Raw genomic sequence first — 57,671 nt, 5'->3', positions numbered from 1 at the left:
TATTATAATGATTTTAGTGATTGTTTATACGTTACTAAGAGACAATGCATCAGAACCAACTGTAGATGATGAATCATCAGACCCTATTTCGTCAGTTGTAACTGATCCGCAACAGGATTCAAACCAAGTGGTTAAGAAGCCTGTTGAACACGCTTCTACTGTGGGTGAAACCTCTATATTCAAATTATCTGATCCTGAAAATATCACAGTGGTTATCAAGACTACGGGTAACTCTTGGATTTCAGTAACGGATCAAGATGGCGAAGAACGCATGCCGAAACCAAGTGGTGCCCGAGTAGTACAAGAAGGCGAAACAATTGAAATTCAAGCGGACGATGCAGAAAGTTTGAGAATACGAGTTGGTAATTACGAAAATGCAGAACTGACTGTTAATGGACAACGAGTAGATTACCCAACAGATCTCGTCCCACAAAACATTGTGTTAAAAAAACCATAATAAAATAGTCATCTAAAGAGGTGACTATTTTATTCTTTATAAGTAGATTTTACCGTTAGAAAGGCGGACATGTAATGAATTTACCAAATAAAATTACGCTCTCGAGAGTATTTATGATCCCTATTTTCATCCTGTTTCTTACAGTGGACTTTGGTTGGGGAATGATTCAGCTAGGTGGAGTAGAAATGCCTGTTGAACATTTGGTGGGCGCGATCATCTTTATCATAGCTTCTACAACTGACTGGCTAGATGGATACTTAGCAAGGAAAAACAATTTAGTAACAAATATGGGGAAGTTTTTGGATCCGTTAGCAGATAAATTACTAGTCTCAGCTGCTTTTATTTTATTAGTGGAAATGGGGACGGCTCCTGCATGGATTGTGATTGTTATTATCAGTAGAGAATTTGCGGTTACAGGATTACGGTTGATTTTAGCGGGTGGTGGGGAAGTAGTTGCAGCGAACCAGTTAGGTAAAATTAAAACAGTTACGCAACTACTAGCGATATCATTCCTTTTATTGCATAATATTTTCTTCGAAGCGATTGGTATTCCATTTGGAACCATCATGTTGTACATTGCATTAGTATTTACAGTATGGTCAGGTATCGATTACTTTGTTAAAAATCGCAAAATTTTAGTGGAGTCAATGTGAGGAGTGAAGTGTATTCATGAAAGCAGAAATTATTGCGGTAGGGTCTGAACTTCTTCTGGGACAAATCACGAATACCAATGCTAGGTTCATATCGGCTAAATTAGCTGAAGCTGGAATAGATGTGTATTGCCATACCGTTGTAGGGGATAATCCTAAACGCTTGTCACAAACAATTCAGTTGGCTCAGCAACGTGCAGACATCCTGATCTTTAGTGGCGGTCTCGGACCCACAAAAGATGACTTGACAAAGCAAACTATTGCAAGTGAATTGGGTTGTGAGCTTATATCTGATGACGATGCGATGAAAACGATCGAAGATTATTTTACTCAAGTCGGAAAAGTGATGACTGAAAATAATAAACAGCAAGCCCTTGTATTAAAAGGTTCTACGGTATTGCCGAATCGAAATGGTATGGCACCAGGCATAGCAATAGGAAAAGATGGTAAACAGTATATTCTGCTGCCCGGCCCGCCGCATGAAATGGAGCCCATGTTTGAACAAGAAGCAATTCCATACTTACTCGGTGTATATGGTAAACAAGATGTAATCTCTTCAAAGGTATTGAAGTTACAAGGAATAGGCGAATCGGAATTGGAAGTCCGTATCCAAGCTATTCTTGAGAAGCAGACGAATCCAACAATTGCACCACTTGCTTCACCGGGTATGGTTAACCTACGTATTACCGCAAAAGCCAAAACGGAAGAAGAAGCACAGAAATTGATATCACCTGTGGAACAGGAAATTCGTTCTATTGTAGGGGAGTTTATCTACGGTGTGGATGATGATACACTGGCTTCCAAAACGACTGAATTGTTGCTTCAAAATGACTGGACTATTTCTGCTGCAGAAAGTCTAACAACCGGTATGTTTATGGCGGAACTTGGTTCAGAAGCGGGAATAGGTAACGCGCTAAAAGGCGGCCTTGTGGTATATAATAAAGAGATGAAAGTGGAGCAATTGGGTATTTTACCATCATTACTTGATTACCATGGGATTGTCAGTGCAGAGTGCGCTGAATCGATGGCGGAAAGCGTTCGGGAGAGATTCACTACAACATTTGGAGTGAGCCTGACTGGTGCTGCTGGCCCTGAGCCACATGATGGTCAGCCAGCCGGTACAGTTTGGATTGGCATTGCAGCAGAAGGTATGAAGACAACATCTTATAGACTTCAGCTATCAGGTTCTCGTAATACAAATCGTAAACGTTCTGTTCAATTTGCTTTACATTATCTCATTCAAATAATCAAAGAGAAAAAAGAACTGAAGTATTGAATTTTGCTAGTGAATTAGCTGGCAAAATTCAATTCATCTCAGCTTTTTGCGCTTGTTTTTCAATTTCTATTACTGATTTATCGAATACCCGTTCGTTTAATTCTTGTGTATTCTGTTGGGAAAAGGTATAATAAGAGTAGAAAAAGAGTTTGAGGAGGAATTGTAATTGAGCAATCGTAAAGCGGCATTAGATATGGCATTAAAACAAATAGAGAAACAATTTGGTAAAGGTTCTGTCATGAAAATGGGAGAAAAGACTGATCTTCAAATTGATACATCATCATCAGGTTCACTAGCTTTGGATGCGGCGCTAGGAATAGGTGGATATCCACGTGGACGAGTAATTGAAATATATGGACCAGAGAGTTCTGGTAAAACAACCGTTTCTTTGCATGCAATTGCAGAAGTACAAGCAAGTGGTGGTACTGCGGCGTTTATTGATGCAGAACACGCATTAGATCCTGTCTATGCACAAAAGCTAGGTGTCAATATCGACGAGTTGCTATTATCACAGCCAGATACAGGTGAGCAAGCATTGGAAATTGCAGAAGCACTTGTTCGTTCAGGTGCGGTAGATATCGTGGTAGTGGACTCAGTAGCAGCACTTGTACCAAAAGCTGAAATCGAAGGCGAGATGGGTGACGCACACGTTGGTTTGCAAGCTCGGTTGATGTCTCAAGCATTACGTAAACTTTCTGGTGCTATTAATAAATCCAATACTATTGCAGTCTTCATTAACCAGATTCGTGAAAAAGTAGGTGTCATGTTCGGGAATCCAGAAGTAACACCAGGTGGACGTGCATTGAAGTTCTATGCTTCTGTTCGTCTCGAAGTACGTAGAGGTGAAGCAATCAAGCAAGCTAACGATATTATGGGTAATAAAACAAGAATTCGTGTCGTGAAAAATAAAGTTGCACCACCATTCCGTACAGCAGAAGTAGACATCATGTATGGTGAAGGAATTTCAAAAGAAGGTGAAATTCTAGATTTAGGATCTGAATTGGAAGTAGTCCAAAAGAGTGGTGCTTGGTATTCTTATGAAGGCGAACGTTTAGGTCAAGGTCGTGAAAATGCGAAACAATTCTTGAAGGAAAACTTGAAAATGCGTGATGAAATCGCGTCTAAAATCCGTGAATCATACGGTTTGAATGCTACGAACTATGTGATTGCAGCGCATGATGAAGAGGACGAGCTGGATGATTTATTAACACTTTCGGAAGAAAAGTAAGTTATATATGGAAGTAAAACCGCCAATTGGCGGTTTTTTTATAAATATTTATAAGAATTAGTATGGGAATGACATACTTCCAGCTAATATAGAACCTAAAGCTTATTTGAATGAATAAGTGAAATGTGAAGTGGAAAGACTCAAGCAAAAAACAAAAAGAGTCTGTGAGAATGATTTTTCCTCCATCATTCCTTGACACAATAAAAATACAACTATACAATTAAAGTGGCGTATTATATACGTCCTATATTTAACAAACCAATCAATTGTTTTTGGCGGTATGTTGATTTTAACTTAATTCAGCAAAATGAAAAGTTAAGTAAAAAGTAGTGACATCAATAGAAAATTAGTCCCGAAACAGCAGGTTTTCTACTACCCGTTGGATTAAGTTAAGCCTTAGGTGTTTTCACAGATCATCGGGACATTACCGAGAAGCTTCGGTAACTAGTAAAGTGAATATATTCGCCGTGGCAAAATTGATTATACAAGCCGACTGAAAAGAAAAGAATAAGCAGGAGGAGGTGACCTCAATGGGTATTGAAATACTCATCTCCGTTTTGCTAAGTCTCATCGTCGGTGCAGTTGTTAGCTTTTTTATATTGAAAAATGTGAATGATTCAAAAGTAACTGGTGCCAAACATACTGCCAACCAACTCGTCGAAGAGGCGAAGCGTGAAGCGGAGTCAGTGAAGAAAGAGGCACTGTTAGAAGCGAAAGATGAAACTCACGAACTGCGGATTGAAGCAGAAACTGAAGTCCGTGAGAGAAGGACGGAATTACAGAAACAGGAAAACCGTCTCTTACAGCGTGAAGAAAACCTTGATCGCAAGGATGATGCGCTCAATAAAAGAGAAGCAGGTCTAGAGCGCAAAGAAGATGCGCTATTAGAAAGACAACAGCATATTGAAGAGATGGAACGCAAAGCGGAACAACTCGTTACTACACAGAAGACCGAATTAGAGAGAATTTCTTCGTTAACAAGAGATGAGGCAAAACGCATCATCTTGGAAGATGTCGAAGAAGAGCTTTCTACGGATATTGCTGTCATGACAAAAGAATCTGAGCAACGGGCTAAAGAGGAATCCGAGCGTAAAGCACGTGAAATCCTATCATTGGCATTGCAACGGTTTGCGGCAGATCATGTGGCTGAAACTACAGTCTCTGTCGTTAATTTGCCGAATGATGAGATGAAAGGTCGCATCATTGGTCGTGAAGGACGAAATATTCGTACACTTGAGACGCTTACAGGTATTGATTTGATTATTGACGATACGCCAGAAGCCGTCATTCTATCCGGTTTCGATCCAGTCCGGAGAGAAACAGCGAGATTGGCTTTGGAAAAATTGGTTCAGGATGGACGAATTCATCCTGCACGTATCGAAGAAATGGTCGACAAATCTAGAAGAGAAGTGGACGAGTTAATCCGAGAAAAAGGAGAACAAACTACATTCGATGTAGGTGTTCATAACTTGCATCCGGATATGATCAAAATTCTTGGTCGTTTGCACTTCCGTACGAGTTACGGGCAGAATGTCTTGAAACACTCCATTGAAGTAGCCTATTTAACTGGTTTACTGGCAGCAGAGCTTGGAGAAGACGTAACACTTGCTAGACGCGCTGGTTTACTACATGATATCGGTAAAGCGATTGACCATGAGGTAGAAGGTAGTCACGTGCAGATTGGTAAAGAGTTGGCAGTGAAATATAAGGAACATCCAGTTGTCATTAACAGTATTGCTTCCCACCACGGTGATGAAGAAGCTACCTCTGTTATCGCAGTGCTAGTAGCCGCGGCAGATGCATTATCTGCAGCAAGACCAGGTGCTCGCAGTGAAACATTGGAAAATTATATTAAACGTCTGCAAAAGCTCGAAGAAATTTCGGAATCATACGAAGGTGTGGAGAAGTCATTTGCTATTCAGGCTGGACGAGAAGTGCGAATCATTGTTCGTCCTGAACAGATCGATGATATTACCGCACATCGTTTAGCACGTGATATACGAAAACAAATCGAGGAAGAATTGAACTACCCAGGGCATATCAAAGTGACGGTCATACGGGAGACCCGCGCAGTAGAGTATGCGAAATAATACCTAACACAAAACAGCTTCCGATTCGTTTGGAAGCTGTTTTCATTTTGGAAAGAGGTTAATACAGATGAAAGTACTATTTATTGGAGATATTGTAGGATCGATGGGAAGAGAAATGGTAATTGATTATTTATCACGTTTGAAGCGAAAATATCAAGCAGACGTAATTATCGCGAATGGTGAAAATGCAGCTTCAGGTAGAGGAATTACAAAAGCCATCTATCATGATTTATTGCATGCTGGAGTAGATGTCATCACGATGGGAAACCATACATGGGATCAACGTGAAATTTATGATTTCATTGACGAAGTGGACTATTTGATTCGACCTGCCAACTTCTCAGAGCAAGCACCCGGTAAAGGTATGACATCCATTACAAAAAATGGTGTTACACTTTCCGTTATTAATTTACATGGTCGCACATTCTTGCCACCGCATGATGATCCATTTGCTAAAGCTGATGAACTAGTGGAAGAAGCTTTGCAAACATCACCATTGGTTTTTGTAGACTTTCACGCAGAAGCTACAAGTGAAAAGATTGCAATGGGATGGCACTTGGACGGAAAAGTATCTGTAGTGGTAGGGACACATACACATGTCCAAACTGCAGACGAACGAATCTTGCCAGGGGGTACTGCATATTTAACGGATGCAGGTATGACAGGCCCGTATGATGAAATTTTAGGAATGAAAAAAGCAGACGTATTGTATCGCTTCTATACCAACTTACCAACCCGCTTCGAGGTACCGAAAAGTGGAAGACCACAGCTAAACGGCATGTTTGTAGAATTGGATGACAAAACTGGTAAAGCGCTCAAAATTGAACGAATCCGAATTAACGAAGATCATCCGTTCAAAAACTAATTATCTAGGTGTCTAAATCCTTCTTGTCTATCATAGGATGTCGTATGGAATATACGCGTTCCATAGACATTGCAAAATAAGGAGGAAATATCGTGAGTCCCTTGAAAGTATCATCTCGCTCAAATCCGAACTCAGTAGCAGGAGCATTGGTTGCAGTGATCCGTGAACAAGGCTATGCCGAAATCCAGGCAGTCGGCGCTGGTGCATTAAATCAAGCAATCAAAGCAATTGCAATCGCAAGAGGATTCGTTGCACCAAGTGGAGGCGACCTAATTTGCGCGCCTGCCTTCACCGATATCGAAATCAACGGAGAAGCTAGAACAGCGCTCAAACTTTTCGTTGAAAAAAAGGAACGTAAGTAGAATACAAAAGACCACGAATCAATATGTGGTCTTTTTTTCATGACAAACCAGCGACATTTTTCCGCTTTGCTGTCATATCACACAAAAGTTCAGTATAATAACATCAGGTATGCTTATTTCCCGATAAGTAATAGAAAGGGGCTTCTGCAATGAATGAAGAACAGCGCTTGCAAGCTGGACTCGCAACAAAAGACAAATCGAAACCAGATAGCGTGAAAAAAGACTATAGCAAATATTTCGAGTCTGTGTATAGTGGGCCTTCTCTAAAAGACGCAAAAAAACGCGGGAAAGAAGAAGTGGAATATCACGATAACTTTCAAATAGATCAACGCTTTAAAGGAATGGGACAAGGTCGTAAATTCTTTATTCGAACATTTGGTTGTCAAATGAACGAACATGATACGGAAGTAATAGCTGGTATTCTTATGGCATTAGGATATGATGCCACTGACAATGTAAAAGAAGCTGATGTCATATTGCTTAATACATGTGCAATCCGAGAAAATGCGGAAAACAAAGTGTTTGGTGAATTAGGGCATTATAAACCGCTTAAATTAACAAATCCTGATTTATTAATCGGTGTATGTGGCTGCATGTCGCAAGAAGAATCCGTCGTAAATAAAATCTTGAAAACGTATGATCAAGTGGATTTGATTTTCGGGACACATAACATCCATCGCTTGCCGAACATCTTACATGAAGCGTATATGTCTAAAGAGATGGTTATTGAAGTGTGGTCCAAGGAAGGCGACGTGATCGAGGACTTGCCAAAAGTCCGTCACGGTAAGATTAAAGCATGGGTTAATATAATGTATGGATGCGATAAGTTCTGCACGTACTGTATCGTGCCGTATACGCGCGGCAAAGAACGCAGCAGACGACCAGCAGATATCATTCAAGAAGTTCGCCAGTTGGCTGCCCAAGGGTATAAAGAAATCACCTTACTCGGGCAAAATGTTAATGCCTACGGAAAAGATTTTGACGATATTACATACCGTCTAGGTGATCTAATGGATGAGTTACGCTTAATTGATATCCCGAGAATTCGTTTCACCACAAGTCACCCTCGTGATTTTGATGACCACTTGATAGAAGTCCTTGCAAAAGGTGGAAACTTGGTAGATCATATTCATTTGCCTGTACAATCAGGTTCATCTGACGTGCTGAAGATAATGGCTCGCAAGTATACACGAGAGAGTTATTTAGAACTGGTTGACAAAATTAGAACTGCAATACCTAATCTATCACTCACAACGGATATTATCGTAGGTTTCCCAAATGAAACAGAAGAACAGTTTCAAGAAACGTTGTCTCTCTATCGTGAAGTTGGTTTTGATATGGCGTTCACATATATTTATTCACCACGTGAAGGTACGCCCGCTGCTAAGATGCAAGACAATATACCAATGGAAGTGAAGAAAGAACGCTTGCAACGTCTTAACAAGCTAGTGAACGATATCTCTGCCGAAGCAATGAAGCCATACGAAGGACAAACTGTTAAAGTGCTCGTTGAAGGGGAAAGTAAAAGAAATCCTGATGTACTAGCGGGCTATACAGAAAAAAATAAACTTGTGAATTTTGTAGCACCGCGCTCCGTAATTGGTGAGATTGTAGAAGTTCGTATTAAAGAAGCAAAATCATGGTCACTCAATGGTGAATTCATTAGAGTAGTCCAACAAGAAAAGGTGATGGGATAATGGAAAAGAAGTTTACGAAAGACGAAATTATAGAAAAAGCACGTGATTTAGCACATATGTTGGCAAACACAGAAGAAGTAGAGTTTTATAAACGTGCAGAAGCACAGATCAATGAAAATCAAAAAGTACGTGAAAAAATTGCTAGTATGAAATCTCTTCAAACACAGGCAGTAAATTTCCAAAACTACGAAAAAGAACGAGCATTAAAAGCAATCGAAAAGAAAATCGAACAAGTTCAAGAGGAAATTGATGCGATTCCATTGGTACAAGAATTCAAACAGTCTCAAGACGAAGTGAATAACTTGCTTCAATTGGTTTCCAATACGATTGCAAATAGTGTGACAGATGAAATTATTGAGTCTACCGGCGGTGATCTATTACGTGGTGAAACAGGCTCATATGTAGAGAATACTCAAAAGAAATCACTTTCTTAAATAAAAAATCGGTAAAGGAGAAAATTCCTTTCCGATTTTTTTCAATTTCTGGGCTGCTGTTGCATAGGATGGATAGAAGCCAAAGAAGGAGGAAGAAAACTGAAAAACTTACGACAAATTGTGACGAAAGCTGTTATTGCCAAAGGGAAGCATCGATCGGAAACTACTGAGTTGTTGAAGCCGCCTAATCGTCCCTCCAGCATATTGGGTTGCTGGGTGATCAATCACACGCAACAAGCAAAGAAAGTTGGATCGCATGTGGAGGTAACTGGAAGTTTCGACGTAAATGTTTGGTACTCACATCATGATCATTCCAAAACGTCTGTCTTTACTGAATCGATTCCTTATAAGGATAAAATCGCATTGCATTATCGCGATGAGCCGACATCCGCTAAAGAAGAGACAATTGTCACGGTATTACAGCATCCGAACTGTACAGAAGCAAGTATTTCTGAATGCGGCCAAAACTTCTCCATTTCCATTGAAAGAGAATTATTGGTAGAGATGATTGGTGAAACAAAAGTCTCTGTTACCATCCATCCTCATCCATATGATGAAGAATGGCCGATACTGGAAGCAGAATCCTCTTCTATTGTGATGGAGGATAAAAAGGATAAAGAAGTGCCGAATAAAGAGAGACCACATCAACCGCCACAACGTAAAGATTCACCATTTTAAAAGCCGGAGATTCACCGGCTTTTTTTTGATGTTTTTTCGTTAAGTAAAAAAAATGTTGCAGGTCAAGTGAACTTTGCCATCCTAGAACTTGCAGGAGTCTTTAGGCAATTATAAAATAGCTTATAAATTTATCTATCTTGACACTGCTAACACATGAGGGAATGGAAATGAAATACAAATTCGTGCAACTCATTTACCCAAATAGAAATCGATGATTATAAACTATTCTCGCTAATCAAAAGCCGGAATAGTTTTTATTCATTTTTATACGGGATATTTATTTAATTATCTATGCTGATCTTCCTTTTAAAATTTCTGCAACCCCTTTTGATTCGTTAACTCTACAGGTGTTTGGTATAATGTATAGAAAATGAGCGAGAAAAAGAGGGTTTACCATGTCTGAACATACACCAATGATGCAACAATATTTGAAAATTAAAGAGCAATATACAGACGCATTTTTATTCTTTCGTCTGGGAGACTTCTATGAGATGTTTTTTGAGGATGCAGTTAACGCATCTGCATTATTAGAAATCACGTTAACGAGTAGGGATTCTGGTGCAAGGGAACGTATACCAATGTGTGGCATACCTTATCACTCCGCAACTGGATATATTGAAACATTGATTCATAAAGGACATAAAGTAGCGATATGTGAACAAATGGAAGACCCGCGAAACGTAAAGGGAATTGTTAAACGTGAAGTCGTGAAAGTTATTACACCTGGGACATTAACAGAAGGTAAAACAATGGATGTCGAAGCCAATCATTTTATCGGTGCCATCGATAGCTTAGGAAATCAATGTTATGCATTAGCGTACCTTGATGTTGGTACTGGAGAAGGAAAAGTAGAGTTAATTGAAGGAAGCGAGCGAACGCTACTGGCAGAAATTGAAGCTCTTAGCATGAAGGAAATTGTCGTTGATCAACCACTACATGCTGTTTTGGCAGAACTGTTCGAAAGTCGCGAAATAATGCTTTCGATTGAAGATACGGAGCATTCAGGATCAATTGGTCACGATACATATGAACATCTGCCAGAAGAGTTGCAGGAAGCTTGCCGTAAATTGCAATCGTATCTACTCCGTATGCAAAAGATGGTTTTTGGTCATATTCGACCTTTTATCTATATAGAGAAAGATGCAAAGTTATCGATTGATGCCAACTCAATGCGGAATTTAGAGCTAGTGCAAACTATTCGTTCCGGTAAAAAAGAAGGTACGTTGTTCTGGGTGCTGGATGAAACCGTTACGGCGATGGGTGCAAGGAAATTACGGATGTGGATTCACCAGCCCTTGGCACAGCGCCAAGCGATTGAAGATCGTCTGGAAACGGTAAACAACTTGCTTGATGAGTATTTCTTGCGTGAAGAATTACTTGAAGAATTACATGATGTATATGATGTAGAACGTCTTGCAGGAAGAATTTCCATGGGCAGTGCAAGCGCACGTGATCTTGCACAGTTACGAAACTCCTTGTCGCATATACCGAAAATAAAACAGTTACTCGAAGAATCGAAGCGTCCGATGTTACAGCGTTTTGCTGATCGAATGGATCCTTGCGGGGAAACATTCCAATTGCTGACGGATGCTATTGCAGCAAACCCACCGATCTCCAGTAAAGACGGTGGATTAATTCTAGACGGCTATCATGAAAAGCTAGATGAACTGCGAAATGCATCCCGTAACGGAAAGACATGGCTTGCGCAGCTCGAACAAAAAGAACGGCAGCTAACAGGAATTAAAACGTTGAAAATAGGTTATAACCGGATTTTTGGGTATTATATCGAAATTACTAAATCCAATATTCATTTAGCCGACTTATCTCGCTATGAGCGTAAGCAGACACTTGCCAATGCTGAGCGATACATAACGACGGAGCTGAAAGAAAAAGAAGAATTGATCTTAAATGCGGAAGCAGACAGCCAGACATTGGAACTGGACTTGTTTCAGTCGATCCGCGAACAAGTGAAGGGCGATGTGCAAAGAATTCAACAACTGGCCTCTGTTATTAGTGAACTGGATGTATTGCTGTCATTTGCTAAAGTATCCGAAAAGAATCAATATGTCCGACCAGAATTCCATACAGGGAAGGCTGTAGACATTCAAAATGGCCGACATCCAGTCGTGGAGAAAATGATGAATCATTCATTATATATTCCGAATTCTTGTACCCTAGCTGAAGATAAGAATATGTTACTCATTACAGGTCCGAATATGTCAGGTAAAAGTACGTATATGCGTCAAGTCGCTTTAACTGTAGTGATGGCTCAAATCGGTTGTTTCGTTCCTTGTGAAAAGGCAATACTACCTATTACAGATCAAATTTTCACACGAATTGGGGCTGCAGATGACGTGGCATCTGGACAGAGTACATTCATGATGGAAATGATGGAGTCTCAATATGCATTGGCTCATGCGTCGTCTCACAGCTTATTGTTGTTTGACGAGATTGGGCGCGGAACATCAACGTATGACGGGATGGCACTCGCACAGGCGATGATGGAGTATATCCATGAAGAAATCGGTGCCAACACATTGTTTTCTACACACTATCATGAACTGACACAACTGGAAGATGTGTTGGATCGCTTATTGAATGTCCATGTCGCGGCGAAAGAGCAAAACGGTAAAGTCGTGTTCCTGCATAAGGTGTTGCCTGGTGCAGCTGACCGAAGCTACGGGATTCATGTAGCCGAACTTGCGGGCCTTCCTGCTGATGTAGTTGGACGTGCGAAAACCTTATTACAGCGATTTGAAGATGACAGTACAACAAAAGCCGTGTCTTCTGTTTCGGAGCAACTGGCCTTGTTTGAGACAGATAATGACCCGACTCTTTCAGCAGAAACACAAAAATTACTAGATGAAATAGAAACAGTTGATTTGATGAATATGACACCCATGCAAACCATGCAAAAAATGATGGAGTGGAAAGAACGCCTGACAACAGAGAAGAAGGGGTGAAGCGGATGAATCAAATTCACATCATGGATGACACACTGGCCAATAAAATTGCGGCAGGAGAAGTGGTGGAACGTCCTGCTTCTATCGTCAAGGAATTAGTGGAGAATGCGATTGATGCGCAAAGCACTAAGATAGAAATATCTCTTGTCGAGGCAGGTTTAACTTCGATTCGTGTGACCGATAACGGCAAAGGTATGTCTGAAGAAGATGCGATCCGCTGTTTTGAAAGACATGCTACTAGTAAAATAACTAATGAGCATGATCTATTTCGAATCCGTACACTTGGCTTCCGTGGTGAAGCTTTAGCAAGTATCGCGGCAGTATCAAAAGTATCGTTATGGACCTCGGATGGTGTGGATGGGGCTGTAGTGGAAATTGAAGGCGGTAAAGTACTGAAATATGAATCGGGAGCATTACGAAAAGGTACAGACTTTCTCATACAACATTTATTCTTCAATACACCGGCACGTTTGAAATATATGAAAACAATTCAGACGGAGCTCGGACATACAATTGATTTATTAAATCGATTAGCACTAAGCCATCCTGACGTATCCTTTACGTTAACTCACGATCATCATGAAATTCTTAGAACATCGGGTTCAGGAGACTTATTACGGGTATTATCAGATATATACGGTGTCGCGGTTGCACGTAAAATGATCCCGTTTCAAAAAGAAGATGCTGATTTCAAGGTGAAAGGTTTTATTACACTTCCAGAGATGACACGCGCATCCAAAAATTACATTTCACTTCTAATGAATGGCCGTTGGATTAAAAGCTATACAGGGACGCAGGCGGCTATCGATGCAATGCATACATACTTGCCTATTGGAAGGTATCCGATTGCCGTCATTGATATTACGGCAGATCCCATTTTGACAGATGTAAACGTGCATCCTGCGAAGCGTCATATCCGTATCAGTAAAGAAGGGGAATTACTTTCTTTGATAAAAGATGCCATCAGAGAAGCAATTCAAGGAGTCACGATTATTCCCGACGCTGTGAAGAAAGAGAAGCCTATTAAAAGAGACTCAGAGCAACAAACGATTTGGACGCCTTCTTATCACCGACCGGCAGTGACGGTTCCATTACATGAAAAAGATACTCAGCCATCCATTGCGCCTGTCAACGAACCTATCATAGAACAACCTACATCAGTCTTCCCTGAAACTATTTTTGAGCCGCAGGAAGAATCAGTGCCCGAAGAGCCTGTCGTCTACGAGCAAGAACAGCAGGAAATGAATCATTTCCCTTCCATTGCACCTATCGGACAAATTCATGGAACATATATAGTGGCTCAAAATGAAGATGGATTTTATTTGATTGATCAACACGCAGCGCAAGAGCGAATAAAATATGAATATTTTAAAGTGAAGCTTGGACAAGTGGATGCGAGTGAGCGTCAACAATTGCTTTTGCCACTTGTCTTTCATTATTCAGCTGATGAGCAAGTGAAGATCGAAGAGTGTAAGAGTGCACTGGAAGAAGTCGGTGTGTTTCTGGAAGCGTTCGGTCCAGCGACGTATACGGTGAAAGAGTATCCTTCATGGTTTCCGGAAGGACAAGCGACCTCAATTATAGAAGAAATGATTGAGCAAGTACTCGAGAAACGCAAAGTCGATGTCGAGAAATTGCGTGAAGAAAGCGCCATTATGATGAGTTGCAAAAAATCCATCAAAGCAAATTACTATTTAAGGCAAGAAGATATGGAACGTTTGCTTTCGGATCTAGGGGCTTGTCATAACCCTTATACATGTCCGCACGGTCGTCCGGTGTTAATTCATTTTACAACATATGAGTTAGAGAAAATGTTTAAACGAGTGATGTAGCAGAGCGAATCAGAAGGGAGCGATTATATGTTTTCTACATTAGAAAGATCAAGCAGAATTCAGGACTTGAGGAACTTTTCGTTCGATGTTTTAGTTGTCGGTGGGGGAATTACAGGCGCGGGTATCGCATTGGATGCAGCTATGAGAGGATTTTCGGTTGCCCTTGTCGATATGCAGGATTTTGCAGCGGGCACATCTAGCCGTTCAACAAAGCTGATACATGGTGGTTTGCGTTATTTGAAACAACTGGAAGTGAAAATAGTGGCAGAAACGGGAAAAGAACGGGAAATTGTCTTCCGTAATTCCCGTAATATCACGAAGTCCAGACCGATGCTGTTGCCGATCTATCAAAAAGGAACGTATGGCAAGTACTCCACTTCTACAGGACTTCTCATTTACGATTTACTGGCAGGTGTAAAGCGATCAGAAAGACGTGAAATGCTGACAAAAGAAGAAACGGCTGAACTTGAACCATTACTGAAAAAGGATCGGTTAAAAGGAGGCGGGCATTATGTGGAGTATCAGACTGATGATGCACGTTTAACGATTGAGGTACTAAAGAAAGCAGCAGAAAAAGGTGCCCTTTGCCTAAACTATATGAAATGCGAACAATTCAACTTTGAGAAAGATCGTGTCGTGGGTGTGGTCTTAAGTGATCAACTAACCGGCGAAAGGTTCTCCGTAGGGGCTTCTATGGTGATCAACGCATCAGGTCCATGGGTTGACGAGTTGCAGAAGAAAGTCACCACCAAAAATAAAAAACAATTGCATATTACAAAAGGTACTCATATTGTAGTAGATCAATCTATCTTTCCATTGCAGCAAGCAGTATATTTTGATAATTCAGATGGTCGAATGTTATTTGCTATTCCACGAGATAATAAAACGTATATTGGCACGACTGATACATTTTATACGGATGATAAACAGCATCCTATCGCGACAGAAGATGATATACACTATATCATCGATGCGGTTCATGAGATCTTTCCAAGCATTCATCTGCAACGTCAACATGTGGAATCTACATGGGCTGGAATCCGTCCATTGATCGCACAAGAGGGCAAAGCTGCTTCTGAAATCTCACGAAGAGATGAAGTGTGGGAAACAGTCCCTGGATTGTTAACGATTGCAGGAGGAAAGTTAACAGGCTACCGGCAGATGGCGGAAGTCGTGGTGGATCGAATTGATGAACAGTTAGAAAAGCCTTCTATCAAGCGATGTGAAACTAAGAATATGCCCGTCTCTGGAAGTGATTTCATAGACGATGAAGCTTTAAAACAATTTATTGGTCTGCAGGCTAAAAGAGCTCCACAGTTCGGCTTAACTTCACAGCAAGGAGCACGACTTGCTTCCTTTTATGGAAGAAATAGTGATCAAGTGTTCCGATTCGCCCATGCGATTTCAGCAGAAGAGAATAGTTTGCCAATAAGTTTACGTGCAGAGATTTTATATAGTATTCATTGTGAAATGGCCACATCGCCAAGTGATTTCTTTATCCGGAGAAAAGGGGATTTATATTTCCAAATCGATGTTGTGGAATTATTAGCGACACAAGTAACAAACTATATGGCAAAGTTACTGCATTATACCGACAGCCAGAAAACCATTTATGAAAACGATTTAAAAAATGCGATTGCTGAAGCGAAAGGAAGTGCAGGTTCATGACAGACCAGTGGATAAAGATGCGTGATGGTACTAAAGTGTACAGTACGAGTTATACACCTAAGACCAAGCCAATAGCTCGTGTACATATCATTCACGGATTGGCTGAACATAGCCGTCGCTATGAACGATTTGCACAGTACTTGCTGTCACAAGGGTATGTCGTGACGTTGCATGACCAAAGAGGCCACGGAAAGACAGCCATAGAAAACGGCTATGTCTACGGCTATCTGAGTGACTCTGCTACATTCGACCAATTGGTAGACGATGCATTTGAAGTGAATCAATCCTATCAACTGCAATATCCTGAACTTCCGTTAGTACTCCTTGGACATAGTATGGGTTCGTTCGTTGCAAGGCGCTATATCCAGCTATACGGTTCAACAATAAATCAAGTGATCTTATTAGGTACTGGAACCAATTCTGAGCTCATTGCACATGCTGCGATTGCATTGGCTGCGTATAGAGAAGAGAAGTTCCCTAAAGAGCAACCGGATGAGTTTTTGAATGGTCTGGTCTTTGGTAATTATTCAAAACAATTTCCTAATGAAGGGGAATTTGCATGGTTATCACGCGATGTAGATAGTGTAACTGATTATGAAGTAGATGAGGCATGCGGCTTCGTGCCTACTGCTCAAATGTTCCGCGTGTTGTTAGAAGGATTAAATTCTTTGGAAGCGCCTGAATTCTTGTTGAATATTCCAAATGAACTACCGATTTTATTACTCTCAGGTACAGATGATTTAGTAGGAGACCGTGCTAAAGGAGTTTGGAAAGTAGCCAAACAATTCGATAAAGCCAATCAACAGCAAGTGACTGTTCAGCTCTATGAAGGCGGAAGACATGAGATGCTTCAGGAAACCAACTATAAACATGTGTATACGACTATCGTAGAATGGATGAGACGACATGAATCTACCCGTTGATGTACTAGCAATAGTAGGGCCAACTGCTTCAGGTAAGACAGCGCTTAGTGTAGCGCTTGCAAATTTGTTTGATGGGGAAATCATTAATGGAGATGCCATGCAAGTATACAAAGAATTGGATATCGGCACAGCAAAGATACATCATTCTGAAATGCAAGGAATCCCACATCATTTCTTTGATGTGAAAGAACCAACGGAATCGTTTTCCGTAGCAGAATATCAACTAGCCGTCAGACAATGGATAGCAGATATTCAATCTCGCGGAAAACTACCCATACTTGTCGGTGGTAGCGGAATGTATGTGCAGTCTGTTTTGTTTGATTATCGATTTACAGAACAAGCAGCTGATCCTGAAGTGCGAGCGCGTTTAGAACGAGAACTTGAATCTGAAGGTGCAGATGTATTGCATGCAAGACTTGCAGAATTGGATCTGAAAAGTTCAGAAAAAATACATCCAAATAACCATAGAAGGCTAGTACGTGCGTTAGAAATCCTTGAAGTGACGGGTCAAACAAAACAAGATCATGAACAACAGCAAGGAAATCAACCCATGTATCATTCTTTAATTATTGGATTAGATCTCCCACGACAATTACTGTATGAACGAATCGATCTGCGTGTAGAACAAATGGTTCAAGCGGGATTATTTAATGAAGTACAGCAACTGTGGAATAAAGGAATTCGCCAAACTCAATCAGTACAAGCGATAGGTTATAAAGAACTGATTTCCTATTTTGACGGCCAATTAACAAAAGAGCAAGCAATAGAAGCGGTAAAGAAAAATACACGCAATTACGCAAAAAGGCAGCTAACATATTTCCGTAATAAATTGCCTGTCCAGTGGGTTGATGCTAATCAGCCAGCGGAAGAAATATTTCAAACAACCTGTAAGATAATAAAGGGTTTTAAGAAGTGAGTATGGAATAACTAAATAACAGTGACAAGGAGGCAATTGAATGACACAAGGAAATATGCAAGATACGTTTTTAAATTCTTTACGGAAGAATAACACATTTGTTACGATTTTTTTATTAAATGGTTTTCAGTTAAAGGGTCTAATTAAGTCGTATGATAATTATACGGTGCTGCTGGAAACGGATGGCAAGCAACAACTAATTTATAAGCACGCGATTTCCACGTATTCTCCTGCAAAACCAGTTATTTTAAAAGATGAACTATAAACAGGCGCTTGCCTGTTTTTTTGTTGTCTTTCTTTTAGTATATAGACTTCATCTGGTAAAATAGAATATGACAAAATGAAATGAGGTACTACACATGCAAATTGCACCCATTAATGAAGAATTACTAACTAAATCAAAAGAAGCGGAAGAACTCATCGCGCCGTATGTGAAGACGGTAGAAGAAGTTGCATTTTTTAACCAAAGAAAAGTCTTACAAGCATTCAAAAAAAATCAAGTAAGTGACTTTCATTTATCGGGATCAACAGGTTATGGCTATGACGACAGTGGTCGTGATGTATTGGAACAAGTATATTCGGACGTATTCGGAGCGGAAGACTGTCTTGTAAGAAATCAAATCATTTCCGGAACGCATGCAATTACAATTAGCTTGTTTGGAATATTGCGCCCAGGTGATGAACTTCTATATATTACAGGTAAACCATACGATACGTTGGAGTCTATCATTTCGGGCAAAGGGAAAGATACTGGTTCACTAGAAGATTTTCAAATTTCGTACCAGCATGTTGATTTGAAAGAAAATGGTTCCGTTGATTATGAGAAAGTAAAAAAAACAATCTCATCGAAGACGAAAATCGTAGCGATTCAACGTTCTAAAGGCTATTCAAGCAATCCCTCATTCAGAATCCATGAAATTGAAGCGATTATAAAGGAAGTCCGCAACATGAAAGAGGATGTTGTAATCTTTGTAGATAATTGCTATGGAGAATTCGTTGAAATGAAAGAGCCCGTTGAAGTTGGGGCAGATCTTATGGCAGGCTCACTTATTAAAAATCCAGGTGGCGGACTTGCCAGAACAGGTGGTTACATAGCGGGTAAGAAAGACTTGGTTGAGAAATGTGCATATCGTATGACATCTCCAGGTCTTGGAGCCGAAGCAGGAGCTTCTCTCGATACGTTACTAGAGATGTATCAAGGTTTCTTCTTGGCACCACACGTAGTTAGTCAGGCGGTTAAAGGCGCGTTATTCACATCAGCATTTTTCGGTAGCTTCGGTATGAATACGACACCGCATTACAGTGAGCTTCGAACGGATTTAATTCAATCAGTGAATTTTAGGAATGCGGAACAAATGATTGCATTCTGCCAAATGATTCAGCAAAATTCACCAATCAATGCCCAATATGCACCGGAACCATCCTATATGCCGGGTTATGCTGATGACGTCATCATGGCTGCGGGAACGTTTATTCAAGGCTCCAGTATCGAATTGACAGCTGACGGCCCGATCAGACCGCCATACACAGCATATATTCAAGGCGGATTGACTTATGAGCATGTAAAATCAGCTGTACTAGATTCTATGGAACAGTTACTTGAAAAGAAATTGGTATAAAGAAAAAAGTGTATCAAAACCTCATGTGGTTTTCGATACACTTTTTTCTTTATTAATGAATCATACGGAATACACCAATCACTTTTCCTAAAATAGAAACTTGATCTACAATGATTGGCTCCATGGATGAGTTTTCTGGTTGGAGTCGGAAATAGTCTTTCTCTTTAAAGAAACGTTTGACTGTTGCTTCATCTTCTTCTGTCATAGCTACGACAATTTCACCATTACTTGCGGAGTGCGTTTGTCTGACAATCACGCGGTCTCCGTTTAAAATGCCGGCTTCGATCATGCTATCCCCTACAATCTCCAACATGAAGATTTCCTCTTCTGATGAACCGAATGTATCCGGCAATGGGAAGTACTCTTCAATATTTTCAATCGTTGTAATTGGATTCCCTGCTGTAACTTTACCAATTAACGGTACATGCATAACGCCACTTTTTAACTCGTCCAGTCCTTCAGGATCCAAAATTTCAATGGCGCGTGGTTTTGTCGGGTCCCTACGTATGAAGCCTTTACTTTCGAGTCGTGATAAGTGACCGTGGACCGTAGAACTTGAAGCTAGACCGACAGCTTCTCCAATTTCGCGAACGGAAGGGGGGTACCCTTTTAAACGCACTTCATCTTTTATAAACGCAAGTATTTCTTCTTGTCTCTTTGATATTTTCTTCAACAGATTCACCTCTTCTACTAGTTTGCGAGCAATGGAATACTGAACCACTATTTTGAATATAGTATAACATGTGTTCGATTACTAATCAAACAAAGGTTCTAATTTTACTTGACATAGAATCATATGTTCTCTTATAATTAAGAACAAGTATTCCGAACGTGTATTCTAAAAGCGAAAATTAGAGGAGGAATTATAATGGAGTCTATTAAAGAATTTATTAAAAATAATTATTATTTTGCAGTATTATTAGCAGTTTGTGTATCATTTGCTTGGGTTCAATTCGATAAAATGGCTGAGGAAGATCTCTATATGGAAATCGTTGTTAATGAAGGGGATACACTGTGGCAGTTGGCTTCTAATTACTCACAAGATATACCGACCACCCACTGGATCGAACAGGTACGTTCTTTAAATGAATTACCTACGGATCAAATCGTTTCAGGTGAATTACTGCGGGTGCCTGTTAAAATTAATAAACAAACAGATATTCGAGTAGCTGAAATAGGAGTGGGAACTAAATGATTGAAAAGAGATGTGTAATATACTGCCGAGTGAGTACGGAAAAAGAAACACAAGAACAATCTATTGTAAGGCAGCAAGAAGAACTTGAAAAATTAGCTACTGAGTTATCATATGATTGCGTTGGAATCTATACAGATCGGCAGAGTGGATACGACATGGATCGTGAAGGTCTTCTATCGATGTTGGATCGAATTCAAGACGGTTCAGTGGATGCGGTATTTATTCAAGACGAAACACGATTAGGACGAGGTAATGCAAGAGTCGCAATATTGCATGTAATCGCTAAAAGTGAGACGACTGTGATTACCAATCATTCAAACGGTACGATAGAACTGAATGAAATGGATTCAATGTTATTAGAAATTCTTGCAATCGTGGAAGAATATCAACGCAAACTACATAATGCGAAAATACGTAGAGGGATGAAGCGTGCTGTTGACAAAGGCTATGATCCATCGAAGAATCTGCGAAATATTGACCAAGCATTGGGGCGTGAAAGACTTGAGCTTCCGATAGAAGAAATTGTCTCACTCCGTAACAAAGGTCTCACGTATGAAGAAATTGCAAATGTATTAAATGGATTAGGTCATGCTGTCAGTAAGGCGACGGTTCATAGAAGATATAAAGAGTTTTTAGCTCTGGAACGCTAATAGGTTGCACTTTTCCTCCAGGTTGTTTACATTTTATTAAACGACTAACTTATGGAGGTTTTTAAAGGTGCTCTCAGAAAAGAAAATAAAACGCATAAATGAATTGGCAAATAAAAAGAAAACAACAGGATTATCGATTGAGGAAGCAAAAGAACAGACGCGGCTTAGAAAGGAATACTTGGAAACATTCCGTTCAAGTATGCGTGAAACTATCGAATCTGTCAAAGTAGTGGACCCAGAAGGAAATGACGTAACACCTGAAAAGGTCAAACAAGCTAGAGCCAATTTAAAACCACTAAATTGATGATAGGTAAAGGATTAACATTGTAATTAATTGTGGAATTGACTACACTATAGAAGGAATATGTACTATAAAACACTCATATGAGGCAGGATGGAAAGGATGTACAGCATGACCGAAAAAATCGATCAACTGGCAATAACGACAATCCGAACATTATCAATCGATGCGATTGAAAAAGCAAATTCTGGTCACCCAGGATTACCGATGGGCGCAGCGCCGATGGCTTATACACTATGGACGCAACATTTACACCACAATCCATCAAACCCACAATGGTTCAATCGTGATCGTTTTGTACTTTCAGCAGGACACGGCTCGATGTTACTCTACAGCTTATTACATTTAAGTGGCTATGGTTTAACTATTGATGACTTGAAAAGTTTCAGACAATGGGATTCAAAGACACCTGGACATCCGGAATATGGACATACAGTAGGAGTGGAAGCAACGACTGGACCACTTGGTCAAGGAATTGGTATGTCTGTAGGTATGGCAATGGCTGAAAAACATTTAGCGGCAACGTATAACAAGCCAGGTTTCGATATTGTCGACCACTACACATATGCACTTTGTGGAGATGGTGATTTGATGGAAGGTGTAGCGGCAGAAGCAATCTCCATGGCAGGCCATCTTCAATTAAACAAACTGATCGTACTATATGACAGCAACGACATTTCTCTAGATGGCGATTTGGATATGTCATTCTCCGAAAATATTAGAAAGCGTTTTGAATCATATGGCTGGAATTACGCACGAGTGGAAGACGGCAATGATACAAAAGCTGTTTCTGATGCAATCGAAAAAGCAAAAGGTAATACAGGTGGGCCAACAATCATTGAAGTGAAAACTGTGATCGGCTATGGTTCACCAAACAAATCTGGTAAAGCAGATGCACACGGTGCGCCATTAGGTGAAGATGAAATGGCACTTACGAAAGAGTATTACAAGTGGACATTCGAAGAGGACTTCTACGTTCCAGAAGAAGTCTATGATCGATTTAATTCCGCAACGGACCAACTAGGTGTTCAATCAGAGCAACAATGGAATGATTTATTCGCAAGCTATGAAAACGAGCACAAAGAATTGGCAGCACAGTTTAAACAAGCGATTGCAAATGAACTTCCAACTGATTTAAAAGAACAAATGCCAGTTTATGAAGCGGGTGCTTCTGTAGCGACACGTTCAGCATCAGGTGATTCAATTAATGCATTAGCTAAAGCAGTTCCAGCTTTATTCGGTGGGAGTGCAGACCTTGCAGGTTCGAACAAGACGACGATCAAACATGCCGGTGATTTTACTGTAGACAACTATGCAGGCCGTAATATATGGTTTGGTGTTCGTGAATTCGCGATGGGGACTGCTTTAAACGGCATGACTCTTCACGGCGGAGTGAAAGTATTTGGCGGAACATTCTTCGTGTTTAGCGACTATGTACGTCCTGCTATTCGTCTGTCAGCATTAATGGGCTTACCTGTTACTTATGTCTTCACACATGACAGCGTAGCGGTCGGTGAAGATGGACCTACTCATGAACCTGTTGAGCAATTGGCTTCATTACGTGCAATGCCTGGATTGTCTATCATCCGTCCAGCCGATGGAAACGAAACATCTGCAGCATGGCATATAGCTGCCACTTCAAAAAACACACCAACTGTCTTAGTATTGTCTAGACAAAACCTTGAAGTATTGCCTAATTCACAAGAACTTGCGATGGAAAATGTCTCAAAAGGTGCGTATGTTATATCACCTGCTACTAAAGAGCAAGCGGATGGTTTATTGCTTGCAAGTGGCTCGGAAGTAAGTCTTGCGGTTGAAGCACAGAAAGCTCTTAAAGAGCAAGACATCGACGTCAGTGTCGTCTCCATGCCTTCATGGGATCTATTTGAGAAGCAAGACCAAGTGTATAAAGATTCTGTTCTTCCAAAGAATATCAAGAAGAGAGTGGCGATTGAGATGGGAGCTTCTCTTGGGTGGCATAAATACTCGGGCGATGAAGGAACTGTCATGGCAATCGATACATTCGGTGCAAGTGCGCCAGGCGACTTAGTCATTGAAAAGTATGGCTTTACGGTTGAAAATGTTGTGCATGAAATGAAAAATCTAGTAAATAACTAAATACCCAGCGCACGGCTCCTAGAGTCGTGCGTTTTTTGCGCAGCTTTACGACAATAATAGTGAGGAAGTTTTCCGCAAACTGACACGATTTACTGAGGACAAGTTCTATGATAGACAGTAGGAGGTGTTCGTTATGAGGAAGTATGAAATTTTTAAGATTAAGTCAGCGTATCAATCCTTCATAATGGGTCGTGAACGTTTATTATTTGAGCTACTAACAGTAGGTCCTTCTACGAACTATCAAGAAATTGAATATTTATGTGATCAATTAAATCAAAGAGAACTGGATCATATCATTCAGAATAACTTGGCAAAAAGTTTTGATGAACTGGATTCATACCATAATGAATACCGTTTGACACACTTAATCAAAGGAGAAGTCTTCATCAAAATGGGAACGCATAGTATACAAGTGTATTGCCAAGGATCACGCATGTTGGATCTAGATTTATTTGTAGCGCTCTCTACTTCAACAGATCGTTTTTTTGCCGTGATGAATGAACAGGAAGAATGTGGGTGGCTCAAGCCACTTAAACACTCAGAACGCATGATACTAGAAAATTCGATGATGTAAAAACTTCCGCACAATTTGTGTACAGTCATTGCTATTCACTGCTGCTATGTTGTATAATCCTTCTTGGTAGTATGTAATCGAACTATTTTTATGAGGGGGGTTTGGCAGTAATGACTTTATGGATAGCAATTTTATTGATCGTCGTCGCTTTGATCGGCGGAGTAGCTCTCGGCTTTTTCATAGCACGTAAATATATGATGAATTATTTGAAGGACAATCCGCCAATTAATGAACAAATGTTACGTATGATGATGATGCAGATGGGACAAAAACCTTCACAAAAGAAAATTAACCAAATGATGGCTCAAATGAACAAGGTTCAAGACAAGCCAGCTAAAAAAAAATAAGTAAAACTCCGTGATTAGCAAATTCGCTAGCACGGAGATTTTTTATTTTCTACCATATAGTATTGTCAGGAATATAAACGGAAACGATTCAAAAATCTTTGAACCGTTTGTAGATATTCATCAGGGTTATCATTATACGATTTGGCATGTGCTCCTTTTGCGAAAAGCTTCAACATTTTATCGCCTTCTTTTAATTCATATAACTCTTCCGTCATTTGAGGCAAAATGAAAGTGTCTTCCATGCTGTGAATGAATAACACGGGTTTATCAATAAATTTCATCACTTCACGAGGAGAAACAGCCGCAGAAGTATAGCCATCACGAATCTTTAAAAATAAATTGGCGATTCGTAAACTCATGGACGTTTTAAACGGCATCTCCGTACGAATAATATGCAGTAGTTGCTCTGAGAAATCCGAGAACGGACAATCGGATATATAGAAATCTGCTTCATCTTCATACGTACCTGCGTATAAAAGCGTAGTGGCGGCTCCCATAGATTCTCCGTGGATACCAATTAAAGCGCGCTTACCTACACGTTTACGTACAGCTGTTACAACTTCCTTCAAATCCATTTTTTCATAAAATCCAAAACTTGTTGTTTTTCCACCAGAATCACCATGTCGACGATGATCAAAAATAACAGAATTAAATCCTAAACGTTCAAACAGTCGAGCATATTTGATGGAATTCACTTTGTTCTCCGTTACACCATGGCAAATAACAACTGTTCGCGTTGTATCTAAAGGCCGTAAGAAAATGGCGCGTAAGTTATAGCCGTTAGGTGATGGAATCCAAATATCGTCTTTTCTTACAGTTTCAAACCACTGACGATCAAAACGTTTAGCGATCATCTCGCGCTGTAAAATAACTTCTGAGTCTTTTGTTTTTAAATACATCAGGCGATTGGTTACAAGGATACCGAAAAATGTTAGAAGGGCTGTAATAACACTTGACGTTATACCGATAATATAAACTACTCTACGTTTCAACAAAATCCTCCTTTCTATTTACTTTCTTCTTGTATATAAATTATACATCGCCGTTTCAATAGGACGGGACAGATAAGGTGTAACTACATCTACTGCTGCACATATTTTGTCCATATCAATCCCTGTAGCTATATCGACTGACTGCAATAGGTATAGCACATCCTCCGTCGCGACATTACCTGTAGCGCCAGGCGCAAAGGGACAGCCGCCTAGGCCACCGGCAGACGTTTCAAATCGATCAACGCAGGCTTGCAAAGAGGCGTAAATAGTAGCCAAACCTAATTTACGGGTATCATGGAAATGTGCTGTGATTAAAATGTTCGGAAATTGCTTTTTCAGTTCATGAAATAAAGTGAAACTGGCTAAAGGGTTTGCCATACCATCAGTATCTGCCGCACTTAATTCATCTACACCTATATCGACAAACTTCTTACAATGAGCTAGAGTTTTTTCAAGTGGAATAAAACCTTCATACGGACAGTGAAATGCTGTCGAAATACAAGCCCTGACAAAATGATAATTATTTTTAAGCTGATGGATAGTCGGTCGTAGCGTCTCTATACTCTCCGCAGTGGATCGATTGATAGTATGTTGATTGAATGTATCACTGACTCCTACAAACACTGCTACGCTATCTCCACCAGTTTGGAGGGCATTCTCAACACCTTGTGCATTGGGCGTGAGAACAAGTTTCCTGCCTAGTTTGCTTACCCGTTCCATAATCTCTTTGGAATCTGACATTTGACGAACCCACTTAGGCGATACATAGGAAGTGATTTCCATTTCATGTAAACCTGCTCGCTGCAAAGCATGTATAAAAGCTAATTTTTAATCGGTTGGAATACTGTTTTTTTTTCATTCTGTAAACCATCGCGTGGTCCAACCTCGATTAACGTCACGGTTTTTGGTAAACTATACATAAACATCCCTCCCCTAATCTATTGTACGTAATATAAGCGAATTAGGGCAATGTAAAACCCTTGTCAATTAAATGGATAATAAAAAAAGTACTCTTTATCTAATAGAAAGTAGTGAATAATATGTCGAAAAAACAACGAAAAGTATCAAGTAATCAAAGGAAGCAAACCACAGATGATTCTGCAACTTCACTTTCGGACTTAATGAGCGAAGATATGTTAGCGAAATTAAAAGGCATGAAGCAAGAAATGAAAGTGGAAGAAGAAATAAAACTCGAACAAGAAAAAGAAAAACGTATTCAAGAGCGAAAAGAACGTGAAAAAAATAAAAGTTTTGAAGAATTACTAGAGGAATATGGATATGATGGAACAAAGCATAGAGAATACTAAGCGTGCAAGTAGCTATACTAGTCAAGTAATTCCTTTATAAAAGTCTTTTACAAAGGAGATGGATAAATGCGGTTCTTGTATATTACGTATCGTAAGAAACAAGATATTCAAAAAGTACCTATATCCGAAAACCTTTTGAAACGTGTTCATGCAGCACCTATTGAGCATCCGATTGTTTATTGGTTGCAAAAGAATGTAGAAACTATTGAAATACTAGATTCTGTTATATATTATGATTTAACTAAAGAAATGGTAGAAAGTTTTTATAATACATTATGGGATGCGCATGCGGAAAAAACTAAGGCGTCTCCAAGACCTTGGAAATTCTTGCCCATCCCTGCTGACGAACAGTATATATATCCGATTGCACAATATGAAAAAGAATACGGAGTCACGTATTATGAATCTATATACAAATACATAACGGTTCTTGGAGTCATATTAAATATCTTTGACTTTGATGCTAATCAATTAATTATATTCATTCAATAAGATGGAAGAATATATCCAGGAGGATGTAAGATGAAACAGATCGATGTTAGGCTTTATGAATATTTACTAGCAAAACTTCCTGAAATTACAACTTCTTGGCTGGCAATGAGAAAAGTGGAAAAGGATTCTATTTACTCGCTTAATGCACAACCGGAAATGGAAGAAACACTTCGTGAACAAAATAAACTTACAAATTTAACAGTCATCAGCAGTTTACTTGATGATCCTGAAATCTTTGAGAAGAACAAAAGTAAATGGGCAGCGGTTGTCGCTCTAAGTAGAGTGAACAGCAATACACCTATAGAAGATGTAATTGATGCATTGAGTAATGTGCGTTTAACCTATTGGCGCTTCGTAAAAGAATTTTATTTGGTCCATAAAGAGGAAATTACAATTGAAGATTATATGCGGTGGAGTGACACAATTAATAATGCATTTGATCAGATTTATATTAATTTCGCACAAACTTATAATGAATACATCAACAGCAAGTTCGATATCCAACAAAGCTTAATTAATGAATTAAGCTCACCCGTCATAAAAATTACCGAAAAAATTGGCGTAGTACCGCTAATTGGAGATATGGATGAACTGCGTGCACGCAGTATGTTAGAAAGCATTCCTGATAAAAGTTTAGAGTCTGATATTGAACATTTATTCATTGATTTATCTGGAGTGAACGTGATTGATACACTGGTAGCACAGCAGATTTTTCAAGTGACAAAAGTGTTATCCCTATTAGGAACAAGATGCACAATTACAGGCATCTTACCAGCAATTGCTCAAGCGTCAACAGAGCTTGGTTTAGATTTTAAGAATATCCAAACGTTTAGTTCTTTACAATTAGCATTTTCAAAAGAATTTTTAATTGTAGAACAGTAAAAAACCAAGTCACTCATAAAGTGGCTTGGTTTTTAGTTTTTATTTATGTTTTTCTTGGAAATCAAGCATGAATTTCTGTAAAGCCTGACAAGCTTCAAATGGCACTGCGTTGTAAGTGGAAGCACGACATCCGCCTACGGAACGGTGACCATTCAACCCGACAAATCCCGCCTCTTTAGCTTCTTCTAAGAACTGTTTTTCCAGCTCTTCATCCGCTACACGGAACGTGATGTTCATCAATGAACGACTATCTTTTTCAGCATGTCCTTTATAGAAACCGTTGCTGTTATCGATCGCATCATAGATTAGATTCGCTTTTTCTTCATTGCGCTTCGCAATCTTTTCTATGCCGCCTTGTTGTTGCATCCAACCAAGAACTTCACCCAACATGTAAATACCGAAAGATGGAGGAGTATTATATAAAGAGTTGCTTGATGAATGCGTTTGGTATTTCAAAATAGCTGGAATGCCACTATTCGCATTGTCCAACAAGTCTTTGCGGATAATCGCAACTGTAACACCTGAAGGTCCAAGGTTTTTTTGTGCACCTGCATAAATCATTCCGAATTTACTGATGTCAAGTGGTCTTGACAGAATGTCACTAGACATATCCGCTATTAACGGAACATTTCCAGTGGAAGGGAACTCGTGGAATTGTGTACCGAAAATCGTGTTATTCGAGGTAATATGCACGTATGCATCTGTTTCTTCAAATGTAATTTCCTTAGAGGATGGGACGCGATTATAATTTGTGTTTTTTGTAGAAGCTACTTCGTATACTTCACCGATTGTCTTTGCTTCTTTAAGAGCTTTATCTGACCATGCACCCGACATAATATATCCGGCTTTTTTTCCTTCTGCTAAAAAATTCATGGGCACCATTGCAAATTGTAGACTAGCTCCCCCTTGCAAGAATAGCACATCATAGTTTTCGGGAATTGTGAATAAAGAACGCAAACGTTCAATTGCTTGATTATGTACTTGTTCATAAGTAGCACTGCGGTGACTCATTTCCATAATAGACATCCCTGATTCTTTGAAATCCACTAGTTCAGCTTGTGCTTTTTCAAGAACTTCGCGTGGAAGAGCGGATGGACCCGCATTAAAATTATAGACAGACTTTCGGTTACTCAACAAAATCACTCCTTCATTAATTTACAACTCTAAAACAAAGTATATATGAAAAATCATACATGGGGAATAGCTATCTGCCAATTCGCAATAAATTGCTCAATTAACAAGAGGATTGTCTTGTTTGTTTCATTGCGAAAATGGGTAAATTATAATCCAGCAGCATCTACATAAGCATGTAAAGTTTAGATCACATAAAGCCGAAATGAGGGACATAGTATGAAAACAGGTGGACGCAGAAAAAGTTCAAATGTAGAGGATCGAAGAGGGAAGAGTGGCGGAGGCGGTGCGATTGCATTAGGCGGTGGTGGTCTTGGAATTGTCGGTATTATATTATTTCTCATTTTAGGCGGAAATCCGACTGATTTATTAGATAATAGCTCAGCAGTACCTGATCAACCATACGTGGAAACCGAACAAGATAAAGAATTGGCAGATTTTGTTTCAGTTGTGCTTGCGGATACTGAAGACATTTGGTCGGAGTTATTTGCTCAACAAGGAATTCGATATGAGAACCCCACGCTGGTACTTTATTCAGGACAAGTGGATACAGCTTGTGGATATGGAAGTGCAGCTGCAGGACCATTTTATTGCCCGGGTGATCAAAAACTGTATATTGACTTAGCATTTTATAATGAATTACAGAATTCATTTAGAGCGCCCGGTGATTTTGCTATGGCCTATGTTGTAGCCCATGAGGTAGGACACCATGTGCAAACGCTCCTTGGAATTTCAGATCAAGTTATGCCGCTCCGTCAAAAAATGAGCGAAGAAGAATTTAATAAGTATTTAGTGAGATTTGAATTGCAAGCAGATTATTTTGCGGGTGTCTGGGCACATCATGCGAAGGGACGCGGATACTTGGAGCAAGGAGATTTACAAGAAGCAATTACTGCCGCCGGTGCGGTTGGTGACGATACGATTCAAAAGCGTGCGAGAGGCTATGTTGTTCCAGAGAGTTTCACCCACGGAACAGCAAAACAACGAATTTATTGGTTCGAACATGGCTTTGAATTAGGAACTATTGATGGTGGAGATACATTTAATCAAACAGAAAAATAAAAAATCGCGAACGTCACTTTTAAGTGACGTTCGCGATTTTTTATTTTGTTGCGGCTATAGCAGGATCAACTGGAATACTTCCTTCTTTTTCATTGCGAAGTCTTTTAATATCTACCCGAATGAGTAACGAAATTATTAGAGCCACCGCGAATAAACCAGCGAAGAATAATAAGCTACTTTCATAACTACCTGTGGTGTCTTTCATCCATGCAGCAAACATCGGTCCAGCTACTCCCGCTGCAGACCATGCTGTCAAAATATAGCCATGGATGGCCCCAAGTTGTCTCGTTCCAAAAATATCGCCAATATAAGCCGGGATAGAAGCGAAGCCTCCTCCGTAGCATGTATAGATCACGGCTAGAATGACTTGGAAAATAATTGCGTTTGTAGTGAATGGTAAAATAGAAAATAAAACAAGTTGAATGACAAAGAACGTGGTATACGTATTGGGACGGCCGATATAATCCGAAATTGCAGCCCAGCCAAGTCTTCCGGCTCCGTTAAAGATGCCTAGCACACCAACTAATGCGGCTGCCTGAATAGTCGTCATGCCAATACTATCAATCGCCATTGGTTTGGCAGCGGAGAGAATGGCGATACCGCATGTGACATTAATGAACAACATAAGCCATAAATAATAAAAGCGTTTCGTTTTGACTGCTTGATTGGCTGTCAATTGAGCAAGATCTTCTTTAACTTCCGTTTTACCTGAACGAATTTTTTCAATAAACCCAGGCGGTGCCCAACCTTCCTCTGGCTTTTCTAGATACAAAGAAGAAAATAACATTATCAGGAAATACGATACACCGAGAATATAAAAAGTGTTTTGTAATCCCACGTTGCTGATCAAGTATTCCATGATTGGACTACTGATGGCTGCAGCGAACCCAAAGCCCATGATGGCCAGTCCTGTAGCAAGCCCCCTGCGGTCCGGGAACCATTTGACGAGTGTAGAAACAGGTGCAATATATCCTACTCCTAAGCCGATTCCGCCGAGCATACCGTAAAAGACATACAGCATAGGCAATGAAGACATACCTACTGCGAGTCCGGAACCTGTCACTCCCACTCCGAAGAACACAGCTGCAAGTAAACCTGCTTTTCTTGGACCATATTTCTCTACAAAGTGACCTAAAAAAGCAGCTGATAAACCGAGAAATAAAATGGCTATACTAAACGTCAGCTGTACTTGGCTTGTGGTCCATCCAAATTCGTCAATGAGTGGATTAGTGAAGTTACTCCAGGCATAAACAGATCCTATAGAAATGTGAATACCTACTGCAGATAACGCAATCAGCCATCGGTTCTTCGTTTTTTTCATTCGTAGTCCTCCTTTTAACAAAACTCTCCTATAGCTTTAATTCCAGTACCCAAACAATTTGACTAATCGGTAGTGGATAAGAAATATTGATAAGATCTTCGGTTACAAAATGACAATAGTTAAACGATTACTGGAATGTAGGATAGGATTAAGGAGTATATTATTAGCAATTCACAAAGTTGTCAATATTATTTTTTCATATAGTTGGAAAAAGATTGGTGGCATCCATGACGATTCTTTCGGGATGAGTGTACACGTTAAAAGATTCTCCACGGATGAATCCGACCGTCGTGATTCCTAAATCATCTGCTAAATTCAAAGCTAATTCAGTAGGTGCAGATTTTGATAATACGATTTCACAACCGATCTTGGCGACTTTTAGTAAAATTTCGGATGAAATACGCCCACTGAATACAATGATCTTATCTCTAACCGAAATATTATTTTTCAGACAGTGACCATAAATTTTATCTAACGCATTATGGCGGCCGATATCCATACGTGATAATAATAATTGGTCTGGTGCGCATAAAGCAGCATTGTGAACGCCACCAGTATGTCGGAACATTTCTGCCTGTTCTTCCATTTGATTCATCAAAGAAAATATTTGTGTGGGTATCAGTTGAACAGAGATACTATCCATCTTTTTCGCTGTCAGTGCATCATTTGCAAAGATATATCCTTGTCTGCTCATGCCGCAACAAGATGTGATATAGCGTTTATTCTGTAATTGTTCAAAGAAAGGATAGACTTTGTCTGTATTGACGTAAATAAAGCCATTTTCGAGATCAAGTCGAATGTCTTTGATTTGTTCCCATTTCGGTACTATTCCTTCTGAAGCTAGAAAGCCCACAGTCATATCCTCGATATAATCCGGAGTACATACAATCGTCGCAAATTCTTTATTGTTCAGTTTAATTGTGATTGCATATTCAACGGCGACTTGATCTGCTTTTTCAAAGACTTTCCCATCCTGAAATCGAATAATGGATCGTTGTTGTTGCTGTTCCATAAACCTTCCTCCTTTCAGTCAATCGAACGATCGAATAAAAATACCGAAACCGCAATATCATCATCAATTTTAAAATCGCTGAATAAGTGCAAAAACTTCGCCTCGACTAATTCTTCCAAGCCTACAGGTGGTTCTTTTGCATAAACAGCCTGAATCATACTAGTTCGTGCGCGGTGCACCATCTCTTTTCCTTCTGGCGTTCCGGCTATGAACTTTTCAGTCGGAGTCAAATTACCATAGAGAGTAGAGACCACCATATTATCTATAAATATGGTATGAATTCGTTCAGGACCCTTGCCAAATAAGTCTTTTCGTAATTTACGGATGATATCATTAAACTCATGAATTTTTTTCATTGGACACTTCCTTTACTTATATGCAGAATAGTCTAATTATTTAAAGATAGCCATTGTATTATACGTTTTATTACTTTATACTAAATATATATAAGATGGAAATCTAGTATGCGATTGCTAGAAGTTCATCAACCTACATGTAATAGTAAGTATGGATCGGTTCTTTAGCAAGTCCTGTTAAGAAACTATTCCACTATAAAAAATACCGTCATGACGGTTTTTTTATGGTGGATTTTTTATTTGAGAAGGAGGACGCCTGTATGTCAATTTCAATCAATGATAAGATTTTAAACTTCGAACCAGGGTCGACGCTCATTCAAATCATCAATGCAAATAAGATAGAGCACCCTCAAATATGTTATTTGCCAGAAGTCGACCCGATACAAACATGTGATACGTGCATCGTGGAAGTAAACGGCCAGTTAACACGTGCTTGTTCAACACAAGCAGTCGACGGCATGGATGTCAAATTAGCGTCCCCGCGTGCTAAGGAAGCACAAACGGAAGCAATGGATCGAATTTTAGAAAATCATTTACTATATTGTACCGTGTGTGATAACAATAATGGAAACTGTAAAGTACATAATACCGTGGCACTTTTGGAAGTGGAAGAACAAAAATATCCATACGAACCGAAATGTTCAAAAGATGCGGTGGATTTCACTCATCCGTTCTATCGTTATGATCCTAATCAATGCATCGCATGCGGTCAGTGTGTGGAAGTGTGTCAAAACTTACAAGTAAATGAGACGCTTTCAATTGACTGGGAACGCGATCGTCCCATTGTTTTATGGGATGGCGGAGCGAAGATTAATGATTCTTCTTGTGTAGGCTGTGGTCATTGTATTACCGTTTGTCCATGCAACGCTCTGATGGAAAAAACGATGCTTGGTGAAGCTGGATTTATGACGAACATGAGTGACGAGTTGATGGAGCCTATGGTTGATTTGATTAAGGATGTAGAACCAGGTTACAGCAGTATCATGGCGATTTCCGATGTTGAATCCGCGATGAGAGAATCCACAATCAATAAAACAAAAACCGTCTGCACATTTTGTGGAGTAGGTTGTTCGTTCGAAGTCTGGACGAAAGATCGTACAATATTAAAAATTCAACCGGTTTCCGAAGCGCCTGTCAACCAGATTTCGACTTGTGTCAAAGGGAAGTTCGGTTGGGATTTCGTGAATAGTGAAGAACGCATTACAACGCCTCTTATTCGTAAAGGTGACGAATTTGTTGAAGCATCATGGGATGAAGCGTTGGATCTAGTCGCGAAAAATCTAGGTCAAATCCGTGACGAACATGGTAAAGACGGAATCGGTGTCATCTCCTCATCTAAAATTACGAATGAAGAGAACTACGTCATTCAAAAATTTGCTCGGCAAGTGTTTGGTACAAATAACGTAGACAATTGTTCCCGTTACTGCCAGTCCCCCGCGACAGACGGGTTATTCCGTACTGTTGGAATGGGTGGCGATGCTGGAACTATTAAAGATATTGCTAAAGCGGGCTTGGTCATCATTGTAGGTGCCAATCCTGCAGAAGGTCATCCTGTTCTTGCGACACGTGTAAAGCGCGCACATAAGCTACACGGTCAAAAGTTAATCGTAGCCGATCTCAGAAAGCATGAAATGGCTGAACGCGCAGATATCTTTATGACACCGCAACAAGGAACGGATCAGGTCTGGCTAATGGCAGTGACAAAATACTTAATCGATCAAGGCTGGCATGATCAGCAATTCATTGAGGAGAATGTTCTGCATTTTAATGACTTTACTGAAGTATTAGATCGCTATACACTCGAATATGCAGAAGAGGTAACAGGTGTTTCAAAAAAAGTATTGATTCAAACAGCTGAAATGATCCGTGATGCGGATGGTACATGTATCTTATGGGGAATGGGTGTTACGCAAAATACAGGTGGTTCCGATACTTCAGCAGCCATCTCCAATTTATTGCTAGCATCAGGAAATTACCGTCGTCCAGGCGCAGGTGCTTATCCTTTACGCGGACACAACAACGTACAAGGTGCATGTGATATGGGAAGCTTGCCTGGTTGGTTACCTGGCTATCAGCATATTACAGACGATGCAGCACGAGAAAAATTTGAACGTGCTTATGGTGTAGAGATAGAGGGTAAGCCAGGACTTGATAATATTCAAATGCTTCACTCGATTGATGCCGGAGTTATGAAGGGTATGTATATTGTAGGGGAAGATATGGCACTAGTGGATTCCAATGCGAATTATGTACACGATGTACTGTCGAAGCTCGATTTCCTCGTTGTACAAGATATCTTCTTCTCGCGTACAGCGCAATACGCAGACGTCATTTTACCGGCAGTACCATCACTTGAAAAAGATGGCACATTTACAAATACGGAACGCCGAGTACAACGACTTTATAAAGCATTGCCGAACAAAGGTAACTCCCGCCAAGACTGGTGGATCATCCAAGAAGTTGCAAACCGCTTAGGCGCTAACTGGAATTACACGCATCCAGGTGATATCTTCGCTGAAATGACAAGTTTGAGTCCTATTTTCGGAGAAGCTTCTTACGAGATGTTGGAAGGTTGGGGTAGTTTCCTTTGGGGAAGTCTAGAAGGAAAGAATACACCACTTCTTTATACCGATGGCTTTAATTTCCCTGATAAGAAAGCGCGCTTTGCTTTATCGGATTGGATTGAACCAGTAAAATTCCCTGATGAATTTGATCTTCACATCAACAATGGCCGTATGCTTGAACATTTCCATGAAGGAAATATGACGAATAAATCAGAGGGGATCCAAGAAAAAGTTCCCAATATATTTGTAGAGATTTCTCCCGAATTAGCAAAAGAACGTGGTGTAGTCACAGGTACCTATGTAAGACTCATTTCTCCATATGGAGCGTTGAAGCTTCCTGCACTTGTCACAGATAGAGTAAGAAAAAATGAATTATTCTTACCAATGAACTCAGTAGATAAGCAATCTGCAATCAACTTCCTAACTGGGCCTGCCACAGATGAACGCACAAATACACCCGCTTATAAGCAGACAAAGGTCCGCATGGAAGTGCTCGAGAAGCAGGGGGATAATCCATTACCTAAGAGTAACCACCGTGATAAAAAACGTCACCCGCAAAATGGTGTAGAAGTAGAACGTAAGTGGAATCGACCAGGATATGTCCAATTAACAGATCAATAATTAGTGAGGTGAATATCAATGGCGGCACCCATAACTTCTATTAAAAGAACAGAACGTTCCGAACTGGAAATACAGCAAGACAAGTTGGCTGAACTACAGAAAAAGATTGCTGAACAAGAAGAGTCTCTGCAGAAAATCATGGAAATCACGGGTGAATTGCATAAGATTGGTGCGTTAGACGCATTACAAGCAATGCTTCATTCAAAAGAAAAGATTACGGGCATAGCGTTAGGTCAAGTATCGAGGGAACCTGTGACAAACTTGCTCAATAATTTGATGGCAGGAGCCGGAATTCTAACCGCACTAGACCCAGCTACCATTCAGCAACTTTCAAAAAGTGTCCAAAAAGGGTTATCTGAAGCTGAGCAAGCGAATGAAGAAGGTCAGAAAACAGGCGTTTTGCAACTGATGAAAGCTATCAATGATCCTGATATCAATCGTGCGTTAACATTCGGTATGAACTTCCTAAAAGGGATGGGTAAGGGTTTAGAAAAACCAGCGGAATAACATTTTTGCGAAAAACGTTACTTTGCTTCATACTGTATTAGATGAGTTCACCCGTTCCCTAGCCTATCTGGCTGGGGAACTTATTCATTCAGTAACATTATTTGTAGGAGATGAAAACATGTCAGCCCAAAGTAAAATTGCTACACATTTAGAAGAACAATCTACAGCACAGAAAAACATCGGAAGACTGCTAGTGAAATGCTCGGATAAACCGGGAATCGTATCCGCGGTCTCAACATTTTTGCTACGTTACGAAGCAAATATCGTAGAATCTAGCCAATACTCAACGGATCCAGAAGGTGGCATGTTCTATCTACGTATCGCATTCCATTTAGACAATCTATTGGATAAAAAAGAAGAAATGGAAGAAAGTTTTAGGGACATTGCGAAACAACATGAGATGGACTATCGTTTTTCATACGCAGTAGAACTAAAACGAACAGCTATATTTGTGTCCAAAGAACCGTATTGTTTGATGGAATTGCTATGGGAATGGCAGAATGGCGATTTGAATACTGATATCGTTGTGGTCATCAGTAACCATGAAGATGCGCGCGGAATGGTCGAAGCACTCGGTATTCCTTTCCATTACATTCCAGCCAACAAAGATATCCGCCAAGATGTGGAGAAGCAGCAAGTGAAGTTAATGGAAGAATACGAAGTGGACGTACTAGTGTTGGCACGTTACATGCAAATACTGACACCTGAATTCGTCAGTCACTTCCCGAATCAAATCATCAATATCCATCATTCATTTTTACCGGCCTTCATCGGCGCACGTCCTTACGAAAGAGCATTTGGACGCGGTGTAAAACTGATTGGTGCAACGTCACATTATGTAACAAATGATTTGGATGAAGGGCCGATCATTGAACAGGACATCGAGCGTGTGGATCACCGAGATGATATTGTTCAATTGAAGAAAATTGGCCGTACCATCGAGCGACGTGTTCTTGCACGTGCAGTGAAATGGCATCTTGAAGATCGAGTGATTGTAGAAAACAATAAAACCATTGTCTTCCATTAAGGGACACGAAACGGGACACGAAACCGCCACTCGAATGAGTGGCGGCTTTTTTAATGTATAGGTGACTTGAAAGTCGCTCCATGTGTTTCTTGTGTATTCATGATGGTCAAAAACGCAGAAGGATCTATGTCGGTGGTGATTTGCTTTAGCTTTGAAATTTCTAGCCTTGTCACGACAACATAGATGACGTCTTTTTCATTATCCGAATAGCCACCGCGACCGTGCAACATGGTGATGCTACGTCCAAGTCGAAGACGAATCGCTTCACCAAGCTCCTCGTATTCATCGGAGATAATAAAGACGGCCTTGGTCTCATCTAGGCCTTGAATCACAATGTCAATTGCTTTTGAGGCGATATAGTAGGTAATGATCGAGTACATTGCTTTTTCAGGTCCGAGTACAAAACCTGCCCATCCGAAAATGAAGAGGTTGAAGAACATAACGAATTCTCCAACACTGTAGGGGATTTTTTTTGTAAGTAAAATGCCAAGAATCTCCGTCCCGTCCAGCGCTCCGCCATTACGTATGATGGTTCCGACACCGGCCCCTAGCAATAATCCACCAAAGACTGTAGCTAGCAGTGAGTCTGTTACGAATGGACCGAGGGTTTTAAGTGGGAATTCTACAATGGCAAGCAAAGCAATCGCATAGGAAGAGGAGAAGAAAAAGTTCTTGCCAATATGTTTATACCCGAAAAACAGGAAAGGTAAGTTTAAGAGTAAAATCAAAATACCAAAAGGTACTCCTGAAATGAAATTCAATATGAGTGCGATCCCGATAATGCCCCCGTCAATTACGGAGTTAGGGATTAAAAATAAATCTAACGCAACTGCTGTAATTACTACACCAATTGAAATAAATAAATAACGTCTAAGTAAATGCCCTACTGTTTCCTTTTTATGTTGTTTGCTCATAAAAATCTCCTTTTTCAAACGTGTTCATTCTATCTTAACGGAATTTTAATAAAGAAAGTAGTAGTAATAGTAGCTTTTCAATTTTTCTTCCAGAGTACGTGATGAATCTTTTACACTTCATGAACATAAGATGATACATCATAGCCTAATTGGAGGAGATATGTTGGATATCATTCGTCAGTTGCATAATTATCGCAAAGAAGAAAATCAGTTGAAGTGGGAAGGTACATTTTTGGAGTATCTAGAATTAATAAAAGAACGTAAGGAAATTGCACAGACTGCGCATTCACGTATTTATGAAATGATAAAAAGTGCAGGAATTGAAAAAAAAGACGGCAAGAAAATCTATAATTTCTTTGATGAAGAGTTATATGGTCTAGAAGAATCTATTGAACGTTTAGTAGAAGAATATTTTCATCCGGCAGCAAAGCGTTTGGATGTAAAGAAGCGCGTATTGTTATTGATGGGACCTGTTAGTGGTGGTAAATCTACTATTGTTACGATGTTAAAACGTGGGCTGGAAGCCTATTCTCGAACGGATGAAGGAGCGGTGTATGCTATCAAGGGATGTCCGATGCATGAAGATCCCTTACACTTGATTCCGGAATCTTTAAGGAAGTCATTCTTTGAAGAATACGGTATACGTATCGAAGGAAGTCTATCTCCTTTAAATCAATTGCGTCTCGAAGAAGAATTCGAAGGTAAGATTGAAAATGTGGTAGTAGAACGTATTCTGTTTTCAGAAGATCGCCGCGTTGGGATTGGAACGTTCACACCATCCGATCCGAAGTCACAGGACATTGCTGATTTAACTGGGAGTATAGACTTCTCCACGATTGCTGAATATGGTTCGGAGTCAGATCCACGTGCATATCGATTTGATGGGGAATTAAATAAAGCGAATCGTGGCATGATGGAATTCCAAGAAATGCTGAAGCTTGATGAAAAGTTTCTTTGGCATTTATTGTCTTTGACGCAGGAAGGGAATTTTAAAGCAGGAAGATTTGCGCTGATTAGTGCAGATGAATTGATCGTTGCCCATACTAATGAAACGGAATACCGTTCATTCATTAGTAATAAAAAGAACGAAGCACTTCACTCAAGATTGATTGTCATTCCCGTTCCGTACAATCTGAAAGTGAGTGCGGAAGAAAAAATCTATGAAAAAATGATTCGTGACAGTGATATGGCTCATGTCCACATTGCGCCACATGCATTGCGAGTGGCTGCTATTTTTTCTGTTCTGACACGTTTGAAAGCATCGAAAAAACAAGGCATCGATCGTTTGAAGAAATTGCGCCTGTATGATGGACAGAATGTTGAAGGGTTTAACGATGCAGATGCGGTAGAACTGAAAAACGAATTTATCGATGAAGGAATGGACGGAATCGATCCACGCTACGTCATCAATCGTATTTCTTCTGCAATTATCCGAAAAGAAGTTCCAAGCATCAATGCACTAGACGTATTGCGTGCGTTAAAAGACGGCTTCGATCAACATGCCTCCATTTCGAGTGAGGACCGCGACACGTATATGAATTATATTTCGATGGCACGTAAAGAGTATGATGAAATCGCGAAAAAAGAAGTTCAGAAAGCTTTTGTCTATTCCTATGAAGAATCAGCAAAAACCTTAATGGATAATTACTTGGATAACGTCGAAGCGTACTGCAATAAAAATAAACTACGCGACGCGCTGACGGGAGAAGAAATTAATCCCGATGAAAAGTTGATGCGTTCGCTTGAAGAGCAGATAGGAATTTCGGAGAATGCAAAAAAGGCATTTAGAGAAGAAATCCTAATCCGCATCTCCGCATACGCAAGAAAACACCAGCGCTTCGACTACCGATCCCATGACCGCTTGCGTGAAGCAATCCAGAAAAAACTATTCACCGATCTAAAAGACGTCGTGAAGATTACTACAACATCTACTACACCCGATGAGACACAACTGAAGAAAATGAATGAAGTCGTTGCGCGCTTAGTAGACGAACATGGCTATAATTCCGTCTCTGCAAATGACCTCCTGCGTTACGTAGGAAGTTTGTTAAATCGGTAAGCCGGATAAGGAACGTGAGTAGAATGGCTGTCTGCGATGGGATGGCAACTCTAGCTAAGGACGCAATTCTGTTGAAGTAATTACTAGGATGAGTCATTGTAGGTAGTGTCTATTTTGTTGTGATTAAACTTATTTCAAGCCATGTCTCAGCTCAAGTCGTAAAACGATTACAATCCTAGCTTTAATGCGCATCAATAAAATAATAATCAAAACCACTGCCTAAAACGTATTCCAGCTACTTAATTTTGTATCAAGAGACCTCAAATCACGAGGTCTCTTTTTAGTTTTGTTACCGTTTTGTCAATATTCAATCAGCTACCGCATATGATAGGGAAACAAATTGTTCGAGAGATAGGCGGGGATACGAGTGGAAGAAAACCAGAAAAGTCGATTCGTTGTCACTGAAGAAAATTGGTCTCTCCATCGCAAAGGCCACCAAGACCAGCAACGCCATCTAGATAAAATAAACGAAGTGCTAAAAAGTAACTTACCTGACTTAATTAGTGAAGAGAACATTATACTGTCAAATGGAAAAGACATGGTCAAAATTCCAATTCGCTCATTAGATGAATTTAAAATTCGCTACAACCACGACAAGTCCAAGCATGTTGGCCAAGGTGATGGCGACAGTGCGGTAGGAGACGTAGTGGCGCAAGGAGAAAAGAAAGCGCAGCCAGGTGAAGGAAAAGAAGCGGGTGATCAGCCAGGGCAGGACATCTATGAAACAGAAGTTTCCATTGAAGAGTTGGAAGAGATGTTCTTTAAAGAATTGGAGCTACCGGACTTGGAGCAAAAAGAACAATCTGTAACAACGATTGAAGACATTGATTTCACAGACATCCGTAAAAAAGGGTTAATCGGTAATATTGATAAAAAACGGACATTGTTATCTGCCATTAAACGTAATGCAATAAATGGAAAAGCTGAAGTCGCACCGATTCTGGAAGATGATCTACGATTTAAAACATGGAATCCCGTGGAGAAACCACAATCTAAAGCAGTAGTCATCGCAATGATGGACACGAGTGGTTCAATGGGTAAATTTGAAAAGTATATGGCACGAAGTTTCTTCTTTTGGATGACGAAGTTTTTACGGACAAAGTATGAAACCGTAGATATCGAATTCATTGCGCACCATACGGAAGCGAAAGTAGTATCAGAGGAAAACTTCTTCAACAAAGGAGAGAGTGGTGGAACCAGATGTTCATCTGCCTATAGTAAAGCGTTGGAAGTTATTAAAGAATATTATCCACCAACTAGTTATAATATCTATCCCGTGCATTTTTCGGACGGGGAGAATATGACAAGTGACAATAAGAAATGTTTGGAACACGTAGATGAATTATTGGCGATATCGAATATGTTTGGTTATGCCGAAGTCAATGAACACCGTAGAATGTCTACGTTGATGTCTGCGTATAAATCAATTGAACATCCCAAATTCAATTATTATATTTTGCAAAAAAACCGCGATGTCTACTTTGCGCTCAAGAAGTTCTTCGAAAAGCGAACGGAGGGGTTACGCTGACTGATCAACGGGCATTATATTATGCAATTGATGAAATCACGGAGATTGCCAATGGATTTGGACTCGACTTTTATCCAATGCGGTATGAAATTTGCCCAGCGGATATTCTGTATACATTTGGTGCCTATGGAATGCCTACACGCTTCACACATTGGAGTTTTGGTAAGCAATTTCATAAGATGAAGTTGCAATATGATATTGGATTGAGCAAGATTTATGAGCTAGTTATAAATTCAAATCCATGTTATGCATTTTTATTGAATACGAATAGTTTAATACAAAATAAACTAATCATCGCGCATGTATTGGCGCATTGTGATTTCTTCAAAAATAATACCTATTTCTCAAAGACACGTAAAGACATGGTGGAAAGCATGGCAGCTACAGCCGAACGAATTGCAGACTATGAAGTACGCTACGGTAAGAAATGTGTGGAAACATTTCTTGATGCGGTATTAGCCATTCAAGAACATGTGGATCCAAGTATGACGCGAGACATCATTCCGTCATCTTTTATTGTCCAACCACCCCGAAGAAGCGCATATGAGGATTTATGGGATCTTGATCAACGGACAATTCCTGGACAACAAGCGATTGAAATGCACCAAAAGAATCCGAAAGAACAACAAAAAGACATCTTATTATTTATTCTTGAAAACAGTCGTAATCTAACGGAATGGCAAGCGGATATCCTGACGATGTTACGCGAGGAGATGCTCTATTTCTGGCCACAGTTGGAAACGAAAATCATGAATGAAGGTTGGGCATCCTATTGGCATCAAACTATCCTTCGACAAATGGATTTAACACCTTCAGAAACAATCGAGTTTGCAAAACTTAATGCCAGTGTACTACAACCTTCCAAGACTTCAATTAATCCATATTACCTCGGTGTCAAAATGTATGAAGATATCGAGAAACGGTACGATATACTAGCTAAAGAAGCTATTTCACGTGGTGAAGAAGCGATGACGGGACGGGAAAAAATATTTGAAGCGCGTGAAATTGAAAATGATACTTCTTTTATTCGAAATTATTTGTCTGATGACTTGATTAAACAAGAAGATCTGTACGTATTCCAAAAGCAGGAAAACCAATACAAAATATCCGATAAACAGACAGACGCAGTCCGGAATCAACTAATTGGACAGCGAGTGAACGGTGGCTTTCCTTATATAGTAGTAGACGATGGAGACTATATGCGTAATGGAGAACTGTATCTCATTCATCGCTATGAAAACACTGAACTTGATCTCCCCTACTTGGAACATGTTTTACCGCATATCCATCAACTCTGGGGACGTATTGTGCACATTGAAACGATACTCGAGAACAAACCTTTAGTCTTTTCATACGATGGACACAAAGTGTTTAGAAGAAGTAAATAACGAAAAGAGAATAGACACATCTAATTCTGAGACTGAAGATAACTCCAACAATATGGAGATTGTCTTCAGTTTTTTTATTTTACTCCTTTTCATTTCGTGCATCTAATGGTATTTTTATAGTATGTTAACTCATTAACGTACTAAAGAATGAAGAAAAGAGGAAAACCAATGAAAAAGACGACTATTGCTTTATTGTTCGCAGCATTATTCCTACTGCTGGCTGGATGTTCGGATAAGTCTTCCGAAGGAGACAAATCTACTGCGGACGCGGGTAAAGAAGAAACGAGAGAGATCATCATCGGTGTAGATGACAAATTTGCGCCTATGGGATTCCGTGATGATAAAAATAATTTAGTAGGTTTCGATATTGACATGGCAACAGCAGCAGCAGAGCATATGGGCGCTACTGCAAAATTCCAGCCAATCGACTGGAAAACGAAGGAAACGGAACTTAGCAGTGGAAGAATCGATTTAATTTGGAATGGCTATACCATCACAAAAGAACGTCAAGAAAAAGTATTATTCACGAAGCCTTATTTGGATAATAATCAAGTCGTTGTGACGTTAGTAGACTCTGACGTGAAAGCAATTGAAGATCTAGACGGAAAAGTAGTAGGAGTACAAGCATTATCATCTGCTGGACCCGCACTAGAGAGCCACCCGATCCACGAAAAGTTAGAAAACATCACAGAATTTGCGGATAATGTTCTAGCATTGACAGATTTGAAAACAGGTCGTCTCGACGCAGTTGTACTTGATGAAGTCGTCATTGATTATTATATGACAACTGAAAAAGGGGTCTTTTCAAAACTTGACGGATCATTGGCAGTAGAAGAATATGGCGTTGGAGTGAAGAAAGGCAATGACGAATTGCTTGAAAATCTTCAAGAGGCATTGGATACTATGAACGAAGAGGGTACTTCAGCTGAAATCTCCACAGAATGGTTCGGAGAAGACAAAGTTCTACGTTGAGTAGTGAAGTAATTTATATCAACGGAAGTGGTATGTGTGACTTCCGTTGATAGTAGTATTGTAAGAGAAGTACATAAAAACTGGAATGGTTTTTTGGAGGAATTTACTAATGAGTTATGAATATTTTATATCTATGCTGATTCCTATGTTGGAAGGAGCTAAAGCGACTGTCCTATTATTTATAATAGCGATCGTCTTATCTATTCCACTTGGATTCTTGCTGACACTTGCCGTAAGAAGTAGTATTAAACCAATTTCTTATTTGGCGCAGACTTTTATATACGTCATGCGTGGGACCCCTTTGTTATTACAGCTATTGTTCTTTGTATTTGGTTTACCACTTCTGCCGGTAATTGGTGAGTATTTAGTTTTTGACCGTTTTGTCGCAGCTACACTAGCGTTCATTTTGAACTATTCAGCATACTTTGCTGAAATATTCCGAGGTGGATTGATCTCCATCGATAAAGGACAATATGAAGCTTCACAAGTACTTGGATTATCGAAATGGCAAACGACTGTGCGCGTCATCCTACCACAGATGTTTCGTGTTACGCTACCACCTATTGCGAATGAATCGGTATCTTTAGTAAAAGATACCGCGCTTTTATATGCGGTAGCTGTTCCTGAACTTCTACACTATGCACAAACAGTCGTTAACAGGGACTTTACAATCATTCCGTTCTTCATTGCAGCAGCGATCTACCTGCTGATTGCATTCGGGTTGACTGTAATTTTCAAGTACTTAGAGAGAAAGCTGCAATACGAATGAGGAGTGGAAATTATGTCTTTCATTGAAGTACGCAACTTACAGAAATCATTCGGTCCATTGGAAGTATTGAAGGATATTTCGTTTGATGTTCAAAAAAATGATGTAATGGCAATTATTGGACCTTCGGGATCTGGAAAGAGTACCATGTTAAGAAGTCTTATTCAATTGGAGCAAGTCGGTGGCGGTAGTATTATCGTTGATGGAGATTACCTAGTTAAAGATGGCATTTACACAAATTCTACCGATAGTAAAATGATTAACTCCAAAATGGGAATGGTATTTCAACAATTTAACCTTTTTCCTCATTTAACTGTAAAACAGAACTTGGAACTAGCACCGAAACTTGTGAAGAAAGAAAAAGCCGAAGATTATGGGCTGAGAAGTATCGAATTACTAGAAAAAGTGGGACTGGCTTCAAAGGCTGATGAATTGCCTTCGAGACTTTCAGGTGGTCAGAAACAACGGGTAGCGATTGCGAGAGCGTTGATGATGGATCCGGATATTTTACTATTCGATGAACCGACTTCTGCTTTGGATCCACAATTGACGAAAGAAGTATTGCAAGTGATGAGAAATCTCGCAGAAGAGCATATGACGATGATTGTGGTGACACATGAAATGGAGTTTGCAAGCAATGTCGCTAATCAAGTGATCTTCATGGATGATGGAATGATCATTGAATCGGGTACTCCAGATGAAGTAATCAAATCACCGAAAGAAATGCGTACAAAGAGATTCCTGAATTATGAGTTAAGTAAATAACCAAAAATAGTGATGCGAATGTAATAATCGCATCACTATTTTTTTACGTAAATAGAGCCATTTTCAATCGAGTTTTTGCAATGTATGAAATAGTGCATCGAATAATTGGTTAACTTGTGAGAATTCACGCAAAATATTGAATAATGCATTGACGAATAACTTAGTAAAGGGTACGATTACGTATAATTATTACCTTTTCTAAATACATCGAAAGAGTAATAGATAATAGTTGAGGGGGATTTAAATGAAGAAACGTTGGGTGACTTACGCAGCAGCACTATTCAGTATTGTGCTCATTCTAGCCGCGTGTGGTGGAAAAGAGGGGGCATCTGATCCTGGAGCAGATGATAAAAATAATGATAAAGCAAGCACTGAGGAAAAATACATAATTGGTGTAACGCAAATTGTTGAACACCCGTCTTTGGATGCAGCGTTTGAAGGATTCCAAAAGGCGATTGAAGATGCAGGGCTGAATGTAGAATATGATAAGCAAAATGCGCAAAATGATAATAGTTCTAACTCAACCATCGCGAACAACTTGGCGGGAGCGGGCGTAGATTTAATATTTGCTAACTCTACACCGAGTGCACAAGCGGCAGCTAGCGCGACTCAAGACATTCCGATCATCTTCACTTCAGTTACGGATGCAGTAGCTGCGGAACTTGTTGCATCTAATGAAGAGCCGGGTGGAAATGTTACAGGCACTACTGATAATCATCCGGATGCAATTCCGAACACAATGAAATTCTTGAAAGAAAACTTAGGTGCGAAAAAAGTTGGAATGATATTTAACTCGGGAGAACAAAACTCTCGCTTACAAGTAGACCACGTCAAAGAGATCCTTGCAGACATGGATATGGAAGTTGTAGAAGCATCTGTTGCGACTTCTGCAGACGTAAAGCAAGCGGCTGAATCATTAATCGGTTCAGTAGATTCATTTTATATTATTACGGATAACACAGTAGTATCAGCACTAGAATCGGTCATCTCGGTTGCGAATGACAATAACATTCCAATGATGGTGGGTGAATTTGATTCTGTGAAACGTGGAGGGCTTGGAGCATACGGTTTTGAGTACTACGATATCGGGTATGAAGCAGGTGAAATGGCAGTAAAGATTCTAAAGGGTGAAGAAACGCCTGAATCATTACCTGTTCAATTACCACAGAATTTGAAGTTAGTGATGAATAAAGAGACTGCGGATGCAATCGGCTTGAAAATTCAAGATGATTGGAATGCCGAGATTGCAGAATAAATAAAATTAGGAGATGATCTTGCATGTTTTCAGCTGTATTTGGCTCAGTTGAGCAGGGTATCATCTATGCGATCATGGCACTCGGAGTGTATCTAACATTCCGAGTGCTTGATTTTCCAGATTTAACAGTGGACGGAAGTTTTGTAACAGGCGCAGCAGTAGCGGCTACGATGATTGTATTTGATTATCATCCACTTGTTGCAACACTTACCGCGATCTTGGTTGGCTTTTTTGCTGGATGTATAACAGGCTTATTACATACCAAAGGAAAAATCAATCCACTCCTATCCGGAATCCTCATGATGATAGCTCTGTACTCGATAAACCTTCGGATAATGGGACTAACTACAGAAAATTCAGTAGGCCGCCCGAATATTCCGCTTTTAAATTCAGAAACGATTTTCAGTAAGTTCCAAGGTTTCTGGAGTAATCTTGGAATTGATGAAGCAATCAATGGTTTCTTATCAGGACTTGGCTTGGAACATTTACCATCGACTTGGGGAACGGTAGTTCTGATGATTCTAGTCGTGGTGATCATTAAATTCATAGCGGACTGGTTCTTGCAAACCGAAGTTGGTTTGGCCATTCGCGCGACTGGCGATAATAAAAAAATGATTCGCAGTTTCTCTGCCAATACAGATACTCTCGTTATTCTCGGATTAGGAATTTCTAATGCGTTGGTAGCTTTCTCAGGTTCATTGATTGCACAGTATGGAAAATTCGCTGATAACGGTATGGGGATTGGCATGATCATCATCGGATTGGCTTCTGTTATTATCGGTGAAGCGATATTCGGGACGAAAACCATTTTCCGTACAACACTAGCCGTGGTTATTGGTGCCGTAATCTACAGAATCGTACTTGGACTGTCGTTGAAAGTGAAAATTCTCGATTCAGGTGATATGAAATTGATTACTGCAGTCATCGTAATAGCGGCATTAATTATTCCGCAGATTCTCGAAAAGAGACGGGAAAAAGTACGTAAAGCGAAAAGACAATCTGAACGAATGGCGATAAAGTCATCAAAAGGAGGTCATAGCGTTGTTGAAACTGGATCAAGTCAATAAAGTATTTAATGAAGCGACTCCAGATGAGAAAGTAGCGCTGGACCAGATTAACTTACATTTACAACCGGGTGATTTCGTTACCGTCATAGGTAGTAACGGAGCAGGGAAATCTACCATGATGAATATGATTTCTGGCGCATTGACACCGGATTTTGGCTCTATTTATATCGATAACAAAGACGTCACACGTTTGGCGGAATTTAAACGTTCCAAAATGATTGGACGAGTATTCCAAGATCCGATGTCAGGTACAGCACCCACAATGACGATTGAAGAGAATTTAGCGATGGCTTATTCTCGCAACCGCCGACGGTCATTGCACCGCGGAGTAGATAAGAAACGGAAAGACTTATTCCGTACATCACTTGAAACATTGCACTTGAATCTTGAAAATCGGATGACAGCGAATGTTGGACTGTTGTCAGGTGGTGAACGTCAAGCGTTGTCATTGTTGATGGCGACTTTTACGCAACCTTCTATTTTGTTGTTAGATGAGCATACGGCTGCACTTGATCCATCCCGCGCAGAGCTGATTACCGATTTAACGAAACGCTTAGTTGAGAAAGATCAACTAACGACGTTGATGGTAACGCATAATATGCAACAGGCACTTGACCTTGGAAATCGATTAATTATGATGGATAAGGGTCAAATCATACTAGAGGTGGAAGAAGAGCAGAAACAGCACTTAACTATTGCGAAATTAATGGATGAATTTCAACGTATTCGTGGAGAACAACTTACGAATGATGCAGCTTTACTTTCTATATAAACAAAAGCCCGTGCTTTCCAGTAATGGAAAACAGGGGCTTTTCATCGTCTAAGCAAGCTTTGCTACATGTTTCTTAATTTCATATACCCAATTAAACGGATCTCGTTCTTTGCCTGTTTGAATATTCGTTAACGTGTTATAAAGAAGTGAAGATAGTTCACCAGTTTGACCGTTACCGATGATCATTTTATACCCATCCCAATTCAGTTCTCCAACAGGAGAAATAACAGCAGCTGTACCTGTGCCGAATACTTCTTCCAGTTCTCCATTTTCATAGGCAGATCGGATTTCATCCATCGAGATTTGACGCTCTACAACTGGCATATTCCAGTGTCTCAGTAACTGTAAAATTGATTTTCGAGTAATTCCCTCAAGAATACTGCCGTTGATCGCGGGTGTTATGACTTCACCATTGATTTTGAAGAAGATATTCATACTACCTACTTCTTCAACGTATTTACGCTCGACGCTATCAAGCCATAGAACTTGGGAGTACCCTTGTTTGTCTGCTGTCTCCTGGGCCTTTAAAGCAGATGCGTAGTTACCGGCAGTTTTAGCGCTACCCGTTCCGCCTTTTGCAGCACGGACGAATTCATTTTCCACGAGGATTTTCACTGGATGAATCCCTTCTTTATAGTACGAGCCAACAGGAGATAGAATCATGAAAAATTGATAATTTTTAGCTGGTGCCACACCTAGGAAAGCTTCTGTTGCAATGACAAATGGGCGGATATATAATGAGGTTCCTTCTAGTGTAGGAATCCAATCTTGCTCGATTTGCAGCAACTGGTTAAGTGCGTACAATGCGTTCTCCTCATCGATTCGTGGCATACATAGACGATCGAGTGAATAATTCAGGCGTTTCATATTTTGATCTGGACGGAACAAGCGAATGGTTCCTTCTTCTGAACGATACGCCTTCATTCCTTCGAAAACCGTTTGTCCATAATGTAAGACGATTGCAGCTGGGTCAAGTGTTAAAGGAGCGTAAGGAGTGATGCGATGATTATGCCAACCTTTGCCTTCCTCATAGTCTATAATGAGCATGTGGTCTGTAAATGATTTTCCAAAGACTAGAGAGCTAGGATCTGGCTTTTCTTTTTTATTTTGTGCAAGTTGAATGTGCATAGGTAATCTCGTCATAATCATCAAAACCCCTTAAGATATAGAATATTCCGAAACTTCAATTCCGAATAGTGTAATTATACTGCTTTTTCAGGAAAAATAAAGTGAAAAGTTTGTCGATTTTAAAAACTAGTATAAAAAGGAGCAGATTTTTATGAAAAAAGTATTGATTATAGGTGCTGGAATCGTTGGTGCTTCTGCTGCTTATCATTTGTCTACGCAATATGCAGAAGTCGTTCTAATCGACAGACAGGAGCCTGGACAGGCCACAAAAGCCGCAGCGGGCATTATTTGTCCATGGGCATCTCAGCGCCGCAATAAGGCTTGGTATGCATTAGCGTCAGCTGGAGCCGCCTATTATCCGGAATTCATTCGTTCATTGGAAGAGCAGGGCGAGGTGGAAACAGGATATAAGAAAGTGGGTGCTTTGGCGATTCATACTGATGTAAACCGTTTGGAAAAGAAAGTTGAGTTATTGAATAAAAGAAAAGAACATGCACCCGAGATTGGAGAAGTGGAATTACTAGATACAGAGCAGGCGGCTAGCTATTTTCCTGTGTTATCGGATGAATATGCAGCTGTTCGTATTTCTGGTGCGGCAAAAGTCGAAGGAGATCAACTACTTAGTGCATTGGAACGTGTGGCAGTTAAACGAGGAGTGCAATATATAAAAGGTTCCGCTATACCGTACATAAAGGAAGGGAAAGTCTGTGGTGTTATGGTGGATGGGCAAATTATTGAAGGAGATCAAATCATTATAGCGGCAGGTGCATGGGCTAGTGAATTTACAGAGTCATTTGGTAAGAAACTTCAAGTAACAGGACAGAAAGCGCAAATCCTACATTTACAATCAAATCATGAAGCGTCAGGTGAATGGCCAGTCATCATGCCGCCGAGCACTCAGTACCTCGTGCCATTTCAAGCCGGCAGATTCGTTGCGGGTGCAACACACGAAGATACTGATGATTACGATATTCAACCGACAGCAGGTGGAATACTGGAGGTATTGTCGAATACTTTACCCATTGCACCTGTACTGAGCGAAGCAGTATTGGCTGAAGTCCGTGTGGGCATTCGTCCACATACACCGAATTTTATGCCGGTCATTGGTCGATTACCTGATCATCCGCAAGTTTGGGTTGCGAATGGTCTTGGTTCATCTGGTTTAACAGTAGGACCTCTTCTTGGCAAGCTGTTATCCCAGCTAGTGCTAGGCCAAGAGACTGGATGGGACTTAGAACACTACTCTATTAACCAAATAATTGTCGATGAACATTGAATAAAGAGCGTATAATGATTATTATGAATATATAGCAATTGAACGGTAAAGGGGAAGATTCATAATGAGAAGATATGTTTCGTATTCAGAAGAAGTGAAAGAAGCGATGAAATACGGCAAGCCGCTAGTCGCATTGGAATCCACAATTATTACGTACGGTATGCCATATCCTGAGAATGTGAAAGCTGCACGTGAAGTTCAACAGATTGTGCGTGATCATGGCGCGGTCCCGGCGACGATTGCAATTATGGACGGAAAAATAAAAATAGGGCTAACTGATGAAGAGTTGGAACGGTTCGGGGACAGCAAAGGTGTTGTCAAAGCATCTAGACGCGATATCAGTTACTTAATTGCTACTAAGAAACCTGGTGCAACGACGGTTGCCGCATCGATGTTCTTTGCTGACTTGGCGAGGATCCGTGTATTCACGACTGGGGCCATTGGTGGTGTGCATAGAGGTGTGGAACAAACGATGGATATTTCTGCGGATCTTGAAGAGTTTGCCCGTACAAGTGTAGCAGTTGTTTGTTCAGGAGCAAAATCTATTTTGGATATCGGTAAAACACTTGAGTATTTGGAAACAAAAGGTGTGCCGGTAATGGGGTATCAAACAGATATTTTTCCTGCCTTTTACACAAGAAGCAGTACACATCATGTAGACTACCGAGTGGATGAAATCGACATGATCGCAGAAATGTTGCGTGTCAAATGGAATTTAGGCTTGGAGGGGAGTGCGATTATCGCTAATCCAATTCCTGAAGAATATGCAATGGATCAGGACTATATGGATGGATTGGTTTCAGATGCACTTAAAGAAGCAGAACAAATGGGCATTAGCGGAAAGAACCTCACACCTCATATGTTAAAAAAGGTTCAGGAAATGACAGGCGGTAAAAGTCTGGAGGCCAATATTGCATTGGTGAAGTCAAACGCTGAACTTGCAGCAAAATTGGCAGTGAGTTTTAACGGTAATTAATATAGACAGGTTGTGTAAAATTGAAAGTAGTGTCTTGGAACGTGAACGGTATTAGAGCCTGTGTAAAAAAAGGTTTCAGTGACTTTTTTGAACAAGTACAGGCAGATATATTCTGTATACAGGAGATCAAATGTCAAGAAGGACAAATTGACCTTTCTTTTGAAGGGTATGAATCCTACTGGAACTATGCAGAGAAAAAAGGATATTCAGGTACGGCGGTCTTTACGAAGAAAACACCTCTTTCTGTACGTAATGGATTGAATGATCTGGACCATGAAGCAGAGGGACGAGTGCTGACGCTAGAATTTGAAGAATTCTTTCTCGTCAATTGTTATACGCCCAATTCACAGCGGGACTTAGCGCGATTATCATTTCGACTGGCATGGGAAGATGATTTACTTGAGCATTTACAGTCATTGAATGCCATCAAGCCCGTCATTTATTGCGGAGATTTGAACGTAGCGCATGAAGAAATTGATATTCGTAACGTTAAATCTAATATTGGCAATTCGGGATTCACGTATGAAGAACGCGGGAAAATGACGCGATTGTTAGACACTGGATTCATTGATACGTTTCGTTTTATGAATCCGGGTCTAAAAGAGAGTTATACCTGGTGGTCGTATATGCGCGACGTACGTGCACGTAATATTGGTTGGCGCATCGATTACATTATTATTTCAGAGCGTCTTCAGTCGGCTCTAAAAACAACAGCCATTCATTCAGAAATCATGGGCAGTGATCATTGTCCGATTTCTGCGGAATTAGAAATATAAAAATGAGTAAGAGCATTTCAGATGAACTTGTTCAGTCTAGAGGATAAAAGCTGAATTAATAAACGAATTATAATCATATTAGAACATCAAATGGCATTGGGATGAACCGTGCCATTTGTTTTTTTCACTACTATTGAAATAAATCTGCTTTACGAATGGTAAAAAGCTTAGACTCAATGTTCAAGAAACGAGCCAGATTGGTGAATAACGCATTTAAAGAATCAGTATTTCTATTTAATAAAAACGGATAGATATGTGAGTATTCACTCTTGGGACAAAGGTCAGAATCGTCTAATTAGAAATCAGATAAAAAGAGTAATATAGTGTAGAATGAGAATAACATTATTAATATTCCAATACATTGATTAAGTAAAAATTTGGCCTTATGCACATTTGTAGTTATTTATTAGCAAAAAGACAGTTATAGACTAGTAATTGTTATGCTGATAATAGGGAATTATCTATTAAGGAAGATGAATATCATGGAGAAGAAACTTACTCCTAAACTAAAGTTATTCAGAGAAGAATTTAATTTTTCACATAAAAAGATTGGTAAATTAGAATGGGAACTTGCTACAATATATTATAAGCGAAAAGCTGTTGCTAGTTCAGAATTCAAGACATTAGAAGACCGGTTAGAAAATTATAGAGTTAATATTAGTATTTTAGTAGAGACAATCAAAAATGAAGTAGCAGTGGCTAATAAATCCAAATGACATAGTAAAATCCAATTCGTAGTGTATCTATTACGTTGTAATCCTTATAGAAATAATATAGTGTCTAATTCAATTCAAAAAGATTCGTGAAGTATTATGCTGAAACTATTGGGCGCGAATACTTAGCAAATTTTCTCCAAAAGGGGTATTTTGATGCGCAATACCTCAGTTTTCTTTAATGATGTTTTATGTAGTTATGATACTTTTAAGATAAACAATATTGGAAAGGAACTTTTATAGATGGCAGACATTTTATATCATTACTGTAGTATAGAAACTTTAGAATTAATATTAAAAAATAAAACATTTAGATTTTCTAGTCTTGGAATTGTAGATGATATGGAAGAAGCATTGACTTCTGACTTTGAAGATATAGGTAGAATATGTTTTGTTTCATGTTGGACTGATTTAGCACAGGAATCTGTAGAAATGTGGAGAACATATACAGGTGGTAATAATGGAGTTAGAATTGGAATTTCAACAAATCTATTCAATTTTGACTTAGATGAGAATGGTATTCCGTTACCAAGTAATAAAATAATGACGGAAAATGATGTATGCATATCTCCACCGTATTCTCCACAGCTTATACCAGTAACCTATACTAAAGATGATGACTTAATTAACCCAACTGTTGGAAAAATAGATAATAACATCTGTAATAAATGTGGAAGAAAAACATCCGATTTAAATCTGCAAACTAATTATATAGGTCGATTTAAAAGAGAATATTGGTCTGGACAATCGGAATGGAGATACATATTAATTGCAATCCCAAAAGAATATTATCGTAATAATGAACGTGGAAAGTATTTAAATGGAGACCCAGAGGATTTGACTAAATTAATGAAATCAGATTTGATTAATATGACTTTTGATAATGATTACATTGATTTTCCATTTAATAAATTTGCCCTAGATCAAATTGAATTAATTCTAAGTCCTCTAAACTCAGCCGAAGATAACAAGAGGGCAGAAGAGTTAATAAAGAATTATACGAACAATGCAACTGTAAAACCATCTTCTTTAAGAATGCGTAAATGAAATTTATATCTTCCATAATCGGGTGCGTTTACGGGTGCGAAACGTTCCTGATTCAAATGAAATGTGGTCGCACAATTTCGGTAAAGATCAGGTAGTTTTAGATTTCTAAAATTAAAGGGTTATATCGAGAAGTCGAATGAGGAGGTAACGCTCCAAAAGGCTTCCCTAGCGTCGAGTAGCACGCGGATTAGTAAGGAAAAGCGTGTTATAGGTTCGGCTAATAGGCGTGAGAATTTACCGTAACAGTTTGGCTGACGAAAGCCTACTCGATGTGGAGGTAAATCATGATGCTTGGGTTGAACAAATTTGGTGGGAATACAATGTCAATACAATAAGATACTGTATTGCTGACGAACTTCTGAATGTACGGGTCTAGACGTACGTTATATAGAAATATATTTGCTACCAGATGTAGAGTTAGCTGTAGATGAGTAAGAATCGGTTATATGAAAATCCATCTTGCTTTACAGGCACATGCGATGCTAACAGGCTCATCGGAAGAACCTAAGTTTGTTTTATAATAGATATAATTCAACGTTGTAAGCCGATAAAGTGGAGGGCTTACTCCCAGTGAAACGTTGAAATGTAAAATAGTTGTGAGATTAGCGACTGTACAACTTTTCTTCATATCAGTGAAAGTGGTGGCACAGTACCGTTGAAGCGTGTAATGAACGTGAAGGGATAGCCACTAGACTAATAAAAGGTTCATTCAATCATGTTAGACAAGTCTTTATCGGTTAATAAGGTTCTTGTAAGACTAATAGAGGTTCACCTTTCACGGAAGGCACCGACTTATTGAAACGGAAGAGTTGAGGCGCAGAAAATGTTGATGATTGAATCGAATTGGAATAGTTGGAACGCTGTATGAAGTGAAAATTTCACGTACGGTGTGAAGTGGGGAAAAGCTGGCGATCACTTCAAAGGCTTACCTATCACTATAATATTGTTTGAGGTCTTAGCTTAGTTGATCGGAGCGGAAGCCGGCGACTCTGTCCCTCCAGAACGCGTCCGGCTGCAGCGCAGATCAACGGGTTGCAACCACTATTAAAATAAAACGAAGAACCCCAATTCCATTGTGAATTGGGGTTCTTCGTTTTATTTTTGTTAAAATGCACTTTTCATTACGACTCATTCTGTTTGGGTTCAAGCGAAATATAACGCTTTTTCCCTGCGTACATTCCACTGATAAATAGAATAGTTGCGACCACTATGAAGGTATACAGTGGTGCTGTCCATGAACCAGTAAAGTCATGTAGAATACCGAACAACACAGGACCAACAGACGCTAGTAAGTAGCCAATCGACTGCGCCATTCCGGAAATTGAAGCCGCTTGGTCTGGTGTATTCGTACGTAAAGTGAAGAACATCATAGCTAGTCCGAATGCTGAACCGCCACCCAGACCGATGAAAATCATCCAAAGTGCAGTCAGAGCTTCGCTTCCAAACTGTACGCCACCGTAGCCAATTAAATAACAGGCGAAAACAGCTACGACAAGGATACGTTGATCGCGTACTTTATCCGCAACGACTGGTATGATGAACATCATAGGCAATTGTGCAAGTTGGACAAGCGCTAACATCCATCCAGCAGCATCAGCAGTCATGCCATTGGTTTGCAACACAACTGGAATCCATGAAGCTGTCGTATAAAATAGGAACGATTGCAGTCCCATGAAAATCGTGATGCTCCAGGCTAGTGGCGAACGCCAAATAGGGAGAGCAGGTTTTGTCTTCATGTTTTTCTGAGCTGTTTTGATGACTTCTTTCTTTTTACGTATCTGAGGAATCCATACGATAATGGCTAACAATGTAATGACTCCCCAAATGCCTAACGCACCTTGCCAGCCATATACTGTTTCATTGGCGATGGGAGAAGCGATACCAGAAGCGAGTGTTGCAGATATACTCATAGATACTGAGTACAGACCCGTCATCAATCCGATATGTAAGGGGAAGCTCAGTTTAAGAAGACTTGGCAATAGGACGTTTGCAAAAGCGATTCCTACCCCAATTAAAAATGTACCAATCAGTAGCAATATACTATTGCCGACAGAACGCATGATGATGCCTAACAGTAAAATAATCATCGCATAGAAAAGCGTTCGTGACATGCCAAACCGTTTCGCAAGGCGAGGTGTAAAAGGTGATACAA

Annotated in this window: 54 protein-coding genes (2 of these 54 running past the window's edge); 44 read left to right on the top strand and 10 right to left on the bottom strand. The window is 39.9% G+C overall.

Going from position 1 to position 57,671, the window contains the following annotated elements:
* From CSV70_RS04535 to CSV70_RS04455, 17 genes are all read left to right on the top strand, one after another.
* Window positions 1–457 carry the 3' portion of a helix-turn-helix domain-containing protein gene (locus CSV70_RS04535; protein WP_158232261.1) on the top strand. 347 nt of this gene lie to the left of the window's left edge, so 457 of the gene's 804 nt are visible here — the last part of the coding sequence; its start codon lies beyond the left edge, outside the window; its stop codon occupies window positions 455–457.
* 74 nt (window positions 458–531) lie between these two features.
* The gene (gene pgsA / locus CSV70_RS04530; protein ID WP_099628114.1) at window positions 532–1,110 is read left to right on the top strand and encodes a CDP-diacylglycerol--glycerol-3-phosphate 3-phosphatidyltransferase; all 579 of its coding nucleotides are present in this window, start codon (window positions 532–534) and stop codon (window positions 1,108–1,110) included.
* Window positions 1,111–1,126: 16 nt separating this feature from the next.
* On the top strand, window positions 1,127–2,383 hold the full coding sequence (locus CSV70_RS04525) for a competence/damage-inducible protein A (RefSeq protein ID WP_085133292.1): 1,257 nt from the start codon (window positions 1,127–1,129) through the stop codon (window positions 2,381–2,383).
* 166 nt (window positions 2,384–2,549) lie between these two features.
* Entirely contained in the window at window positions 2,550–3,611 is a 1,062-nt protein-coding gene (recA, locus tag CSV70_RS04520) for a recombinase RecA (RefSeq protein WP_085133293.1), read from the top strand.
* 530 nt (window positions 3,612–4,141) lie between these two features.
* Window positions 4,142–5,701 (top strand): ribonuclease Y, encoded by a 1,560-nt coding sequence (gene rny / locus CSV70_RS04515; protein WP_085133294.1) that lies wholly within the window; start codon window positions 4,142–4,144, stop codon window positions 5,699–5,701.
* 67 nt (window positions 5,702–5,768) lie between these two features.
* Window positions 5,769–6,566, top strand: a complete 798-nt coding sequence (locus tag CSV70_RS04510; RefSeq protein WP_099628115.1) for a TIGR00282 family metallophosphoesterase — start codon at window positions 5,769–5,771, stop codon at window positions 6,564–6,566.
* Window positions 6,567–6,658: 92 nt separating this feature from the next.
* A complete protein-coding gene (locus CSV70_RS04505; protein WP_085133296.1) occupies window positions 6,659–6,928 on the top strand; it encodes a stage V sporulation protein S in 270 nt (89 codons plus the stop codon).
* A gap of 149 nt (window positions 6,929–7,077) precedes the next feature.
* Complete coding sequence (miaB, locus tag CSV70_RS04500; protein ID WP_099679255.1) at window positions 7,078–8,625, top strand: tRNA (N6-isopentenyl adenosine(37)-C2)-methylthiotransferase MiaB; 1,548 nt, start codon at window positions 7,078–7,080, stop codon at window positions 8,623–8,625.
* The gene (locus CSV70_RS04495; protein ID WP_085133298.1) at window positions 8,625–9,059 is read left to right on the top strand and encodes a YlbF/YmcA family competence regulator; all 435 of its coding nucleotides are present in this window, start codon (window positions 8,625–8,627) and stop codon (window positions 9,057–9,059) included. The genes miaB and CSV70_RS04495 overlap by 1 nt, the downstream gene beginning before the upstream one ends.
* 120 nt (window positions 9,060–9,179) lie before the next feature.
* Window positions 9,180–9,737 (top strand): outer spore coat protein CotE, encoded by a 558-nt coding sequence (cotE, locus tag CSV70_RS04490; RefSeq protein WP_085133299.1) that lies wholly within the window; start codon window positions 9,180–9,182, stop codon window positions 9,735–9,737.
* Between the two features lie 395 nt (window positions 9,738–10,132).
* Window positions 10,133–12,700: a DNA mismatch repair protein MutS gene (gene mutS, locus CSV70_RS04485; RefSeq protein WP_099626391.1), complete on the top strand. Its 2,568-nt coding sequence runs from the start codon at window positions 10,133–10,135 to the stop codon at window positions 12,698–12,700.
* Between the two features lie 5 nt (window positions 12,701–12,705).
* Window positions 12,706–14,532 carry a DNA mismatch repair endonuclease MutL gene (gene mutL, locus CSV70_RS04480; RefSeq protein ID WP_085133301.1) on the top strand — a complete coding sequence of 609 codons (1,827 nt, stop codon included), beginning with the start codon at window positions 12,706–12,708 and terminating at the stop codon, window positions 14,530–14,532.
* A 27-nt stretch (window positions 14,533–14,559) separates the two neighbouring features.
* Window positions 14,560–16,200, top strand: a complete 1,641-nt coding sequence (locus CSV70_RS04475) for a glycerol-3-phosphate dehydrogenase/oxidase (RefSeq protein ID WP_085133302.1) — start codon at window positions 14,560–14,562, stop codon at window positions 16,198–16,200.
* Window positions 16,197–17,123 carry an alpha/beta fold hydrolase gene (locus CSV70_RS04470; protein WP_099626392.1) on the top strand — a complete coding sequence of 309 codons (927 nt, stop codon included), beginning with the start codon at window positions 16,197–16,199 and terminating at the stop codon, window positions 17,121–17,123. The genes CSV70_RS04475 and CSV70_RS04470 overlap by 4 nt, the downstream gene beginning before the upstream one ends.
* Window positions 17,107–18,039 (top strand): tRNA (adenosine(37)-N6)-dimethylallyltransferase MiaA, encoded by a 933-nt coding sequence (gene miaA, locus CSV70_RS04465; RefSeq protein ID WP_085133304.1) that lies wholly within the window; start codon window positions 17,107–17,109, stop codon window positions 18,037–18,039. Before CSV70_RS04470 ends, miaA begins: the two co-directional genes overlap by 17 nt.
* 40 nt (window positions 18,040–18,079) lie before the next feature.
* Window positions 18,080–18,304, top strand: a complete 225-nt coding sequence (gene hfq, locus CSV70_RS04460) for an RNA chaperone Hfq (protein WP_085133305.1) — start codon at window positions 18,080–18,082, stop codon at window positions 18,302–18,304.
* A 94-nt stretch (window positions 18,305–18,398) separates the two neighbouring features.
* Window positions 18,399–19,658, top strand: coding sequence for a methionine gamma-lyase family protein (locus CSV70_RS04455; protein WP_099628116.1), 1,260 nt, complete (start codon window positions 18,399–18,401; stop codon window positions 19,656–19,658).
* Window positions 19,659–19,710: 52 nt separating this feature from the next.
* On the opposite strand, the gene lexA is transcribed toward CSV70_RS04455, so the two are convergent.
* Window positions 19,711–20,331 (bottom strand): transcriptional repressor LexA, encoded by a 621-nt coding sequence (gene lexA, locus CSV70_RS04450; RefSeq protein ID WP_099626394.1) that lies wholly within the window; start codon window positions 20,329–20,331, stop codon window positions 19,711–19,713.
* A 195-nt stretch (window positions 20,332–20,526) separates the two neighbouring features.
* Between lexA and yneA the strand changes: the two genes are divergently transcribed.
* From yneA to CSV70_RS04420, 6 genes are all read left to right on the top strand, one after another.
* Complete coding sequence (yneA, locus tag CSV70_RS04445) at window positions 20,527–20,853, top strand: cell division suppressor protein YneA (protein ID WP_085133308.1); 327 nt, start codon at window positions 20,527–20,529, stop codon at window positions 20,851–20,853.
* Window positions 20,850–21,503, top strand: a complete 654-nt coding sequence (locus tag CSV70_RS04440) for a YneB family resolvase-like protein (protein WP_085133309.1) — start codon at window positions 20,850–20,852, stop codon at window positions 21,501–21,503. The genes yneA and CSV70_RS04440 overlap by 4 nt, the downstream gene beginning before the upstream one ends.
* A gap of 67 nt (window positions 21,504–21,570) precedes the next feature.
* Complete coding sequence (locus CSV70_RS04435; protein WP_085133310.1) at window positions 21,571–21,807, top strand: DUF896 domain-containing protein; 237 nt, start codon at window positions 21,571–21,573, stop codon at window positions 21,805–21,807.
* A 108-nt stretch (window positions 21,808–21,915) separates the two neighbouring features.
* The gene (gene tkt, locus CSV70_RS04430; protein ID WP_099628117.1) at window positions 21,916–23,922 is read left to right on the top strand and encodes a transketolase; all 2,007 of its coding nucleotides are present in this window, start codon (window positions 21,916–21,918) and stop codon (window positions 23,920–23,922) included.
* A 133-nt stretch (window positions 23,923–24,055) separates the two neighbouring features.
* Window positions 24,056–24,496 (top strand): sporulation inhibitor of replication protein SirA, encoded by a 441-nt coding sequence (sirA, locus tag CSV70_RS04425; RefSeq protein WP_085133312.1) that lies wholly within the window; start codon window positions 24,056–24,058, stop codon window positions 24,494–24,496.
* A gap of 110 nt (window positions 24,497–24,606) precedes the next feature.
* Window positions 24,607–24,843, top strand: a complete 237-nt coding sequence (locus CSV70_RS04420; protein WP_029053123.1) for a YneF family protein — start codon at window positions 24,607–24,609, stop codon at window positions 24,841–24,843.
* Window positions 24,844–24,908: 65 nt separating this feature from the next.
* On the opposite strand, the gene CSV70_RS04415 is transcribed toward CSV70_RS04420, so the two are convergent.
* Both CSV70_RS04415 and CSV70_RS04410 read right to left on the bottom strand, forming a co-directional pair.
* Window positions 24,909–25,835, bottom strand: coding sequence for an alpha/beta hydrolase (locus tag CSV70_RS04415; RefSeq protein WP_085133313.1), 927 nt, complete (start codon window positions 25,833–25,835; stop codon window positions 24,909–24,911).
* Window positions 25,836–25,853: 18 nt separating this feature from the next.
* Window positions 25,854–26,618, bottom strand: coding sequence for a hydroxymethylglutaryl-CoA lyase (locus tag CSV70_RS04410; protein WP_369822334.1), 765 nt, complete (start codon window positions 26,616–26,618; stop codon window positions 25,854–25,856).
* Between the two features lie 257 nt (window positions 26,619–26,875).
* Between CSV70_RS04410 and CSV70_RS04405 the strand changes: the two genes are divergently transcribed.
* From CSV70_RS04405 to CSV70_RS04395, 3 genes are all read left to right on the top strand, one after another.
* Window positions 26,876–27,142 (top strand): YqkE family protein, encoded by a 267-nt coding sequence (locus tag CSV70_RS04405; protein ID WP_085133314.1) that lies wholly within the window; start codon window positions 26,876–26,878, stop codon window positions 27,140–27,142.
* 66 nt (window positions 27,143–27,208) lie between these two features.
* The gene (locus tag CSV70_RS04400; RefSeq protein WP_085133315.1) at window positions 27,209–27,634 is read left to right on the top strand and encodes a hypothetical protein; all 426 of its coding nucleotides are present in this window, start codon (window positions 27,209–27,211) and stop codon (window positions 27,632–27,634) included.
* 30 nt (window positions 27,635–27,664) lie between these two features.
* Window positions 27,665–28,516, top strand: a complete 852-nt coding sequence (locus CSV70_RS04395) for an STAS domain-containing protein (RefSeq protein WP_085133316.1) — start codon at window positions 27,665–27,667, stop codon at window positions 28,514–28,516.
* 39 nt (window positions 28,517–28,555) lie between these two features.
* Here the strand turns inward: CSV70_RS04395 and serC are convergent, their stop codons facing one another.
* Window positions 28,556–29,653: a 3-phosphoserine/phosphohydroxythreonine transaminase gene (serC, locus tag CSV70_RS04390; protein WP_099628118.1), complete on the bottom strand. Its 1,098-nt coding sequence runs from the start codon at window positions 29,651–29,653 to the stop codon at window positions 28,556–28,558.
* 213 nt (window positions 29,654–29,866) lie between these two features.
* Here serC and ypfJ point away from each other — a divergent pair, with 213 nt between their 5' ends.
* On the top strand, window positions 29,867–30,709 hold the full coding sequence (gene ypfJ, locus CSV70_RS04385; protein WP_099628119.1) for a KPN_02809 family neutral zinc metallopeptidase: 843 nt from the start codon (window positions 29,867–29,869) through the stop codon (window positions 30,707–30,709).
* Between the two features lie 40 nt (window positions 30,710–30,749).
* Here ypfJ and CSV70_RS04380 read toward each other — a convergent pair whose 3' ends face one another.
* The 3 genes from CSV70_RS04380 to CSV70_RS04370 all read right to left on the bottom strand — a co-directional run bounded on the left by CSV70_RS04380 (window position 30,750) and on the right by CSV70_RS04370 (window position 33,398).
* Entirely contained in the window at window positions 30,750–32,030 is a 1,281-nt protein-coding gene (locus CSV70_RS04380) for an L-lactate MFS transporter (protein ID WP_099628120.1), read from the bottom strand.
* A gap of 196 nt (window positions 32,031–32,226) precedes the next feature.
* A complete protein-coding gene (gene fdhD, locus CSV70_RS04375; RefSeq protein ID WP_099628121.1) occupies window positions 32,227–33,042 on the bottom strand; it encodes a formate dehydrogenase accessory sulfurtransferase FdhD in 816 nt (271 codons plus the stop codon).
* 14 nt (window positions 33,043–33,056) lie between these two features.
* Window positions 33,057–33,398: a Na-translocating system protein MpsC family protein gene (locus tag CSV70_RS04370; RefSeq protein WP_099626403.1), complete on the bottom strand. Its 342-nt coding sequence runs from the start codon at window positions 33,396–33,398 to the stop codon at window positions 33,057–33,059.
* A gap of 260 nt (window positions 33,399–33,658) precedes the next feature.
* On the opposite strand from CSV70_RS04370, the gene fdhF reads away from it, so the two are divergent.
* From fdhF to purU, 3 genes are all read left to right on the top strand, one after another.
* Window positions 33,659–36,583: a formate dehydrogenase subunit alpha gene (gene fdhF / locus CSV70_RS04365; protein ID WP_099628122.1), complete on the top strand. Its 2,925-nt coding sequence runs from the start codon at window positions 33,659–33,661 to the stop codon at window positions 36,581–36,583.
* 18 nt (window positions 36,584–36,601) lie between these two features.
* Complete coding sequence (locus CSV70_RS04360; protein ID WP_085133323.1) at window positions 36,602–37,090, top strand: helical membrane plugin domain-containing protein; 489 nt, start codon at window positions 36,602–36,604, stop codon at window positions 37,088–37,090.
* Window positions 37,091–37,208: 118 nt separating this feature from the next.
* Window positions 37,209–38,117: a formyltetrahydrofolate deformylase gene (purU, locus tag CSV70_RS04355; RefSeq protein WP_099626405.1), complete on the top strand. Its 909-nt coding sequence runs from the start codon at window positions 37,209–37,211 to the stop codon at window positions 38,115–38,117.
* Window positions 38,118–38,167: 50 nt separating this feature from the next.
* On the opposite strand, the gene CSV70_RS04350 is transcribed toward purU, so the two are convergent.
* A complete protein-coding gene (locus CSV70_RS04350) occupies window positions 38,168–39,031 on the bottom strand; it encodes a YitT family protein (RefSeq protein WP_085133325.1) in 864 nt (287 codons plus the stop codon).
* A 163-nt stretch (window positions 39,032–39,194) separates the two neighbouring features.
* Between CSV70_RS04350 and CSV70_RS04345 the strand changes: the two genes are divergently transcribed.
* The 9 genes from CSV70_RS04345 (at window position 39,195) to CSV70_RS04305 (ending at window position 49,603) form a co-directional block, all read left to right on the top strand.
* Window positions 39,195–41,090: a PrkA family serine protein kinase gene (locus tag CSV70_RS04345; RefSeq protein ID WP_085133326.1), complete on the top strand. Its 1,896-nt coding sequence runs from the start codon at window positions 39,195–39,197 to the stop codon at window positions 41,088–41,090.
* Window positions 41,091–41,457: 367 nt separating this feature from the next.
* Complete coding sequence (gene yhbH / locus CSV70_RS04340; protein WP_085133327.1) at window positions 41,458–42,618, top strand: sporulation protein YhbH; 1,161 nt, start codon at window positions 41,458–41,460, stop codon at window positions 42,616–42,618.
* Window positions 42,615–44,006 (top strand): SpoVR family protein, encoded by a 1,392-nt coding sequence (locus tag CSV70_RS04335; RefSeq protein ID WP_099626406.1) that lies wholly within the window; start codon window positions 42,615–42,617, stop codon window positions 44,004–44,006. The genes yhbH and CSV70_RS04335 overlap by 4 nt, the downstream gene beginning before the upstream one ends.
* 168 nt (window positions 44,007–44,174) lie before the next feature.
* Window positions 44,175–44,978, top strand: coding sequence for an amino acid ABC transporter substrate-binding protein (locus tag CSV70_RS04330; protein WP_099628124.1), 804 nt, complete (start codon window positions 44,175–44,177; stop codon window positions 44,976–44,978).
* 109 nt (window positions 44,979–45,087) lie between these two features.
* Window positions 45,088–45,747: an amino acid ABC transporter permease gene (locus tag CSV70_RS04325; protein ID WP_099626407.1), complete on the top strand. Its 660-nt coding sequence runs from the start codon at window positions 45,088–45,090 to the stop codon at window positions 45,745–45,747.
* A 12-nt stretch (window positions 45,748–45,759) separates the two neighbouring features.
* A complete protein-coding gene (locus CSV70_RS04320) occupies window positions 45,760–46,509 on the top strand; it encodes an amino acid ABC transporter ATP-binding protein (protein ID WP_099628125.1) in 750 nt (249 codons plus the stop codon).
* A 244-nt stretch (window positions 46,510–46,753) separates the two neighbouring features.
* The gene (locus CSV70_RS04315; protein WP_099628126.1) at window positions 46,754–47,764 is read left to right on the top strand and encodes an ABC transporter substrate-binding protein; all 1,011 of its coding nucleotides are present in this window, start codon (window positions 46,754–46,756) and stop codon (window positions 47,762–47,764) included.
* Window positions 47,765–47,787: 23 nt separating this feature from the next.
* Entirely contained in the window at window positions 47,788–48,831 is a 1,044-nt protein-coding gene (locus CSV70_RS04310; RefSeq protein ID WP_085133333.1) for an ABC transporter permease, read from the top strand.
* Window positions 48,806–49,603: an ABC transporter ATP-binding protein gene (locus tag CSV70_RS04305; RefSeq protein WP_099626410.1), complete on the top strand. Its 798-nt coding sequence runs from the start codon at window positions 48,806–48,808 to the stop codon at window positions 49,601–49,603. Before CSV70_RS04310 ends, CSV70_RS04305 begins: the two co-directional genes overlap by 26 nt.
* A gap of 48 nt (window positions 49,604–49,651) precedes the next feature.
* Here CSV70_RS04305 and CSV70_RS04300 read toward each other — a convergent pair whose 3' ends face one another.
* Window positions 49,652–50,752 carry a branched-chain amino acid aminotransferase gene (locus CSV70_RS04300; RefSeq protein ID WP_369822333.1) on the bottom strand — a complete coding sequence of 367 codons (1,101 nt, stop codon included), beginning with the start codon at window positions 50,750–50,752 and terminating at the stop codon, window positions 49,652–49,654.
* Window positions 50,753–50,882: 130 nt separating this feature from the next.
* On the opposite strand from CSV70_RS04300, the gene CSV70_RS04295 reads away from it, so the two are divergent.
* The 5 genes from CSV70_RS04295 to CSV70_RS04275 all read left to right on the top strand — a co-directional run bounded on the left by CSV70_RS04295 (window position 50,883) and on the right by CSV70_RS04275 (window position 55,519).
* A complete protein-coding gene (locus tag CSV70_RS04295; RefSeq protein ID WP_085133335.1) occupies window positions 50,883–52,007 on the top strand; it encodes an NAD(P)/FAD-dependent oxidoreductase in 1,125 nt (374 codons plus the stop codon).
* A gap of 64 nt (window positions 52,008–52,071) precedes the next feature.
* A complete protein-coding gene (locus CSV70_RS04290; RefSeq protein WP_085133336.1) occupies window positions 52,072–52,983 on the top strand; it encodes a pseudouridine-5'-phosphate glycosidase in 912 nt (303 codons plus the stop codon).
* Window positions 52,984–53,003: 20 nt separating this feature from the next.
* The gene (locus tag CSV70_RS04285) at window positions 53,004–53,759 is read left to right on the top strand and encodes an exodeoxyribonuclease III (protein ID WP_085133337.1); all 756 of its coding nucleotides are present in this window, start codon (window positions 53,004–53,006) and stop codon (window positions 53,757–53,759) included.
* A gap of 482 nt (window positions 53,760–54,241) precedes the next feature.
* Complete coding sequence (locus CSV70_RS04280) at window positions 54,242–54,475, top strand: hypothetical protein (protein WP_099628127.1); 234 nt, start codon at window positions 54,242–54,244, stop codon at window positions 54,473–54,475.
* Between the two features lie 240 nt (window positions 54,476–54,715).
* Complete coding sequence (locus CSV70_RS04275; RefSeq protein WP_099628128.1) at window positions 54,716–55,519, top strand: DUF2971 domain-containing protein; 804 nt, start codon at window positions 54,716–54,718, stop codon at window positions 55,517–55,519.
* Between the two features lie 1,121 nt (window positions 55,520–56,640).
* Here the strand turns inward: CSV70_RS04275 and CSV70_RS04270 are convergent.
* Window positions 56,641–57,671 carry the 3' portion of a CynX/NimT family MFS transporter gene (locus CSV70_RS04270; RefSeq protein WP_085133340.1) on the bottom strand. It continues 202 nt past the right edge of the window, so 1,031 of the gene's 1,233 nt are visible here — the last part of the coding sequence; its start codon lies off the right edge, out of view — the gene reads right to left on this strand; its stop codon occupies window positions 56,641–56,643.

This window comes from Sporosarcina sp. P25, assembly GCF_002743235.1.
GTDB lineage: Bacteria > Bacillota > Bacilli > Bacillales_A > Planococcaceae > Sporosarcina > Sporosarcina ureae_B.
Note: the sequence above shows the minus strand (reverse complement) of the source record. Positions and strands in the feature narration are given on the sequence as shown.

What these genes read in the sequence shown, in the direction of transcription:
- CSV70_RS04440 (WP_085133309.1), top strand. Translation starts at nt 20,850, where the DNA reads ATGATTGAAAAGAGATGTGTAATATACTGCCGAGTGAGTACGGAAAAA.
- CSV70_RS04310 (WP_085133333.1), top strand. Translation starts at nt 47,788, where the DNA reads ATGTTTTCAGCTGTATTTGGCTCAGTTGAGCAGGGTATCATCTATGCG.
- miaB (WP_099679255.1), top strand. Translation starts at nt 7,078, where the DNA reads ATGAATGAAGAACAGCGCTTGCAAGCTGGACTCGCAACAAAAGACAAA.
- fdhF (WP_099628122.1), top strand. Translation starts at nt 33,659, where the DNA reads ATGTCAATTTCAATCAATGATAAGATTTTAAACTTCGAACCAGGGTCG.
- CSV70_RS04300 (WP_369822333.1), bottom strand. Translation starts at nt 50,752, where the DNA reads ATGATTATGACGAGATTACCTATGCACATTCAACTTGCACAAAATAAA.
- mutL (WP_085133301.1), top strand. Translation starts at nt 12,706, where the DNA reads ATGAATCAAATTCACATCATGGATGACACACTGGCCAATAAAATTGCG.
- CSV70_RS04455 (WP_099628116.1), top strand. Translation starts at nt 18,399, where the DNA reads ATGCAAATTGCACCCATTAATGAAGAATTACTAACTAAATCAAAAGAA.
- yneA (WP_085133308.1), top strand. Translation starts at nt 20,527, where the DNA reads ATGGAGTCTATTAAAGAATTTATTAAAAATAATTATTATTTTGCAGTA.
- ypfJ (WP_099628119.1), top strand. Translation starts at nt 29,867, where the DNA reads ATGAAAACAGGTGGACGCAGAAAAAGTTCAAATGTAGAGGATCGAAGA.
- CSV70_RS04275 (WP_099628128.1), top strand. Translation starts at nt 54,716, where the DNA reads ATGGCAGACATTTTATATCATTACTGTAGTATAGAAACTTTAGAATTA.
- CSV70_RS04370 (WP_099626403.1), bottom strand. Translation starts at nt 33,398, where the DNA reads ATGAAAAAAATTCATGAGTTTAATGATATCATCCGTAAATTACGAAAA.
- purU (WP_099626405.1), top strand. Translation starts at nt 37,209, where the DNA reads ATGTCAGCCCAAAGTAAAATTGCTACACATTTAGAAGAACAATCTACA.
- CSV70_RS04325 (WP_099626407.1), top strand. Translation starts at nt 45,088, where the DNA reads ATGAGTTATGAATATTTTATATCTATGCTGATTCCTATGTTGGAAGGA.
- CSV70_RS04315 (WP_099628126.1), top strand. Translation starts at nt 46,754, where the DNA reads ATGAAGAAACGTTGGGTGACTTACGCAGCAGCACTATTCAGTATTGTG.
- CSV70_RS04525 (WP_085133292.1), top strand. Translation starts at nt 1,127, where the DNA reads ATGAAAGCAGAAATTATTGCGGTAGGGTCTGAACTTCTTCTGGGACAA.
- CSV70_RS04290 (WP_085133336.1), top strand. Translation starts at nt 52,072, where the DNA reads ATGAGAAGATATGTTTCGTATTCAGAAGAAGTGAAAGAAGCGATGAAA.
- CSV70_RS04405 (WP_085133314.1), top strand. Translation starts at nt 26,876, where the DNA reads ATGTCGAAAAAACAACGAAAAGTATCAAGTAATCAAAGGAAGCAAACC.
- CSV70_RS04495 (WP_085133298.1), top strand. Translation starts at nt 8,625, where the DNA reads ATGGAAAAGAAGTTTACGAAAGACGAAATTATAGAAAAAGCACGTGAT.
- CSV70_RS04350 (WP_085133325.1), bottom strand. Translation starts at nt 39,031, where the DNA reads ATGAGCAAACAACATAAAAAGGAAACAGTAGGGCATTTACTTAGACGT.
- CSV70_RS04280 (WP_099628127.1), top strand. Translation starts at nt 54,242, where the DNA reads ATGGAGAAGAAACTTACTCCTAAACTAAAGTTATTCAGAGAAGAATTT.
- sirA (WP_085133312.1), top strand. Translation starts at nt 24,056, where the DNA reads ATGAGGAAGTATGAAATTTTTAAGATTAAGTCAGCGTATCAATCCTTC.
- CSV70_RS04330 (WP_099628124.1), top strand. Translation starts at nt 44,175, where the DNA reads ATGAAAAAGACGACTATTGCTTTATTGTTCGCAGCATTATTCCTACTG.
- CSV70_RS04395 (WP_085133316.1), top strand. Translation starts at nt 27,665, where the DNA reads ATGAAACAGATCGATGTTAGGCTTTATGAATATTTACTAGCAAAACTT.
- CSV70_RS04420 (WP_029053123.1), top strand. Translation starts at nt 24,607, where the DNA reads ATGACTTTATGGATAGCAATTTTATTGATCGTCGTCGCTTTGATCGGC.
- pgsA (WP_099628114.1), top strand. Translation starts at nt 532, where the DNA reads ATGAATTTACCAAATAAAATTACGCTCTCGAGAGTATTTATGATCCCT.
- CSV70_RS04360 (WP_085133323.1), top strand. Translation starts at nt 36,602, where the DNA reads ATGGCGGCACCCATAACTTCTATTAAAAGAACAGAACGTTCCGAACTG.
- CSV70_RS04475 (WP_085133302.1), top strand. Translation starts at nt 14,560, where the DNA reads ATGTTTTCTACATTAGAAAGATCAAGCAGAATTCAGGACTTGAGGAAC.
- CSV70_RS04470 (WP_099626392.1), top strand. Translation starts at nt 16,197, where the DNA reads ATGACAGACCAGTGGATAAAGATGCGTGATGGTACTAAAGTGTACAGT.
- hfq (WP_085133305.1), top strand. Translation starts at nt 18,080, where the DNA reads ATGACACAAGGAAATATGCAAGATACGTTTTTAAATTCTTTACGGAAG.
- CSV70_RS04400 (WP_085133315.1), top strand. Translation starts at nt 27,209, where the DNA reads ATGCGGTTCTTGTATATTACGTATCGTAAGAAACAAGATATTCAAAAA.
- CSV70_RS04320 (WP_099628125.1), top strand. Translation starts at nt 45,760, where the DNA reads ATGTCTTTCATTGAAGTACGCAACTTACAGAAATCATTCGGTCCATTG.
- miaA (WP_085133304.1), top strand. Translation starts at nt 17,107, where the DNA reads ATGAATCTACCCGTTGATGTACTAGCAATAGTAGGGCCAACTGCTTCA.
- mutS (WP_099626391.1), top strand. Translation starts at nt 10,133, where the DNA reads ATGTCTGAACATACACCAATGATGCAACAATATTTGAAAATTAAAGAG.
- rny (WP_085133294.1), top strand. Translation starts at nt 4,142, where the DNA reads ATGGGTATTGAAATACTCATCTCCGTTTTGCTAAGTCTCATCGTCGGT.
- tkt (WP_099628117.1), top strand. Translation starts at nt 21,916, where the DNA reads ATGACCGAAAAAATCGATCAACTGGCAATAACGACAATCCGAACATTA.
- CSV70_RS04380 (WP_099628120.1), bottom strand. Translation starts at nt 32,030, where the DNA reads ATGAAAAAAACGAAGAACCGATGGCTGATTGCGTTATCTGCAGTAGGT.
- CSV70_RS04510 (WP_099628115.1), top strand. Translation starts at nt 5,769, where the DNA reads ATGAAAGTACTATTTATTGGAGATATTGTAGGATCGATGGGAAGAGAA.
- fdhD (WP_099628121.1), bottom strand. Translation starts at nt 33,042, where the DNA reads ATGGAACAGCAACAACAACGATCCATTATTCGATTTCAGGATGGGAAA.
- CSV70_RS04295 (WP_085133335.1), top strand. Translation starts at nt 50,883, where the DNA reads ATGAAAAAAGTATTGATTATAGGTGCTGGAATCGTTGGTGCTTCTGCT.
- CSV70_RS04410 (WP_369822334.1), bottom strand. Translation starts at nt 26,618, where the DNA reads ATGGAAATCACTTCCTATGTATCGCCTAAGTGGGTTCGTCAAATGTCA.